This is a genomic window from Agrococcus beijingensis (genome assembly GCF_030758955.1).
GTDB classification, from domain to species: domain Bacteria; phylum Actinomycetota; class Actinomycetes; order Actinomycetales; family Microbacteriaceae; genus Agrococcus; species Agrococcus beijingensis.
The window spans coordinates 128647-186317 of the sequence record NZ_CP132360.1; the positions used below are offsets into that span (position 1 = coordinate 128647).

At 72.1% G+C, this 57671-nt stretch carries 49 protein-coding genes and 1 tRNA gene (2 of these 50 only partly in view); 35 read left to right on the plus strand and 15 right to left on the minus strand.

The genetic code is table 11. The features are described 5' to 3' along the window. On the plus strand, positions 1–434 hold the final stretch of the coding sequence (gene rfbA, locus Q9250_RS00610) for a glucose-1-phosphate thymidylyltransferase RfbA (protein ID WP_306232639.1). 436 nt of this gene lie to the left of the window's left edge; the window shows 434 of its 870 coding nt (coding positions 437–870); the start codon falls outside the window, past its left edge; the stop codon is at positions 432–434. Further along, complete coding sequence (locus Q9250_RS00615; protein ID WP_306232640.1) at positions 431–1927, plus strand: rhamnan synthesis F family protein; 1497 nt, start codon at positions 431–433, stop codon at positions 1925–1927. Before rfbA ends, Q9250_RS00615 begins: the two co-directional genes overlap by 4 nt. 3 nt (positions 1928–1930) lie before the next feature. Here the strand turns inward: Q9250_RS00615 and Q9250_RS00620 are convergent, their stop codons facing one another. Continuing rightward, positions 1931–2839, minus strand: coding sequence for a glycosyltransferase (locus Q9250_RS00620; protein WP_306232641.1), 909 nt, complete (start codon positions 2837–2839; stop codon positions 1931–1933). A 129-nt stretch (positions 2840–2968) separates the two neighbouring features. On the opposite strand from Q9250_RS00620, the gene Q9250_RS00625 reads away from it, so the two are divergent. The 4 genes from Q9250_RS00625 to Q9250_RS00640 all read left to right on the plus strand — a co-directional run bounded on the left by Q9250_RS00625 (position 2969) and on the right by Q9250_RS00640 (position 9872). Further along, positions 2969–4843 (plus strand): rhamnan synthesis F family protein, encoded by a 1875-nt coding sequence (locus Q9250_RS00625; RefSeq protein WP_306232642.1) that lies wholly within the window; start codon positions 2969–2971, stop codon positions 4841–4843. Between the two features lie 82 nt (positions 4844–4925). Next, positions 4926–5780 (plus strand): ABC transporter permease, encoded by an 855-nt coding sequence (locus Q9250_RS00630; protein ID WP_306232643.1) that lies wholly within the window; start codon positions 4926–4928, stop codon positions 5778–5780. Beyond that, positions 5780–6982 carry an ABC transporter ATP-binding protein gene (locus Q9250_RS00635; protein ID WP_306232644.1) on the plus strand — a complete coding sequence of 401 codons (1203 nt, stop codon included), beginning with the start codon at positions 5780–5782 and terminating at the stop codon, positions 6980–6982. Before Q9250_RS00630 ends, Q9250_RS00635 begins: the two co-directional genes overlap by 1 nt. 100 nt (positions 6983–7082) lie before the next feature. Then, the gene (locus Q9250_RS00640; protein WP_306232645.1) at positions 7083–9872 is read left to right on the plus strand and encodes a hypothetical protein; all 2790 of its coding nucleotides are present in this window, start codon (positions 7083–7085) and stop codon (positions 9870–9872) included. 78 nt (positions 9873–9950) lie between these two features. Here the strand turns inward: Q9250_RS00640 and Q9250_RS00645 are convergent, their stop codons facing one another. From Q9250_RS00645 to Q9250_RS00660, 4 genes are all read right to left on the minus strand, one after another. Next, positions 9951–10799 (minus strand): NAD-dependent epimerase/dehydratase family protein, encoded by an 849-nt coding sequence (locus Q9250_RS00645; RefSeq protein ID WP_306232646.1) that lies wholly within the window; start codon positions 10797–10799, stop codon positions 9951–9953. 94 nt (positions 10800–10893) lie between these two features. Further along, positions 10894–12654, minus strand: a complete 1761-nt coding sequence (locus Q9250_RS00650) for a rhamnan synthesis F family protein (RefSeq protein ID WP_306232647.1) — start codon at positions 12652–12654, stop codon at positions 10894–10896. A gap of 2 nt (positions 12655–12656) precedes the next feature. Next, a complete protein-coding gene (locus Q9250_RS00655) occupies positions 12657–12911 on the minus strand; it encodes a hypothetical protein (protein ID WP_306232648.1) in 255 nt (84 codons plus the stop codon). Next, entirely contained in the window at positions 12911–14482 is a 1572-nt protein-coding gene (locus Q9250_RS00660) for a DUF2142 domain-containing protein (protein ID WP_306232649.1), read from the minus strand. Before Q9250_RS00660 ends, Q9250_RS00655 begins: the two co-directional genes overlap by 1 nt. Before the next feature lie 188 nt (positions 14483–14670). Between Q9250_RS00660 and Q9250_RS00665 the strand changes: the two genes are divergently transcribed. Beyond that, positions 14671–15885 (plus strand): acyltransferase family protein, encoded by a 1215-nt coding sequence (locus tag Q9250_RS00665; RefSeq protein ID WP_306232650.1) that lies wholly within the window; start codon positions 14671–14673, stop codon positions 15883–15885. Continuing rightward, on the plus strand, positions 15882–17069 hold the full coding sequence (locus Q9250_RS00670) for a hypothetical protein (RefSeq protein WP_306232651.1): 1188 nt from the start codon (positions 15882–15884) through the stop codon (positions 17067–17069). Before Q9250_RS00665 ends, Q9250_RS00670 begins: the two co-directional genes overlap by 4 nt. Here Q9250_RS00670 and Q9250_RS00675 read toward each other — a convergent pair. Genes Q9250_RS00675 through Q9250_RS00685 form a run of 3 tightly spaced genes read right to left on the minus strand, consistent with a single transcriptional unit; the run spans position 17058 to position 19075 of the window. Beyond that, positions 17058–17447, minus strand: a complete 390-nt coding sequence (locus Q9250_RS00675; RefSeq protein WP_306232652.1) for a DUF2304 domain-containing protein — start codon at positions 17445–17447, stop codon at positions 17058–17060. The genes Q9250_RS00670 and Q9250_RS00675 overlap by 12 nt on opposite strands. Next, positions 17444–18172, minus strand: a complete 729-nt coding sequence (locus tag Q9250_RS00680) for a glycosyltransferase family 2 protein (RefSeq protein ID WP_306232653.1) — start codon at positions 18170–18172, stop codon at positions 17444–17446. Before Q9250_RS00680 ends, Q9250_RS00675 begins: the two co-directional genes overlap by 4 nt. A 21-nt stretch (positions 18173–18193) precedes the next feature. Next, on the minus strand, positions 18194–19075 hold the full coding sequence (locus tag Q9250_RS00685) for a glycosyltransferase family 2 protein (RefSeq protein WP_306232654.1): 882 nt from the start codon (positions 19073–19075) through the stop codon (positions 18194–18196). Positions 19076–19161: 86 nt separating this feature from the next. Here Q9250_RS00685 and Q9250_RS00690 point away from each other — a divergent pair, with 86 nt between their 5' ends. Together Q9250_RS00690 and Q9250_RS00695 are read left to right on the plus strand one after the other, a co-directional pair. Further along, on the plus strand, positions 19162–20283 hold the full coding sequence (locus Q9250_RS00690; protein ID WP_306232655.1) for a glycosyltransferase family 4 protein: 1122 nt from the start codon (positions 19162–19164) through the stop codon (positions 20281–20283). Positions 20284–20369: 86 nt separating this feature from the next. Next, on the plus strand, positions 20370–21134 hold the full coding sequence (locus tag Q9250_RS00695) for a polyprenol monophosphomannose synthase (RefSeq protein WP_306232656.1): 765 nt from the start codon (positions 20370–20372) through the stop codon (positions 21132–21134). On the opposite strand, the gene Q9250_RS00700 is transcribed toward Q9250_RS00695, so the two are convergent. Continuing rightward, positions 21109–22287, minus strand: a complete 1179-nt coding sequence (locus Q9250_RS00700; protein ID WP_306232657.1) for an acyl-CoA dehydrogenase family protein — start codon at positions 22285–22287, stop codon at positions 21109–21111. The genes Q9250_RS00695 and Q9250_RS00700 overlap by 26 nt on opposite strands. Before the next feature lie 124 nt (positions 22288–22411). Here Q9250_RS00700 and manA point away from each other — a divergent pair, with 124 nt between their 5' ends. The 7 genes from manA (at position 22412) to Q9250_RS00735 (ending at position 33175) form a co-directional block, all read left to right on the plus strand. Continuing rightward, the gene (gene manA, locus Q9250_RS00705) at positions 22412–23527 is read left to right on the plus strand and encodes a mannose-6-phosphate isomerase, class I (protein ID WP_306232658.1); all 1116 of its coding nucleotides are present in this window, start codon (positions 22412–22414) and stop codon (positions 23525–23527) included. Between the two features lie 212 nt (positions 23528–23739). Continuing rightward, positions 23740–23997, plus strand: a complete 258-nt coding sequence (locus Q9250_RS00710; RefSeq protein ID WP_306233875.1) for a WhiB family transcriptional regulator — start codon at positions 23740–23742, stop codon at positions 23995–23997. 30 nt (positions 23998–24027) lie between these two features. After that, positions 24028–25308, plus strand: coding sequence for a glycosyltransferase family 2 protein (locus tag Q9250_RS00715; protein ID WP_306232659.1), 1281 nt, complete (start codon positions 24028–24030; stop codon positions 25306–25308). 129 nt (positions 25309–25437) lie between these two features. Further along, entirely contained in the window at positions 25438–27402 is a 1965-nt protein-coding gene (locus tag Q9250_RS00720; protein ID WP_306232660.1) for an acyltransferase family protein, read from the plus strand. A gap of 43 nt (positions 27403–27445) precedes the next feature. Continuing rightward, a complete protein-coding gene (locus Q9250_RS00725; protein WP_306232661.1) occupies positions 27446–28726 on the plus strand; it encodes an O-antigen ligase family protein in 1281 nt (426 codons plus the stop codon). A 64-nt stretch (positions 28727–28790) separates the two neighbouring features. Beyond that, complete coding sequence (locus tag Q9250_RS00730; protein WP_306232662.1) at positions 28791–31565, plus strand: glycosyltransferase family 2 protein; 2775 nt, start codon at positions 28791–28793, stop codon at positions 31563–31565. Continuing rightward, positions 31556–33175, plus strand: a complete 1620-nt coding sequence (locus tag Q9250_RS00735; RefSeq protein ID WP_306232663.1) for a DUF5719 family protein — start codon at positions 31556–31558, stop codon at positions 33173–33175. Before Q9250_RS00730 ends, Q9250_RS00735 begins: the two co-directional genes overlap by 10 nt. Positions 33176–33202: 27 nt before the next feature. On the opposite strand, the gene Q9250_RS00740 is transcribed toward Q9250_RS00735, so the two are convergent. Beyond that, positions 33203–33625, minus strand: a complete 423-nt coding sequence (locus Q9250_RS00740; protein WP_306232664.1) for a hypothetical protein — start codon at positions 33623–33625, stop codon at positions 33203–33205. Between the two features lie 56 nt (positions 33626–33681). Here Q9250_RS00740 and Q9250_RS00745 point away from each other — a divergent pair, with 56 nt between their 5' ends. The 6 genes from Q9250_RS00745 to ahcY are packed head-to-tail and all read left to right on the plus strand — an operon-like array spanning position 33682 to position 40242. Further along, positions 33682–33906: a DUF3499 family protein gene (locus Q9250_RS00745; RefSeq protein WP_306232665.1), complete on the plus strand. Its 225-nt coding sequence runs from the start codon at positions 33682–33684 to the stop codon at positions 33904–33906. A 31-nt stretch (positions 33907–33937) separates the two neighbouring features. Beyond that, positions 33938–35329, plus strand: a complete 1392-nt coding sequence (locus Q9250_RS00750; protein WP_306232666.1) for a phosphomannomutase/phosphoglucomutase — start codon at positions 33938–33940, stop codon at positions 35327–35329. Positions 35330–35388: 59 nt separating this feature from the next. After that, positions 35389–36282 (plus strand): UTP--glucose-1-phosphate uridylyltransferase GalU, encoded by an 894-nt coding sequence (galU, locus tag Q9250_RS00755; protein ID WP_306232667.1) that lies wholly within the window; start codon positions 35389–35391, stop codon positions 36280–36282. 49 nt (positions 36283–36331) lie between these two features. Then, entirely contained in the window at positions 36332–37330 is a 999-nt protein-coding gene (rfbB, locus tag Q9250_RS00760) for a dTDP-glucose 4,6-dehydratase (protein WP_306232668.1), read from the plus strand. Positions 37331–37352: 22 nt separating this feature from the next. Beyond that, entirely contained in the window at positions 37353–38771 is a 1419-nt protein-coding gene (locus Q9250_RS00765; protein WP_306232669.1) for a bifunctional dTDP-4-dehydrorhamnose 3,5-epimerase family protein/NAD(P)-dependent oxidoreductase, read from the plus strand. A 19-nt stretch (positions 38772–38790) separates the two neighbouring features. Further along, a complete protein-coding gene (ahcY, locus tag Q9250_RS00770; RefSeq protein WP_306232670.1) occupies positions 38791–40242 on the plus strand; it encodes an adenosylhomocysteinase in 1452 nt (483 codons plus the stop codon). A gap of 14 nt (positions 40243–40256) precedes the next feature. On the opposite strand, the gene Q9250_RS00775 is transcribed toward ahcY, so the two are convergent. Next, a complete protein-coding gene (locus Q9250_RS00775) occupies positions 40257–40748 on the minus strand; it encodes a MarR family winged helix-turn-helix transcriptional regulator (RefSeq protein WP_306232671.1) in 492 nt (163 codons plus the stop codon). A 324-nt stretch (positions 40749–41072) separates the two neighbouring features. Continuing rightward, positions 41073–41143 (minus strand) — tRNA-Gln (locus Q9250_RS00780). A gap of 110 nt (positions 41144–41253) precedes the next feature. On the opposite strand from Q9250_RS00780, the gene glmU reads away from it, so the two are divergent. From glmU to Q9250_RS00815, 7 genes are all read left to right on the plus strand, one after another. Then, on the plus strand, positions 41254–42684 hold the full coding sequence (glmU, locus tag Q9250_RS00785) for a bifunctional UDP-N-acetylglucosamine diphosphorylase/glucosamine-1-phosphate N-acetyltransferase GlmU (RefSeq protein ID WP_306232672.1): 1431 nt from the start codon (positions 41254–41256) through the stop codon (positions 42682–42684). An 11-nt stretch (positions 42685–42695) separates the two neighbouring features. Then, positions 42696–43673, plus strand: coding sequence for a ribose-phosphate diphosphokinase (locus Q9250_RS00790; RefSeq protein ID WP_306232673.1), 978 nt, complete (start codon positions 42696–42698; stop codon positions 43671–43673). Positions 43674–43696: 23 nt separating this feature from the next. Then, a complete protein-coding gene (locus Q9250_RS00795) occupies positions 43697–44155 on the plus strand; it encodes a hypothetical protein (RefSeq protein WP_306232674.1) in 459 nt (152 codons plus the stop codon). After that, positions 44152–45318, plus strand: coding sequence for a methyltransferase domain-containing protein (locus tag Q9250_RS00800; RefSeq protein WP_306232675.1), 1167 nt, complete (start codon positions 44152–44154; stop codon positions 45316–45318). Before Q9250_RS00795 ends, Q9250_RS00800 begins: the two co-directional genes overlap by 4 nt. 249 nt (positions 45319–45567) lie before the next feature. Next, positions 45568–46857 (plus strand): APC family permease, encoded by a 1290-nt coding sequence (locus tag Q9250_RS00805; RefSeq protein ID WP_306232676.1) that lies wholly within the window; start codon positions 45568–45570, stop codon positions 46855–46857. Between the two features lie 88 nt (positions 46858–46945). Next, positions 46946–48031 (plus strand): mechanosensitive ion channel family protein, encoded by a 1086-nt coding sequence (locus Q9250_RS00810; protein ID WP_306232677.1) that lies wholly within the window; start codon positions 46946–46948, stop codon positions 48029–48031. Positions 48032–48145: 114 nt separating this feature from the next. Beyond that, positions 48146–49573 (plus strand): glycoside-pentoside-hexuronide (GPH):cation symporter, encoded by a 1428-nt coding sequence (locus Q9250_RS00815; RefSeq protein WP_306232678.1) that lies wholly within the window; start codon positions 48146–48148, stop codon positions 49571–49573. An 8-nt stretch (positions 49574–49581) separates the two neighbouring features. On the opposite strand, the gene Q9250_RS00820 is transcribed toward Q9250_RS00815, so the two are convergent. Together Q9250_RS00820 and gndA are read right to left on the minus strand one after the other, a co-directional pair. After that, positions 49582–50082, minus strand: a complete 501-nt coding sequence (locus Q9250_RS00820; RefSeq protein WP_306232679.1) for a phosphoribosyltransferase — start codon at positions 50080–50082, stop codon at positions 49582–49584. A 16-nt stretch (positions 50083–50098) separates the two neighbouring features. Further along, positions 50099–51541 (minus strand): NADP-dependent phosphogluconate dehydrogenase, encoded by a 1443-nt coding sequence (gndA, locus tag Q9250_RS00825; RefSeq protein ID WP_306232680.1) that lies wholly within the window; start codon positions 51539–51541, stop codon positions 50099–50101. Between the two features lie 236 nt (positions 51542–51777). Here gndA and Q9250_RS00830 point away from each other — a divergent pair, with 236 nt between their 5' ends. The 3 genes from Q9250_RS00830 to Q9250_RS00840 are packed head-to-tail and all read left to right on the plus strand — an operon-like array spanning position 51778 to position 54642. Beyond that, positions 51778–52815 (plus strand): TRAP transporter substrate-binding protein, encoded by a 1038-nt coding sequence (locus tag Q9250_RS00830; protein WP_306232681.1) that lies wholly within the window; start codon positions 51778–51780, stop codon positions 52813–52815. Between the two features lie 4 nt (positions 52816–52819). Next, on the plus strand, positions 52820–53326 hold the full coding sequence (locus Q9250_RS00835) for a TRAP transporter small permease (protein ID WP_306232682.1): 507 nt from the start codon (positions 52820–52822) through the stop codon (positions 53324–53326). Further along, complete coding sequence (locus tag Q9250_RS00840) at positions 53326–54642, plus strand: TRAP transporter large permease (protein ID WP_306232683.1); 1317 nt, start codon at positions 53326–53328, stop codon at positions 54640–54642. The genes Q9250_RS00835 and Q9250_RS00840 overlap by 1 nt, the downstream gene beginning before the upstream one ends. Positions 54643–54724: 82 nt before the next feature. On the opposite strand, the gene Q9250_RS00845 is transcribed toward Q9250_RS00840, so the two are convergent. Further along, positions 54725–56461 carry a glycoside hydrolase family 3 protein gene (locus tag Q9250_RS00845; protein WP_306232684.1) on the minus strand — a complete coding sequence of 579 codons (1737 nt, stop codon included), beginning with the start codon at positions 56459–56461 and terminating at the stop codon, positions 54725–54727. Positions 56462–56700: 239 nt separating this feature from the next. Between Q9250_RS00845 and Q9250_RS00850 the strand changes: the two genes are divergently transcribed. After that, positions 56701–57543, plus strand: coding sequence for a sugar phosphate isomerase/epimerase family protein (locus Q9250_RS00850; RefSeq protein WP_306232685.1), 843 nt, complete (start codon positions 56701–56703; stop codon positions 57541–57543). Beyond that, on the plus strand, positions 57540–57671 hold the 5' end (the start) of the coding sequence (locus tag Q9250_RS00855; RefSeq protein WP_306232686.1) for a Gfo/Idh/MocA family protein. 897 nt of this gene lie beyond the right edge of the window; the window shows 132 of its 1029 coding nt (coding positions 1–132); its start codon is at positions 57540–57542; its stop codon lies beyond the right edge, outside the window. Before Q9250_RS00850 ends, Q9250_RS00855 begins: the two co-directional genes overlap by 4 nt.

Genomic DNA, 57671 nt, shown 5'->3' on the forward strand with positions numbered 1-57671 from the left:
AGTTCGACGACGAGATGAAGGCGATCTCGATCGAGGAGAAGCCCAAGGAGCCCAAGAGCGACTACGCCGTGCCGGGCCTCTACTTCTACGACAACAGCGTCATCGAGATCGCGAAGACCATCGAGCCCTCCGCGCGCGGCGAGCTCGAGATCTCGACGGTCAACGAGCGCTACCTCGACCGCGGTGCGCTGCAGGTGCAGGTGCTCGACCGCGGCGTCGCCTGGCTCGACACCGGCACCTTCGAGTCGATGATGCAGGCGAGCGAGTACGTGCGCGTCATCGAGGACCGCCAGGGCTTCAAGATCGGCTGCATCGAGGAGATCGCCTGGCGCGCCGGCTGGATCGACGACGAGCAGCTCGGCGAGCTCGCGAAGCCGCTCGTCAAGAGCGGCTACGGCACCTACCTGCAGCGGCTGCTCGCGCGCGGGCGATGACCCGACCGAGCGTCGCCGTCCTGCGGGTGGGCGCGCAGCCGGGCTCGCGCGAGCTGGTCATGATCGCGGTCGAGCGGCTGCGCGCCAGGTTCGAGCGCGTGCTCGTCGTCGGTGACGCCGCGCTCGCCGAGCAGACGGGGGCGGATGCGTCGCAGGGCTCGGACTGGATCCGAGACTCCGAGGGCGCTCGCGAGCTGCTGCTGGCCGACGACGCCTGGATCGGGCCGCTCGACGACCCCGCCGCCTGGCGGGCGCCGGTCGACGGCGTCGCCGCGCTCGTCGACCACCCGGAGTCGTGGCTGCTCGCCGCGGGCGCCGGCGTCGACCGGCTGCGGCAGGGGAGCGGCGCCGACCGGCCGCCGCTGCACCCGTGGGCCGACCTCGACGTGCTCGCGGCCACCGCGCCGCTGCTGCCGCTCGAGGCCTTCGCCGCGCCGGCGCTCGACCTCGACGCGGAAGGGCTCGTGATGCCGCGGGTCGCCGATGCGCTGAGCCGCCGCGGCGTGCCGCGCGACGCCGTCGCGCGGGCGCTCGCGCACGTCGCGCTGCCGCGCGACCTCTCGACGAACCTCGGCCTGGTCGAGATCGTGACCGACGAGGCTCCCGTGGCGACGCATCCGCCCCTCAGCATCGTCGTCATCATGCACGTGCACTACGTCGACATGCTCGACGAGCTGCTCGCCCGCGCCGACCACCTGCCCGGGCACCGGCTCGTCGTCACCACCTCCGACGCCTCGCGCGGCAGGCAGCTCGAGGCCCGGCTGGCCGAGCTCGGCCGCCCCGGCGAGGTGCGGGTCGCCGCCTCGAACCGGGGCAGGGACATCTCGGCGTTCCTGCTCGGCTGCCGCGACCTGCTCGACGACCCGACGATCGACCTGGTCGTGAAGCTGCACTCGAAGCGCAGCCCGCAGGTCGGCGGCGCCACCGGTCGCTCGTTCGCGGCGCTGCTGCTCGACAACCTGCTGCCGGGGCCCGGGCACGCCGCGCGGCTGGTCGCGCTCTTCGCCGCCGATCCGCGGCTCGGCATCGCGTTCGGCCCGATGGTGCACGCCGGCTATCCCACGACCGGGCGCGCCTGGTTCACGAACCGCCCGCGCACCCAGGAGGTCGCCGACCGGCTGGGCATCGACACCCCGCTCGACGAGACCAGCCCCATCGCGCCCTACGGCTCGATGTTCATCGCGCGCCCCGCCGCCCTCCGGCCGCTCGTCGCCGGCGGGCTGACGTGGGAGGAGTTCCCCACCGAGGGCGAGTACCGCGACGGCAGCCTCGCGCACGTGGTCGAGCGGCTCTTCGTGCCGGCGGCGCTGAGCGCGGGCTACTCGTTCCGCACCGTGCTCTCGAGCCGCTGGGCCGCCGCGTCGCACGCGATGCTGGAGCACAAGCTCGACGACGCGGAGTCGAGCCTCGAGCGGCGCTTCGTGCGCAAGTCGCGGCGGGTGCCGTGGAAGCTGGGGCAGGTCGCGCGCTCGGTCAGGCTCCGGCGGCGCTGAGGCTCACCAGAGCCCGAGCGCGAGCAGTCCGGCGAGCACGACCCGCTCCGACGCGCGCCGGCGCAGGCTGCCGACGCCCCGCAGCAGCGTGAGGCGGGCGCGCAGGTCGTCGCGCTCGAGCAGCGACGCCAGCGCGGCGAGGCGCGAGCGCTCCGCGCCCTCGGCGACCCGCGACGCGATGCGTGCGATCACGGCCGCCTCGGTGCGGAAGGCGCCCGACCGCAGCCGGGCGAGCCGAGTGCGGGCCGATCCCAGGCCGATGTTGGCGCCCGCGACGTTGCGGTCGTGCTGCCGGTAGTCGATCACCGGCGCCTTGTCGATGTGCCAGCGCAGCCCCGCCGCGCGCACGATCGCGTAGACCAGCCAGTCGTGGATCGGAGCAGCAGCGGCCTCCGGGTCGTCGACGACCACTCGCCTGACGACGTCGAACGCGTGCGGGGTGAGCACGAACGTGCAGCCGGGGCCGGCGCTCTCGAGCACGTAGTCGAACGAGCGCTGGGGCTGCGCCTTGTCGAGCAGCACGCGGCGGTCGCCGAAGTCGGCGATGACGTTGGCGCTCACGGCATCGGCCTCGCGCAGCTGCTCGAGCTGCCGGGCCAGGCGGTCGAGGTTCCAGATGTCGTCCTGGTCGGAGAACGCCACGGCGGCGGCACCCGTGACGTCGGCGTCGCGGATCAGGCGCAGGAAGTTGGCGTGGGCGGAGCCGAAGCGGCCGGGCTCGAGCAGCTGCACGCGCGGATCGGCGGCGAGCTCCTGGAGCAGCGCGGGGGTGGCGTCCTTCGACGCGTCGTCCGAGATCACGATGCGCACCTCGACGCCCCGCTGCGCGAGGATCGAGTCGACCTGCTCGCGCAGGAACTCGACGCCCTCATGGGTCGCGAGCAGCACGACGACGAGCGGTCGATCCGCCACCGGCACCTCCAGGACTGCCGCTGCGACGCATCCGCGCAGCCTGTCCAGCCTAGCCCCGGCGGCCGCCGGCGCCCGAGGCGCTCGGTGCCCTGCCGGTACGATGGTCGGCGGCGCGGGTCGACCGCGCCGGTGAGCGAGGTCCCCTTCATGCGCAGAGCGGTGTTCTTCCTGGTCTACGACCGGGACGGCCATGTCGGCGAGCACGTGACCCATCATCTGCGGGCGCTGCGGCCGCACGCCGACGCCATCCACGTGGTCTCCAACTCGGCGCTGACGGTCGAGAGCCGGGTGGCGCTCGAGGCCGAGGTCGACAGCGTCTGGGAGCGCGAGAACACCGGCTTCGACGTCGGCGCCTACCGCGCGGTGCTCGAGCGACACGGCGCCGCCATCGGCGACTTCGACGAGATCGTCCTCATGAACTACACGTTCTACGGCCCGATCGGCTCCTACGACGAGCTCTTCGCGCGCATGGACGAGACCGACGCCGACTTCTGGGGCGTCACCGATCACGCGGCCGTCGTCCCCAACCCGTACACCGGCCAGGGCGTCATGCCGCGCCACATCCAGTCGCACTGGATCGCCGTGCGCCGGCGCATGGCGACGAGCGACGCCTGGCGCGAGTACTGGGCGACGATGCCGGTCATCGACTCCTATGCCGCGTCGATCATCCATCACGAGTCACGCTTCACCGAGTGGTTCGAGCAGCGCGGCTTCCGCTCGGCGACCGCGTTCCCGGCGTCGGCCTACGGCGCCGTGCACCCCATCTTCGACGTGCCGACGCAGGTGATCGACGACGGCCTGCCGATCGTGAAGCGCCGTCTGCTCTTCCACGACCCCCTCTACCTCGACCACATGGCGGTCATGCCGCGCGACGTCGAGGACCGCATGGCCGCCGCCGGCTATCCGCTCGAGCTGCTCTACCGCGACCAGGCGCGCACGGCGAAGCCCCGCGACTTCGCCACGAACCTCGCGACGCTCGAGATCATGCCGGATGTCGACACGGGTGACGCCGACGTCTCCGGGCTGCGGGTCGGTGTGCTCGCGCACCTCTTCTACGACGACATGCTGGGAGAGATCCTCGAGCGGGCGAGCACGCTGCCCGACGGCTGGACGCTCATCGCGACGACCGACACGGAGGAGAAGCGGGAGCGGATGCTCGCCGCGCTCGCCGAGGCGGGCCGCAGCGGCGACGAGGTGCGGGTCGTGGAGTCGAACCGGGGCCGGGACGTCTCGGCGTTCCTGCTGGGCTGCCGCGACGTGCTGCTCTCCGACCGCTTCGACCTGATCGTGAAGCTGCACTCGAAGCGCAGCCCGCAGAACGGCGCCGGCCCCGCGGCGCACTTCAAGGAGCACCTGTTCGGCAACCTGCTCGGCGCGGCCGGCGCAGAGGGCTACGCCCGCAACGTGCTACGGCTGTTCGTGGCGCGGCCCGAGCTGGGCATGGTGATGCCGCCGATGATCCACCAGGGCTTCCCCACGATGGGCCGCGGCTGGTTCGCGAACCGCGAGCCGGCCATGCGCCTGGCCGAGCGCATCGGCATCCGCGTCCACTTCGACGACCTCAGCCCGCTCGCCGCCTACGGCTCGATGTTCATCGCCCGCCCCGCGGCGCTGCGCCCGCTGCTGGAGGCCGACTTCGGCTGGGACGAGTTCCCGACCGAGGAGGGCTACGAGGATGGCGGGCTGCCGCACATGCTCGAGCGGCTGTTCGCCTACTCGGCGCTCGGCGCCGGCCTCCAGGTGCGCACGGTGATGACGACGCGCAACGCGGCCGTCTCGTACCAGCGCCTCGAGTACAAGCTCGACGCGATGGCGCAGGGGGTGCCCGGGCACGCGTTCGAGCAGGTGCGCTGGGTGCAGGAGAAGGTGGCGGGCGTGCAGGGGGTCGCGGGCATCAAGCGCGCGATCTCGGATGCGTCGCCGCGCACGGCGAGGGTGCTGGCCGTGCCGCTCCGGGTGGCCCGCAAGGCCAAGGGTCGGGCGCGACGGGCGCTCGGCCGGTGACGCCCGGGGACCGCGGCCGCGCGCTCGGCCGATGCTACGCTGATCGATCGTGCACGTGCCCCTCCGTGCTCGATGGAGGACGATGACCGAGAACCTGCCCAGCCCGCGTGCGTCGGAGCGGGACATCACCCTCAACCTCCTGAAGAACCTCACGCTGCGGGAGATCCGGGCGGAGTACAAGCGCACCGCGCTCGGCAGGGTGTGGTCGCTGATCAACCCGCTCGCGCAGATCGCGGTCTACTCGCTCGTGTTCGGCCTCATCCTGCGGGTCGCCGTCGCGCCCGGCGAGAACTCCGGCATCCGGTTCTTCCCCGCCTGGATCGGCGTCGGCGTCATCGTCTGGGGCTTCATCTCGGGCTCGATCTCCGCCGGCATGGGCTCGCTCGTCACGAACTCGGGCCTGCTGACGAAGGTCTACTTCCCCCGTTGGGTGCTGGTCGTCTCGACCGTCCTCGCCCGCACCTCGACGTTCGCCACCGAGCTGCTGGTGCTGCTGGCCATCATGGTCGTCATCGGCGGACCGGCAGTGCTGCTGTACGCGGCGCTGCTCATCCCGCTGCTGGTGCTGACCTGCGTCTTCGCCCTCGGCATCGCGCTGCTGCTCTCGGTCGCGAGCGTCTACTTCCGCGACCTGCAGCACCTCTGGGCGATCCTCGCCCAGGTGTGGATGTACGCATCCGGCGTCATGTTCTCGGTCGACATCGTGCGCAGCGCCCAGGAGGCGCTCGCCGAGGACGGCGTCTCGCTGCCGCTCGTGACGATCTTCGAGCTCAACCCCGCCGAGCGCTTCCTGCACGCCTACCGCGACGTGCTCTACGACTTCCAGGTGCCGTCGCTCGACATCTGGCTGCAGCTCACCGCCTGGTCGGCCATCTCGCTGATCGTCGGCTCGCTCGTGTTCCGCAAGCTCGCCCGCAACATCGTCGAGGAGATCTGATGGGTGAGCCCGCCGTCACCGTCGACCACGTGTCGAAGCACTTCCGCGTCTACAGCGACCGCAACCAGTCGCTCAAGGCGACGGTGCTCGCCGGCCGGCGAGCGAAGTACGAGCAGTTCCAGGCGCTCAAGGATGTCGACTTCGAGGTGCCGCAGGGCACCACCTTCGGGCTGCTGGGCCGCAACGGCTCCGGCAAGTCGACCCTGCTCAAGTGCATCGCGCGCATCCTCAACCCCAACTCGGGCACGATCACCACGCGGGGACGCGTGGCGGCGATGCTCGAGGTCGGTTCGGGCTTCCACCCCGAGCTGTCGGGCCGCGAGAACGTCTACCTCAACGGATCGATCCTGGGCATGTCGCGCAAGGAGATCGATCGCAAGTTCGACCAGATCGTCGACTTCTCGGGCGTCGAGCAGTTCATCGACCAGCCGGTGAAGAACTACTCCTCCGGCATGTACGTGCGGCTCGGCTTCGCGGTCTCCATCCACGTCGAGCCCGACGTGCTGCTCGTCGACGAGGTGCTCGCCGTCGGCGACATGGAGTTCCAGGACAAGTGCCTCGACAAGTTCGCGCAGTTCCGCGACGAGGGCCGCACGGTCGTGGTCGTGAGCCACGGCGTCGAGCAGATGCGCACCTTCTGCGATCAGGCGGCCTGGCTCGACCACGGCGTGCTGCAGGCGGTGGGCGAGGCCTCCGACATCGTCGACCGCTACTCCGACGTCGGTCACGGCGCCGAGGATGTCGCGGGCGGCGGCAAGCGCTACGGCACCGGCGAGGTGCGCATCGACGACATCGAGCTGCTCGACGCGGCGGGAGCGCCCATCGAGTCGACGCCGACCGGATCGGCCGTCGCGCTGCGCCTGCACTACACGGCGAAGCAGCGCGTGGAGCGGCCGGTGTTCGGCGTGAGCCTCGCGACCGCGGGCGGCAAGCACCTCTGGAGCTATGACGGCCTGGCGGCGGGCGCGGTGCCCGACCGCGTCGAGCCCGGTCCCGGCACGCTCGACATCCGCATCGACCGGCTGACGCTCATGCCCGACCTCTTCGACGTGAACGCCGATGTCAAGGACCAGCACAAGACCCGCACGTTCGACTCGCTCGAGCGATCGCTGCGCTTCCAGGTCACGAGCGGCCACCCGCGCGCCGCCGGCGGTTCGATCGTGCTCGACGCCTCGATGACGATGCCCCGCGCCGCCGACTGACCGACGCATGTCGTGGGCGTTGCGCGCCCTGCATGTACCCTGAGTGCGACCCTAACCCTGAATGAACGGTTGAAGGATGCGCTCGCGCTCTCGTCTCGTCGTGGCCACGCTCATCGCAGCGCTCCTGGCGTCTGTGCTCACGGTGGTCCCACCGACCGGCACCACCGGTCAGGCATCCGCGGCCGTCGCGGCCGACTTCGACCCGGGCTACATCGTCTCCGACGCGCAGTTCTACGACGGCGACGCGATGACCGCGGCGCAGGTGCAGTCGTTCATCGACGCGCGCAACGCCGGCTGCCTGGCCGGCTACACCTGCCTCGACACCTACGCGCAGGCGACGCCGGCCATGGCCGCAGACGCCTACTGCGACGCGATGACCGGCAGGGCGAACGAGTCGGCGGCAAGCATCATCGCCCGCGTCGGCGCCGCCTGCGACATCTCGCAGCGGTTCCTCGTCGTGCTGCTCGAGAAGGAGCAGTCGCTCGTCACCCACCGCTCGCCGAGCGCGAGCCGCTACCTCAAGGCGACCGGCTTCGGCTGCCCCGACACAGCGCCCTGCGACTCGAGCGTCGGTGGCTTCTTCTACCAGATCTACTACGGGGCTCGGCAGTTCAACCGCTACGCCGCGCACCCCGGCAACTACAACCACCGCGCGGGCGTCGTCAACCAGGTGCTCTTCAACCCGAACGCGGCGTGCGGGTCGAGCCCGGTGCTGATCCGCAACAACGCCACGGCCGGCCTCTACAACTACACGCCGTACCAGCCCAACGCCGCCGCCCTGGCGAACCTCTACGGCACGGGCGACGGCTGCTCGGCCTACGGCAACCGCAACACCTGGCGCATCTGGACCGACTGGTTCGGCGACCCGACCGAGGGCAAGCAGGCCGACGTGGCGCCGGCGCTCGCCCGCGACACCACCGACGGCCGGATCTACCTGCTCGGCGGCGGCCGCAAGCACCACGTGCCCAACACCTCCGTGCTCCTGCAGTTCTCGGCGCTCGGCGCCGCCGCGGCGCGATCGAGCGCCGAGCTGGCAGCGATCCCCACCGGTCCTGCCGTCGGCCGGGTCGTGATCAGCGAGGAGGGCAGCGTCTACCTCGTCGAGCGCAGCCGCCTGCACCACTTCCAGTCCTGCGCGCAGATGGTCTCGTGGGGCATCGCCTGCGACAGCATCCCGCAGCTCGACGCCGCGCACCGCGCGCTGATGGTCGACATGGGCGCGCTCAACAGCCTCGTGCGCACCGAGACCGGCGCCAACTGGCTGGTCCAGTACGGCACCCGACGCCAGGTCGCGAACACCGCTTTGCTGCCGCAGTGGGGCTTCTCGGCCACGCCCAGTGAGGTCGGTGCCGCCGCCATCGGCATGTACGCCATCGGCCAGCCCGTCGTGGCCGACGGCGACCTCGTCCGCAGCGCCGACGCCTCGCAGACGCGGGCGATCGGCACCGAGGGTCGTGTCTACACGGCCAGCGCCGCGCAGCAGGGCCTCGGGTTCGTGCAGCGCGCCGTGCCCTTCGAGGCCGAGTCGCTCCGCCTGATCCCGGCGACCGCGGGCAGCATCCCGTCGCGGTTCCGCGACTCCGCCGGCGCGTGGGTGGTCGCCGACGGCGGTGCGCTCCGCGTGGACGCGGCGCAGTGGGGCGGCGAGGGATACTTCACCCCCGTCAACGACGACCTGCGTCGCTCGCTGCCCGCCGCCGGCACCGCGACCGCACCGGCGTTCGCGCGCACCGCCGGATCGGACGCCGTCTACTTCATGGCCAGCGGGCTGGCGACGCTGACGACGCCGAGGACCTTCGAGTGGTACGCCACGACGTTCAACGTGCCGCGCACGGTCTGGGTGCTCGCCTCCGACGCGATCGAGCCCATCCCGCAGCCGACCTCCTACGCCGACGGCACGCTGATCCGGAGCCCGCAGGGCGGCATCTACCTGATGGACGGCGGCAACGCCCTGCACGTCACCGACATGCGGTTCGTCGTCGACCTGGGGCTGCCGCTCAACGTGATCGGCGTGAGCTCCGGCATCATGGCGGGTCTCCAGAGCCAGACCGGCTTCCTCGACTCCAACATCATCCGCATGGGCGACCGGTCGTACGTCGCGGTGCGGGGGAACCTGCACCCGTTCGCCTCGGAGGACGTCCGGCGCGCTTGGAGCGCACCGGAGGTCACCCTCCGGTCGGCGGGCAGCCTGGTGCCGATCTCGCCGATGCCCGCCACGGCCTTCATCAACGACACCGCCGGCAACGTCTTCGTGATGCAGGACGGCAAGCGTCGCCCCGTCACCTCGATCGCTGCCCTCGTCGAGATCGGCGGAGCCACCGCGCCCCGCCTGACGATGAACGAAGCGATGCTCGCCCACATCCCGCTCGGCGCGCCGATCGTGGCCACGCCGGCTCCCGGAACGCTGCTGCGGACCGAGGGGCGATCCGAGGTCTGGCTCTACGACGGCGAGCGCCGCCTGCACCTCGGCAGCTTCTCGACCTCGATCGCCATGGGGCTCGGCTACACCAGCACCTGGCTCGACGCGACCTCGATCGCGGCGCTCCCGGAGGCAGGCAGGCTGACGTCATCGCTCATCAGCTGCGGCACGCAGTCCTACGCCGCCGTGGGCGGCGAGCTGCGACCGCTCTCGGCGGCGGTGCGGTCGGCGTACCCGGCCAGCGCCTTCACCGCCGTCAGCCCGCGCCTGTGCGAGCGACTCGACATCTCGACCACGCCGATGTCGCAGTTCCTGCGCGGCGACGACGGCAAGATCTACTACGTCGAGGGCGGCGTGCGGCACTGGCTGGGAGGCGCGGCGCTGACGCGCCTCGGCGGCTGGAACAGCATCGTCGGTGTCGACAGGACCATCATCGACGCCATCCCCGCGGGAGCCACCTGGTCGAGCTGAGCTGACGCCTGATGCGAAGGGCCGGACGGGATCTCCCGTCCGGCCCTTCGCATCAGGCCCTTCCTGTCAGGCGCGTCGTCAGTCCTGCTTGGCCATCAGCTCCCGGATCACGGTCGCGTCGCCGTACACGACCTTGGAGTCGTAGGGGCGGTCGGGGAACGCCCCGTACTCGAGCTGGATGTCGAGCTGATGCTCGGCGATGAAGCGCTCGACCTGGTCGCGCAGGGCGACCGGCTCGCCGGAGGACACGTTGATGACGCCGGCGACCTCGTCCTGCAGCGCGACCGCGGCGATCTGGCGACCGAGCTCGTCGACCCGGATGAAGTCGAACCGGTTCGTCCCGGTCGTGAACGGGAAGGTCTTCTTGCCGTGCTCGACGGCCTCGAGCAGCTTGGTGAAGATCGACTGGTTGTTGCGGTCGTCGCCGTAGATGTAATAGGCGCGGAGCCACTGGACCGTGGCCTTGGAGGCGAGGTGGGTGAAGGCGGCCCGGCGCAGCGCGTCCTTCGCGATGCCGTACAGCGATGCGGGCGCGGTGGGGGTGTCTGCGGTGATCGCGCCCTCGAAGTGCCCGATCTCGTGCATCGTGCCCAGGATCGCGAGCCGGCCGATGCCGGCGTCGGCGAAGTGCGACAGCACCCGGAAGTGATCCGAGAGCCGCAGCATGTGGACGGGGGAGTTGTGCGCGAAGCCCGCCTCCCATGCCAGGTGCACCACGGCATCCGGTCGGTCTTCGATGAGGGCGTCGAGATCGGTGTGCTGATCGAGCAGATCGGCTTCGACGACGGTCGCCCGCTCGTCGATCCGGTAGGCCCGCATGTGGCGCACGACGGCGGTCACCCGGGCGCCCCGGTCGAGCAGCGCCGCGACGACGTGCCGCCCGATGTAGCCGCCGGCGCCGGTCACCAGGATGTGCTGCTGAGTCATTGCGGTCGCCTCCATGTCGTCTTCGATCCTAGCTTCGCCTGCTGCTCAGGGGCGCGCGAGGGGGACGCCCCCGCGCTGCGGTCGCCGTGGTCGGTCACGCGCGCAGGAGCCCGCGCAGGCGAGCGGCGAAGCCCGCCGCACCCCGGTGGGCGCCGCGCTTCGCGTCGGCGTCGAGCCTCGCGACCAGCTGTGAGGCGCCCTCGCCCGCACCGTGCCCGGCAGCGGCACCGATCCGGCGCAGCGTCTGCAGCGAGATCGACAGCAGGTTCTTCGCCAGCGCGGGCGACAGGGCGATGCGCACCGCATAGCCCTGCTGCTGGACGGCCAGGGGCAGCAGGCGGCCCCAGTCGGCCAGCGAGAGTCCGACGAGCAGCCCGGCGGGCGCCGCCTCCACCGCGGCGGCGAACGGCAGGATCGCCGAGCGGCGGATCCACGCCGCTCCGCCGACGGCCGCCAGGGGCGCGCCGCGAGGATCGGTCGGCACGGTGACGCCGAGGGCGCGGCGGATGTCGTGGAAGTCGGGATGCGCGCCATCCCACTCGTGACCGAGCTCGCCGAACCAGCCGCGGTGCAGCGACGGCGGCGCCACGACCATGCCGAGCAGCGGATCACGGGCGAACTCGGCCAGCACGCGCTCTGCCGTCGCGCGGTCGCTGCCGAGCGCCTCGCGCACGGCCCAGCGGCGGTCCTCGGCATCCACGCTCGGCATCTCCTCCGGGAAGCCGTCGACGTCGACGAGCAGGATGACGTCGCCGTCGACCTGGGCCGCTGCCGTGATCGCGTGCCGGCGAGCGGCCACCGCGCGCGTCTGCGCCGCGGCGATGCGCGGCTCGGGGCCGGCGAGCACGACCTCATCGGCGAGGGCCGCGGCGAGCGCGGTGCGCTCCGGCTCGCGGACCCCGGTGGAGACGATCGCGCTCGAGCTGGGCACCGCCACCGGGTCGGCAGGGGGGCCCTCGGGGAGCAGGATGAAGTCGTGCATGGTCTGGAACTGCGCCCGCTGATCCATCGTGCGCTGCATGTGCTCGCGCAGCACCGCCATGTCGTATCGGCCGGATGCGTCGAGGAAGTCGTAGAGGTCGCGTGCGTTGCGCGTGCCGTTCTCGTCGAGCACCGACTCCTGGCCGGCGAAGAGCGTCTTGCGCTTGAAGATGGGGCATTCGCGATCGCGGATCAGCTCGACCGGCAGCGTGTTGAGCGGGTAGAACGTGCGAGACCGCATGTCGCTGGTGTCGACGTAGGGCGCCCAGGCGAAGCCCTGAGCGGCGAAGTGGTGCGTGAAGCGCGCCTCGTGCTTGGCGACGGCGTGGGCGTAGTCGGGGATCGGCGGCAGCTTGTCCCAGTAGGTGTGGAAGAGGGCCGAGGAGGCCAGCGAGCGCCGCACGGCGATGAAGTGCGACTGGATGTGCTCCTGCAGCGTGGGCGTCTCGAGCAGGCCCCACGGGTCGAACGGGGCGCCGTGGTGCACCGTGATGCCCCAGAAGTCGAGATCCCGGTCGTCCATGCGCTCGAACATCGCGTCGAACGAGGCAACCGGGCCCACGATCGTGAAGTTGTACATGATGAGCTCGTCGAAGGCGTCGACCGCCTCCCAGCCCAGGTGGTCGAGGGCGGCCTTGTAGGCCCAGGAGTCGAAGCCCTCGTTCGCGCGCACCAGCAGCTCGGTGCCGGGCATCGCCGTGAACCGCGCGCGACTGGCCTCGTCGAGCTCGCCGTTCACCACGACGATCTGCTGGCTGAAGTGCGGCGCGAGGCTATCGAGCAGCGTGAAGACGTAGTCGTCGGCGCGGCCCTCGGCGTCGTAGAAGAAGAAGATGCCCAGACGCCGGACGCCGTCGATGTTGGAGAGCCGCACCGCTAGGCGCCCAGCAGCCGACGAGCGACGCGACGCGCGATCCGGTAGGCCTTCCCGGCGCCGCGCCGCACGAGCGACCGCTGCGCGCGGAGGGGGTGCTGGCGCTGCTCGAGCTCCGCCTGCAGCGCCGCGGCCCGGGCGACGGCGCTGCGCAGCTCACCGCGCTCGACGGCGCGCTCGCGCTCCAGCCGCGTCAGCTCGCCGCGCAGGCGGTCGATGTCGCGCAGCAGGGCTTCCGGATCCTGTGCCTCGTCCATCAGCCGAGCCTATCCGCCAGGATCGGCCGCGCCTGGGCCGCCGTCGGCGCCGGCCCGCTCGCCGCCGTTCCGGGCGCTTCGTCGCGCGCCCGTCCCACGAGGAGCACGCACGCCGCGACGACGATCGCCGTGAGGCCGATCGACGGGATCGTCATCAGGGCGGGCTGCCACTCCGGGCGCAGCAGCATCGACACCAGCGAGTCGTCCTGGCCGACCGAGAACCGCCGGAGGATGTAGATGTAGCTGACGACCTGCACCGCGCCGACCGTGCCCAGCAGCCACCAGCGCAGGGTCTCGCCGATGGGCGACGCGCCCACGCCTCGCTCGTCGAGCGCGACGCCGGTCGTGATGGTGATGAGCGGCACGACGGCCAGCATGTAGCGGCCGAGCCAGATGTAGCCGGCGTCGGTGATGAGCAGGGCCGAGAGCGCGATCGGCACGATGACGAAGGCGACGACCAGCATCGCCGCCGCCACGCGGAGTCCGCGCCTGGCCAGCGCGACGCCCGTGAGGGCGAAGCCGATGAGCACGGTGAGCAGCACGAGGCGGCTGAACGCCGGACCCTCGGTGTCCTGCCAGCCGTACCAGTTGACGAGCTGATCCCAGTGGAGCGGCATGCGCTCCCAGGCGAGCCTCGCGCCGACGATCGCCGATTCGCCTCGGCCGTCGGACGGCAGGCCCTCGATGCCGTAGTCGGGCGGGCGCAGGATCCAGAGCGCGCTGAGCCCCATCAGCAGGGCCGCAGCGCCGACGGCGGCCCAGAGCTGCCAGCGGCGCACGAGCCCCATGAGGATGTCGCTCCGGGCGGCGAGCAGCGCGGCGACGAGGGCGAGCGCGACCCACAGCGGCGTGACGCCACGGGCAGACACCAGCAGCACTGCCGACACCGCCACCATCGCACCCCGCTCGAGCAGCTCGCGATTCGTGCTCGTGGTGCGGCCGAGCGCCAGCAGGGTGGCGAAGAGCGCCGCCGCCCCCGCCCACTCCAGGCCGTTCGGGTTCAGGGAGCCGCCGATGTACACCGCGGTGGGGATCGCGCCGACCGCGAGGCCGGTCAGGGCCCACCGGTGCTGGGGCAGCGTGCGCAGCTGCATGGCCGCGATGCCGACGAGCGCTGCGAAGAGCAGCGCGCTCCACAGCCGCATCAGCCACATGCCGGCCTCGCCGCCGACCAGCAGCGACGGCCATCCCACCACCACGTAGTAGGTCGGGAGGTTGACCCCCGCGCTCGACGGCCCGTCGGCCAGCGGCTCGACGGGGTCGGCGACGTCGGGCTGGCAGTCCGCCGCCGTGTTGGACTGCCAGGCCGTGCACGTCAGCTGGTTCGCGTCGGCGATGCCCTGCGGCACCTGGAAGTCGATCAGCCCTCGGTCGGAGAGCGCCCCCACCTCGCCGACGATCTCGCCCCTGGCAGCGGCTGCCGCCCGGATCGTGTGCGAGGGCTCGTCGGTGACCGACATGAGCGGCGTCGCCTGCGACCAGAGCGCGGTCAGCATCCACATGAGCAGGGTGGTGACGAGGAAGGTCCGCCAGCGTCGGGGCGCCGCCGCGACGGCGATGGACGGGTTCATAGGAGGGCGCTTCCGTGGGTGGGGTAGACGGCGCCAAGGATATCAGGGAGGCGGCAGAGGCTCTGGCTCGCGGGACGTCGCGATATCCTGGGCGGTGGTCGCGGCGAACCCGGTCGCGTGGTGGGCGTCGGCACTCGCCGTCGCCCCAACGGCTGAGGCCGCTCGACGCCCCGATTGGAGATCCGCCTGTGCGACATCGCGATCGCGAATCTGCCGCCGAGCCGGTGACCGTCGAGCGCGACGGCGCCCGCTTCGCACGGTTCCCCTCCGCGGTCGGACCGTCGATCTCGGTGGCGCTCTCCGGGCGCGACAACTCCCTCGGCATCCTGCGGCTGGTGCTGGCCTCGGCCGTGATCTTCTCCCACGCCTGGCCGATCGGCGGGTGGGGCGCCGATCCCATGGCGGCGCGCTTCGACGAGCAGGAGAACCTCGGCGGCATCGCGGTGCTCGGCTTCTTCGCCATCAGCGGCTACCTCATCACGAAGAGCGGCCAGTCGGGCGATGCGCTGCGCTTCCTCTGGCACCGAGTGCTGCGCATCATGCCCGCCTACTGGTGCGTGCTGCTGTTCGCGGCGCTCGTGCTGGGCCCCCTCTGGTGGGTGGGCGAGGGTCGGCCGCTCGGCGACTACTGGTCCATGGGGCCCGGCGGCCCGCTCACCTACCTGACCGCGAACTGGGATCTGACGATCCGGCAGTACGGCATCCACGACGTCTTCGCGTCGAACCCCTACGGGGCGAGCGGCGGCAGCGTGATGAACGGCTCGCTCTGGACGCTGTCCTACGAGTTCTTCGCCTACCTGGTGGTCTGCGTGACCGTGCTGTTCGGCGTGCTGACGAGCGTCAAGGTCGTCGTGCCCGTCATCACGGGCCTGCTGCTCGCCGTGCAGGTCGCGCTGCTGACCGGCGCTCCCGGCGCGCTCAGCACCATCCCGTTCCTCACCGACCGCTACTTCGTCGGCCTCACGCTGATGTTCATGATCGGCGGCACGATCGCCGTCTACGGCAAGACGATCCCGCTGCACGACGGCCTCGCCATGCTCGCCGCTCTCGTCTTCGTGTTCTCCGCCTTCAAGGGCGGTCTCGGCATCGTCGGCTACCCCGCCTTCGCCTACCTGCTGCTCTACCTCGCAGCCCGCCTGCCGCGCCGGATCCAGTGGATCGGGCAGAAGAACGACTACTCCTACGGCATCTACCTCTACGGCTGGCCCGTGCAGCAGACGCTCGCCTGGCTGGGCGTCCACGAGTGGGGCTACGTCCCGTTCGTCGTGACCGCGCTGATCGGCGCGGCCGGGCTCGCCTGGCTGAGCTGGCACGGCGTGGAGCGCTGGGCGCTCACCATCAAGGACCGGGGACCGGGCAGGGGCTGGCGCGCCCTCTGGCGCAGCGCGACCCGTCGCGCATGAGCCTGACGACGCGCGTGCCTGCCGGTGCCTGGATCCTCGGCGCGACCGCGATCGCCGGCGGGCTCGGCTACCTGCTGCAGATCTTCGCGGGCATCGCTCTGCCCGCTCGGGAGTACGAGGCCTTCGGCGTCGCCTGGGCGCTGCTGTACTTCGTCGTCGGAGCGCTCGCGGGCGTGCAGCAGGAGGTCGCCCGCGTGGCCGCGCCCAGGAGCGCCGCCGCGTCGACTCCCGGCACTCGGCTCGGCCTGCTCACGGCGGTCGTGGCCGCGATCGGCGCGCTGGTCGTCTCGGTCTGCAGCGCGCTGGGCGGCAGCGACGCGGCGGTCGGGGCGGCGATGGCTGCCGGCGCCGCGGGCTACGCCGTGCTGGCGGTCGTCACGGGGCTGCTCTACGGCGCCAGGGCGTGGCCGGCGATCGCGGCGACCATGGTGGTCGATGCGCTGCTCCGCGCGGTCACCGCCGGGATCGCGCTCGCGGTCGGCGCGCCGCTCTGGGTCGTGCTCGCCGGCGTGGCCCTGCCCTTCGTCGCCACCGCGGCGCTCGGCGCGCTGCTGCTGCGGGCGCAGGAGCCGATCGAGGTGGCGGTGCCGACGCGGGCGCTCGCGAGGACCACGCTGAAGACCCTGGTCGGCTCCGCCTCGACCGCGGTGCTCGTCAGCGGCTTCCCCTTCGTGCTCGGCCTCTTCGCGCACGACGTCGACGCGGCCGAGCTGGGCGCGTTCCTGTTCGCGTTCACGCTCTCGCGCGCACCGCTGGTCATCGTGTTCCTGTCGCTGCAGACCTTCCTGGTGACGCACTTCAAGGACGGCGACACCGGACGCATCCGCTCGGTGGTGCTCGCGGTGCTGGGGCTGGCGACGGCTGCCGCGATCGCTGCAGGCCTGGCCGGGCCATGGCTGCTCGAGACCTTCGTCGGCGCCGACTACGTGCTCGGCGGTCCGCTCCTGGCAGCCATCGTCGCCTCGGCCATCCCCATGGCGCTCCTGTGCATCACCGGGCCGCTCGTGCTCGCCGAGGGGCGCCACGACGCGTTCGCGACGGGCTGGGTGGTCGCGGCGGTCGTGAGCATCGCGCTGCTGCTGCTGCCCCTGCCCTTCGTCGTGCGAAGCGTGATCGCGATCGCTGTCGGTCCGATCGTCGGCGCCGCGCTGCAGCTGCTGCTGCGCAGGCGGTCAGGCGGTTGACGTCTGATCGTCGGTGTCGGGAGCGGCGGCCGGCCCGTGCGCCTCGTCGATCCTGAGCTCGAGCATCGCGACCTTCTCGGCGAGCACCCGCGTCTTCGCCTCTGCGCGGGTGAGCTCGCTCGAGAGCTGCAGGCAGACGCCGAACAGCAGCGCGATCGAGACGAAGAACACCAGGTTGGTGGGCACCTCGACGCCCAGCAGGCCCGCGAGCCAGGACAGCAGCTGCGGGAAGAGGCTGATCACCAGCGCGAGCAGGCCCGCGACGATCCACCAGATCGCGTGACGCTCGCGCAGCCGCTGCGAGCGCTGCATGTGCAGCACGACCCCGAGCCCGACGAGGGCGCAGACGACGCTCAGGATGTGGACGACGACGGTCACGACATGGCCGATCGGAACGAGGCGGCCGACCTGGTGTGCGCGAAGACGAGGGCGATGCCCGCGCGCGCGAGGTAGATCGCGGACTTCACCGGGTCGTGCGACGGCACACCGCCGGCGCGCTCCCGCATGGCGACCGGCACCTGCCGCACGACCAGCCCTGCGCGGGCCGCGAGCGTGAGCGACTCGATCGTGTCGCCGAGGTACTCGGCGGGGTAGTGCACCGAGAAGAAGCGCACGGCCCGAGGTCCGGATGCCTTGAAGCCGCTGGTCGTGTCGGTGAGGCGCGTGCGCGCGGTGCGGCTGAGCGTCGCCGACAGCAGCGACATCGCCCACCGACGGGGACCGCGCGCGACGTAGTCGCCCTCACCGGCGAACCGCGCGCCGATCACGATGTCGGCCGAGTCGAGCTCGGCCAGCAGCCGGGGCACGTCGGCAGGGTTGTGCTGGCCGTCGCTGTCGATCTGCACCACCACGTCGTAGCCGCGCTCGAGCGCGAACATGAACCCGAAGCGCATCGCACCGCCGACACCGAGGTTGAACGGCAGCGACGCGACGGTGGCGCCGGCTCGTCGCGCCACGTCGACCGTGGCGTCGGTCGAGCCGTCGTCGACGACGAGGCACCCGGCCTCCGGCAGGTGCTGTCGCACCTCGGCGATCACCCCGGCGATCGACTCCTGCTCGTTGAACGCGGGCATCACGATCAGCACGCGATGCTTGAGGCTCATGGGAGCGAGCCTATCGATCGATCAGCCGAACGCGTGTCGCAGCAGGCTGGAGCGCCCGGCGGCATCGCCCGCGCGGAGCGCGAGCGGCAGCTGCGAGATCGCGTTGAGGCGAGAGGTCATGCGTCGGCTCGCGGCGCTGGCTGCCCGGCCCCATCCCTGCGCCTCGAAGGCCGCGGCCGCCTCGTCGAACACCTGGCGCTCCTGGTCGAAGCGGGCGCCGGAGACGGCGGTGGTGGCCGACACGCTCGACGAGTGGCGGCGATAGCGGAAGTGCACGTCGTCGTCGAGCACCAGGCTGCCGCCGGTCCTGGCGATCTCGAGCAGCATCGCGATGTCCTGCACCACGTCGAGATCGGCGCGGAAGCCGATGCGACGGATCGTCTCGACGCGCCAGACGAGCGACGGGAAGTAGGTCCAGTTGGCGCGGGCGAGGCTGGTCGCGAGCGGCTCGCCGCGCAGCTGCGCGGGCTTCGCGCCGCGCGGACGCAGCAGCGTCTTGACGCGATCGGCGAGCGGGTTCGACGGCTCGCCCTCGCCGCCGATCACGGTGACGCCGGTCTGGATGACGTCGACGTCGGGGAAGCGCGCGGCCAGCTCGAGCACGCGCTCGACGAAGCCCGGCAGCATCACGTCGTCGCCGCCCATGAGCATCGAGAACGGGCTCCGCATGAGGTCGACGCAGTGCAGGTAGTTGCGGCTGACCCCGAGGTTCTGCGCATTGCGGTGGTACTCGACGCGGTCGTCGCCGAGCGACTGCACCCACTCGCCCGGCGCGGTGTCGGGATAGACGTCGTCGACCACGACCAGCCGGATGTCGCGGTGCGACTGCGCCAGCACGCTCTCGACCGCGACCTGGAAGTGGTCGAAGCGGCCGTAGAAGGGGAGCATGATGTCGAACGTCATCGCCCCGACTCTACTGGGAGCCGAGCGCCCTCGGCACCGGCCGACCGGCACCGGCCGACCGCCGGGGGCATGACAGCATGGAGGCCATGCCACGCCCCGTGACGGTCGCGTTCGACGACCAGATCTTCGTCGCCCAGCCGCGCGGCGGGGTCTCCAAGACGTTCGTCGAGATCGCCCGGCTGCTGCCGGAGTTCGACGTGCAGCCGATCTTCCTCTCGCGCTCGACCCGCAACGAGCACCTCGCCGAGAGCGGCTTCGTGCCGGCCGCGCCACCGCGCGGCCGCATCGCCGCCCGTGCGGCGTGGGTGGGGTGGCGCCTGATCGGGCATCCGCGCGAGCAGGCGGCGCGGCTGCCGCGGACGGACGTGCTGCACCACACCTTCACGCACCCGAGCTACCTCGGCCCCGTCGCCGCGCCGCGCGTCGTGAGCATCTACGACTTCATGCCCGAGCGCTTCCCCGAGCTGTTCCCGCTGGGCAATCCGCACTTCGCGAAGCGCCGGTTCGCCATGCGCAGCGACGCGATCCTGACGAACTCGCAGGCGACCACCGACGACCTGGCGAGGTTCTACGGCGCCGAGCTGCTCGACAGGACGACGGTCGCGCACCTCGGCGTGAGCGACGCGTTCCTGTCGGCGCCATCGGCGCCCATGGACCTGCCGGCCAAGTACCTGCTGTTCGTGGGTGTCCGCCGCGGCTACAAGGAGTTCTCGCGATTCCTGGCGGCCGCCGCACCGCTGCTCGACGAGGATGCCTCGCTGTCGCTCGTGATCGTCGGAGGAGGGGAGCTCTCCGACGACGAGCGGGCAGAGCTCGCCGGTCACGGCATCGGCCACCGGGCCGTCCACCTCCGGCCGGCGGACAGCGAGATGCGCACGGTCTACGCCCGCGCATCCGCCTTCGTCTTCCCCTCGCTCTACGAGGGCTTCGGCCTGCCGACCATCGAGTCGCTCGCCGCCGGCACGCCGGTGGTGCTCGCCGACGCCGGCTGCTCGCGAGAGGTGGGAGGGCCGCTCGCGCACCTCTTCACGCCCGGCGACGCCGAGTCGATGCGGGCCGCGCTGCGGCAGGCGCTCACCGAGCCGGCGCAGCGCCGAGCCGCGGAGGAGGGCCCGGCCTGGGCCGGTCGGTTCACCTGGCGCGAGACCGCACGGAAGCACGCGGAGGTCTACCGGCACCTGGTCGCCGACGCTGCCGGACGGCGGTGAGCCGGCGGGAGGCGCCGGCGCATCGCAGGGCATTCGCGGGCAGCCCGTGAGAGCATGAGCAGTCGCTCACCCCGGGACGGAGACAGATGACGCAGCCGCGCACGATCGTGCTCATGCCGACCTACGACGAGCGCGATGCGCTGCCGGTGACCGCCGAGCTGCTGCTCAAGGCGGTGCCCGATGTCACGCTGCTGGTGATCGACGACGGCAGTCCCGACGGCACGGGCGAGATCGCCGACGCGATGGCCGCGATCGACGAGCGCGTGCGCGTGCTGCACCGCACCGAGAAGGCCGGCCTCGGGGCGGCGTACCTCGCCGGCATGCGCGTGGCGCTCGACGAGGGCTTCGACCTGATCGTCGAGATGGACGCCGACGGGTCGCACCCCGCCACCGCGCTCCCGGCGATGCTCGCAGCGGCCGAGCACGCCGACCTGGTGATCGGCTCCCGCTGGGTCGACGGCGGCGGCATCGTCGACTGGCCGCTGCGCCGGCAGCTGATCAGCCGCGCCGGCACCTTCTACGCGCAGCTGGCGCTGGGCATCGACGTGGCCGACATGACGGCGGGCTACCGCGTCTACACCGCGCCCCTGCTGCGCCGCATCCTGGCAGCCAGCGTCACGAGCCAGGGCTACTGCTTCCAGATCGACATGACCCGCCGCTCCGCCGACCTCGGCGCGCGCATCGCCGAGGTGCCGATCACCTTCCGCGAGCGCGAGCTCGGCAGCTCGAAGATGTCCGGCGGCATCGTCGGCGAGGCGCTGCTGAAGACGACCGGCTGGGGCATCGGCCGCCGTGCCGCGCAGCTGGGCAACGCGGCCGACGCGATCAGGCGAAGGCTGACCGACCGGTGATCGCCTTGCCCACGATGAGCGAGTTCATCTGGGCCGTGCCCTCGTAGGTGTAGAGCGCCTCCGCGTCGACGAAGAATCGCGCCACGTCGTAGTCGGTGACGATCCCGTTGCCGCCGCACACCTCGCGGCACCACGCGACGACCTCGCGCATCCGCGTCGTCGTGAAGGTTTTCGCGAGCGCCGAGTGCGCATCGCTCTGCCTGCCCTCGTCGAGCATCCGCGACACCTGCACGCACATCGCGATCGAGGCGGTGATGTGGCCGAGCGACTTCGCCAGCAGATCCTGCACCAGCTGGTGCGCGGCGATCGGCTTGCCGAACTGCTCGCGCTCGGTCGTGTAGCGCAGCGCGGCCTCGTAGGCGCCCGCCATGACGCCCACGGCGCTCCACGCCACCTCGGCGCGCGTCAGCCGCAGCACCCGCGCGGTGTCGCGGAAGCTCTCCGCCCCCTGCAGCCGCAGCGACTCGGGCACCCGCACGCCGTCGAGCACGATGTGGCCGTTCTGCACCATCCGCAGCGCGATCTTCCGCTCGATCTTCGAGACCGAGAAGCCCGCGGTGTCGGTGGGCACGATGAAGCCCTTCACCTCGCCGTCGGCGACGTCGCGAGCCCAGACGACCACGATGTCGGCGTGCGTGGCGTTGCCGATCCAGCGCTTCTCGCCGTCGAGCACCCACTCGTCGCCCTCCCGCCGCGCCGTCGTGCGCAGGCCCTTCGACGCATCCGACCCCGACAGCGGCTCGGTGAGCCCGAAGCCGCCGATGATCGAGCAGTCGGCGATGCGCGGCAGCCACTCGGCGCGCTGCTCGGGCGAGCCGCCGACGCCGATGGAGCCGGCGACCAGGCCGTTCTGCACGGCTGCGAAGGTCGAGACGGATGCGTCGACACGGCTCATCTCGAGCGCGATCCAGCCCCGGTAGACGGCGGAGTTCTCGAACCGCGCGGTCTCGGCCCAGCCCGGACCCACGACGCCCAATGAGGCGATGCCCGGGATCAGGTGCATCGGGAACTCGTCGCGGTGCCAGTGCTCGTCGATCACGGGCCGCACCTGCTGCTCCATGAACGCGCGGATCTCGGCCAGCGAGGCCTGCTCGGCGTCGGTCAGGTCGTTCGCGAAGGCGTAGAAGTCGCTCTCGAGCGGTGTGAAAGGCATGGGTCCTCCGAGGCTGTACAGGCCGTCGTCGGCCGTCGTCGCCAGGCTATGCGGGCGGGCGCGGCCATCGGAGGGCCGTTGGTAGCCTGAGGCCAATCGTCGAGAGGACTCCGCCCACGTGTTTGTGCCCATCACCAACGAGCCCCGGGACTACGCGTGGGGCAGCACCGAGCTGCTCGCCGACTACCTCGGCCGCTCGGCGTCGGGCGGCCCGGAGGCCGAGCTCTGGCTGGGCGCGCACCCCGGATGCCCCGCGATGGTGACCGAGGGCGAGCACGCGGGCGTCGACCTGGGCGCGGCGATCGAGCGCGCGGGGCGGGCGCAGCCGTCGATCCTGCTGAAGGTGCTCGCCGCTGCGCAGCCGCTGTCGCTGCAGGCGCACCCGGATGCGTCGACGGCGCAGGCGGGATTCGCGCGCGAGGACGCGGCCGGCATCCCGCGCGATGCTCCGCATCGCAGCTACCGCGACCCGTTCGCCAAGCCGGAGCTGGTGGTCGCGGTGACGCAGTACGAGGCGCTCAGCGGCTTCCGGCCGGCAGCGGAGGCGCTCGCGGTGGTGCGGGCGATCGTGCGCCGCGACGATCGAGCCGCGCCGCTGCTCGAGCACCTGCAGGCGGGCGACGCGCTGTCCTGGCTGCTCTCGGGCGACCACGCGGTCGAGGCGGTCGTCGCCGCCGTGACCGCAGCGGCGCCGGCGCTCGCGGACGCGCACCCGGCCGAGGCCGACACGGTCGACCGGCTCGCGCGCACGCACCCGGGCGATCCCGGCATCGCCATCGCGCTGCTGCTCAACCGCGTCTCGCTCGCGCCGGGGGAGGCGCTGTTCCTGCCGGCGGGCAACCTGCACGCCTACCTCGAGGGCCTCGGCATCGAGCTGATGGGCCCCAGCGACAATGTGCTGCGAGGCGGGCTGACGCCCAAGCACGTCGACGTGCGCGAGCTGCTCGCGGTCGTCGACGCGGCGCCGCTGCACGAGCCCCGGCTGGCGGCGGTGCGGCTCGACGGCGCCACCGCCTATCGGCCCGCCGCGCCGTTCGAGCTGCGCAGCGTCACGGGAACCCACTCGGTTCCCGGCGGCCGCGCGCTGCTGCTCGCGATCGAGCCCGCGCTCGTCGAGGTCGACGGGGCGGTGCGCGAGGTGCCTGCCGGCGGCGGCGCGTGGATCGACACGGCGGATGCGTTCCGCGTCTCCTCGGGGCAGGCGTGGCTCGCGCTCGAGCGCGACACGCCGGACGCCTGACGCTCGAAGGGCGCGACACTCCTAGAATCCTCGACTTGACTCAGGGTGAACTACACCGGTGTAATTGGTGCATCGCAGGCCCGGCCGGGTGCCTGCAGGAACCGGGGGAAGCCATGCGAGAGGGAGTGCAGCGCAGCACGACAGCAGCGCGGGGCGTCGAAGAGGCCTCGCTGCATCGCGGCGTTCCCGCTGACTGGTTCGTCGACCCGATCATGCTCGGAGTGCCGGGCGTCCGCGACGAGGCGGACGACCACCCCCTGGGCTGGCAGGCCGACGCGCTGTGCGCGGAGACCGACCCCGAGGCGTTCTTCCCCGAGAAGGGCGGCTCGACGCGCGACGCGAAGCGCATCTGCGACGGCTGCGAGGTGCGCCAGCAGTGCCTCGAGTACGCGCTCGAGAACGACGAGCGCTTCGGCATCTGGGGCGGTCTGTCGGAGCGCGAGCGCCGCAAGCTCCGCAAGCTCGCGTAGCGCCGCCGCGCCGCTACTAGGCTCACCCCCATGACCGTCGTGATGACCATGATGGTGCGCGACGAGGCTGACATCATCGCCGCCACGATCGAGCACCATCTCGCCCAGGGCATCGACCGGATCCTTGTCACCGACAACGCGTCGGTCGACGGCACCCGCGAGATCCTGGCCGAGTACGCCGCCGTCGCCCCGGTGACCGTGTTCGACGACCCGGAGCATCGCAAGCAGCAGGCAGAGGTCGTCACGCGGATGGCTCGCCTCGCGTTCGCGGAGCACGGTGCCGACTGGGTCATCAACGGCGACGCCGACGAGTTCGTGCGCGCGGTCGACCCGGGCATGACCGTCGCCGAGGCGCTCGAGCGCACGCCGAAGTCGCTGCAGGCCTTCGCCGTGCCGGTCGTGAACCTGGTCGGGCAGATGGCTCGGCACGGCGCCGGCATCGGCCGCCTCGACCGACGCGATGAGCGTGGCCTCGAGGCCCTCCGGGCGGCCGGCGTGCATGCGCACCCGACGCCCAACGCGATCCATGTCGGCTCGGCCGACGTCGAGGTGGCGCAGGGCAACCACTTCGTCTCCCTCGAGTCGCATGGCGAGCCGCCGGTCGAGGCGGCGCTCGAGGTGCTGCACCTGCCGTGGCGCTCGTCGGCGCAGTTCGAGCGCAAGACCGAGAACATGGGTCGCGGCTACGACGCGAGCCCGCACCTGCGGCCGAGCGCCAACCACCACGGCATGCGCGACTGGCGCCGACAGCGGGCGGGCGTGCTGCTTCCCTTCCTCTCGCTGCGCATGCCCACGGCTGACGAGCTCGAGGCGCCCGGCTTCGTCATCGACGCGTCGCTCGCCGGGAGCCTGGGACGGCTCGACGCCGTGCTGCCGGAGCGGCTCGCCGCGGTGCTCGACGACAGCGGCGACGAGCCGTTCTCGTCGGCGGAGATCCGGGAGCTGCGCGAGCTCGCTCGGCTGCTCGCACCGCTCGACCAGGTCGCGCACGAGGAGCTCGTCGCGCTGCGCGAGGAGCTCGACGCCCGCAACGCCGAGCTCTACGAGCTGCGCGTGCAGGTCCAAGGGCTCGACGGCCTTCCCGGCCTCGACGAGCGCATCGGCCGTGAGCGCGAGGATGCCTGGAAGGAGGGCCTGGCGGCCGGCTTGCCGGCGCGCCGCGCCCTCGAGGGCCAGCTCGCCGATGTCCGTGAGCAGGCGGCGGCCGCCGCGCGCGAGCGCGACGAGGCCCACGCCCGGCTCGCAGCCCTGCGCGGGCACCCCGCGTTCCGCGCGGCGAAGGCGGTGCAGCGCGTCGTCCGGCCGCGCTGAGCCCGTCCCGCTGGCGATTCCGGTGCGAACGGCCGGGTCGTTTACGATGGAGGGATGAGCACGCCAACTTCTGAGAGCGTGCGCACGCCTCGCCGCGACGCCCCTGCGGCGACAGGAGCCCCCGTCCGCGTGAGCGCGGTGCGCCTCGACGTCCAGCTGCTGCGCGCCGTCGCGGTCGGCGCGGTCGTGCTCTACCACTTCTGGCCGGAGCGGTTCCCGGGCGGCTTCATCGGTGTCGACGTGTTCTTCGTCGTCTCCGGGCTGCTGATCACCGACCACCTGATGCGCGAGGCGGAGCGCACCGGCGGCATCCGCATCGTGCGCTTCTGGGCGCGCCGGGCGCGCCGCCTGCTGCCGCTCGCCTTCACCGTGCTGCTCGCGACCGTCGCCCTGCTGCTGTTCGTGATGCCCGCGTCGCAGCAGCGCCCGGGCATGCTCGGCGTGCTCTGGTCGAGCCTGTACGTGCAGAACTGGGCGCTCGCCGGCGACAGCACGAACTACCTCGCGCGCGACCAGCAGCCGCTGCTGACGCAGCACTTCTGGACCCTCTCGGCCGAGGAGCAGTTCTATCTCGTCTGGCCGCTGCTGCTCGTGCTCGCGATGTGGCTCGGCGCGAAGCTGCTGCGCGACCACCCGATGCGCCGGCGCCGCTCGGCCCTGCTGGCGATCATCGTGGTCGCGGTCGCCTCGCTCGCCCACTCGATCATCTTCACGGCCACCGATCCTGGCCCCGCGTACTTCGCGACCACCACGCGCGCCTGGGAGTTCGCGGCGGGAGCCCTGATCGCGTTCGTCCCCCGGGACTTCGCGTTCCTCCGGAACGGCCGGCTCCCGGCACGCATCGCGGCGTCCTGGGCGGGCATGCTGCTCATCGTCGGCACCACGCTGCTGCTGCCGACCGGCGCGCCCTTCCCGTCCGCCACCGCCCTGCTGCCGGTGCTCGGCGCGGTGCTGTGCCTGATGGCGGGCGACGTGCGCCGGGGCGACCCGACGCTGCTCGCGGGGGTGCGCCCGCTCACCTGGATCGGCGACATCTCCTACGGCGTCTACCTGTGGCACTGGCCGCTGCTCATCGCGGCACCCGTCGTGCTGGCCCAGCCGCTCGTCGCGTGGCAGAAGATCGTCCTGATCGGCATCGTGATCGGCCTCGCCGCGCTGAGCAAGCGCCTCATCGAGGACCCTGTGCGCTTCGCGCCGTTCTTCAGCGCACCCCCGTGGCGCAGCTTCGTGATCCCCCTGGTGGGCACTGCGGTCGTCGGCGCGCTCGTCGCGGGCTCGTTCGTCGTGTCGCAGGTGCGCGCCGACGAGGCGCGCGCGACGCTCGAGGCCGCGCGGGAAGCCGGCGTGGTCACGAACGACCCGAGCCTGCCGCTGGTGCCGACGGTGTCCGAGCGCGGCTCCGACTACGGCGCGATGTACGAGTGCTTCGACCTCGTCTACGCGGGCCTCGAGCCCTGCAGCTATGGCGACGAATCGTCGGAGACGCGCATCGCGATGGTCGGCGATTCGCACATGGCCCATCTGATCCCGGCGGTGCGAGCCGCCGTGGAGGAGCGCGGCTGGCACCTCACCACGTTCGTCGGCATGAACTGCGACAGCATGGTCTGGGACGCCTGCGCCGGGGGTCGCGACCGCTTCGCCGAGCTGGTCGACGGCGACTACGACGCCGTGCTCACCAGCTCCTTCCGCGGCTCCTACACGCCGATCGAGGAGGTCGATCTCTTCTGGCAGGAGCTCATCGCCGCCGACCAGCCGATCGTCCCCGTCGTCGACGTGCCGTTCCACGAGGTGCCTGCCTACGAGTGCATCGACGCCAGCGGCGGCGACGTGCTCGCCGCGGCCGCGTGCGCCTCGCCGAGGGCGACCGCGATCGACGGCCAGCCCGACCGCATGACGACGCTCGCGCAGCAGCACGGCGTCGAGACGCTCGACATGACCGACGCGTTCTGCGACGACACCGAGTGCGCGACCGTGATCCAGAACACCATCGTCTATCAGGACAGCCCGTCATCCCACCTCACGGCGTCGATGTCGACGCTGCTCGGCGGGCGCATCGGCGACGAGATCGAGCTGCGGCTCCTCGCCCAGGGCTGACGCCCGGCGCGCCGGTGGGCGGCGACCGTGGGACGATGGTCAGATGCCTCACCTGCGTCGTCGAGCTGCGCTCGCGACCTGGCTCATCGCGAACGCCGCCGCCGGCGACGCGCTGCGCAACGTCGTGGGCTACCCGGTCTGGGCGGCCCTCGCGCTGCTGACCTTCGTCTGGGTGTTCGTCGAGCTGGCGCTGCTGCGCATCAGGATCGCCAAGGTGCCGGTCTCGATCGTCATGCTCGTCGTGCTCGCCGCCGCCTCGGCCGTCTGGGCGCTCTCGCCCTGGTGGTCGCTCGTCGGCACGTTCGTGCTCGTCGGCATGGTCTCCAGCGCGATCTTCATCGCCTCGCTGCCGTACCGGCTGATCCTCGACATCGTCCACTGGAGCCTGCAGGCGCTGCTCGCCGCTTCGCTCGCCTTCGAGCTGTTCGTGGCGCTGGTGCTGCGGCGGCCGCTCTACCCCCTCTGGGCCGACTACCCGCCCGGCACGACGTCGGAGTGGCAGTGGTCGGGTGGCCTGATCCTCGAGGGCGGCCGAGTGCAGGGGGTCATGGGCAACGCCAATCTGCTCGCGATGGTCGCGCTCATCGCCCTGATCGTGGCCGGATGCCGCGGGGTCGCCGGGCTGGATCGTCTCTGGCCGCTCTGGGTCGCGCTGCCGCTCGTGAGCCTGCTGGTGGCGAAGAGCGCGACGGTCGCCTTCGCCGTCGTCGCGGTGGCCGTCATCGCCGGGCTCATCTTCGCCTGGGTGCGCTGGCGGGGCGCGACCTTCTACAGGATCTTCGCGATCGCGATCGCCGCGGGAGCCGTCGCGATCGCGCTGATCCTGGCCAACGGTTCCGCGGTCACCGAGTTCCTCGGCCGTGAGGTCGGCATGGCCTCGCGAGTCGCCATCTGGGAGCGCGTGCTCGGACTCGCGGCCGAGAGCCCCTTCGTCGGCGTCGGCTACCTGGGCTACTGGATGCCGTGGGTCGAGCCGTTCGGCGAGCTCGGCCGGCTGGGAGACACCGTCTACCTGCACGCGCACAACGTCTGGCTCGACGTCTTCCTCCAGCTCGGCGTCGTCGGGCTGATCGTCTGGCTGACGGTGCAGGGCCGCGCGCTCATCAACTGCCTCGGCACGATGTACCGCTCGCCCCGCAGCGACTACGCGATGAACGCCGCGCCGCTGCTGATCTGGGTGGCGCTGTTCGTGCAGGGCTTCACCGAGTCGCGCCCGTGGATCGAGTACGGCATGATCCTGCTGCTCATCTTCGCGATCGGTCGCAGGCGACGGGAGATCGCGCCGCGGGCGCCGCGCACCGTCGCGATGCCCGTGCTCGACTGACCGATCGGGCGGCACACCGACCGCAACCATCGGACCGGGCGCGGTTCGCGCCTAGCCTTGCCGAGTGCATCCGAGGGTCTTCGTCGTGCTCGCGGCCAGCAATGGCGCCGCGTACCTGCCGGCGACCCTCGCCGCGATCGCCGCGCAGACCGTATCGCCCGAGCACCTCATCGCCGTCGACGGCGCCTCGAAGGACGACTCGCGGGCGCTGCTCGAGGCATCGAGCGCCCGCAGCGTCGTGGTGGCGCCCCGGCTGCCGTACGGGCAGCTGATCGGGAAGGGCGTCGCGTCGCTGCCGGCCGCCGAGGACGGCGACTGGCTCTGGCTGCTCGCCCACGACGCGGCGCCGCACCCGCGCGCGCTGCAGGCGCTGCTCGCCCACGTCGATGCCCACCCGAGCGTGGTCGTCGTGGGCCCGAAGGTGATGCGGGCGGATGTGGCCGACCGCTTCGCCGAGTTCGGGCAGACGGTCACGCCGTTCGGCCGCAGCCTGCTGCTGCACGAGGGCGAGCTCGACCAGGGGCAGCACGACGACGACTCGGACCGCCTGGGCGTGGCGGAGACGGGGATGCTCGTGCGTCGCGACGTGTTCGCGGCGGTCGGCGGCTTCGACCCCGCGCTCGGCTCGATCGACGCCGGCCTCGACCTCGGCGTGCGCGCCAGGCTCGCCGGTCACCGGGTGGCCGTCGAGCCGCGGGCGCGCGTGCGTCGCGCCGGAGGCCCCGAGCACTTCGCCGCCCGCTCGGTGAGCGACGCGCAGCGGGTGGCGATCTCGCGACGCGCGCAGCTGCATCGGCGGCTCGCCTACGCCAACCCCGTCGCGCTCGTGCTGCACTGGCTGCTGCTGCTGCCGCTCGCGCTGCTGCGCTCGGTCGCGCACCTGCTGGCGAAGCGGCCGGCTGCCGTGCTGGCCGAGTGGCGCGCGACGATCGTGACGCTCGTCGCGCTGGCCGCCGTCGCGCGGGCCAGATCGCGCATCGCCAGATCGCGCACCGTCGGCTGGGCGGCGCTGCGTGGCCTGCGGGCCTCCTGGCGATCGGTGCGCTCCCAGCGGCGAGCGCTCGGTGACCCGGGCTCGATGGATCGCGTCGTCGACGAGCGGGTCGGATTCGTGGAGGGCGCGGGCCTCTGGGTGACCTCGCTGGCGCTGATCGTCGGCGTCGTGCTGCTGCCCCAGCTGATCGGCGCGGGTGCCGCGACCGGCGGCGCGCTGATCCCGCTCGCGGACTCGCTCGGCGCCGTGTGGTCGAACGCGCTGCTCGGCACTCGCGACGCGTTCGGCGAGGTCGTCGGGCCGGCCGACCCGCAGACGGTGGTGCTCGCGCTGCTCGGCTCGCTGACGCCGTGGGAGCCGTCGACCGCGATCGTGATCCTGCTCTTCCTCGCCCCGGCCATCGCCTCGGTGACCGCCTTCTTCGCCGCGCGACGGCTCACGCTGTCGCGCTGGGTGCCCGCGGTGGTGGCCGCCGTCTGGTCGCTCTCGCCGGTGCTGCTCGCCGCGGTCGCCGACGGTCGCCTCGGCGCGCTCATCGCCCACCTCGCGCTGCCGCTCGCGGTCACGGGCCTGCTGCGGGCGCACGCCTCGTGGCGCAGCGCCGGCGCCGCCGCGATCCCGCTGGCGCTGGTCGTCGCCGGGGCGCCGGTGCTGCTGCCCATGGTGCTGCTGCTCGTGCTGACGGCGGCCGGGCTCGGCTGGCGGTCGCCGCTGCGCCCGCTCGCGGCCCTGCTGCCCGCAGCGCTGCTCATCGCACCGGTGGTCGTCGCCCGGTGGCGGGAGGGCAGGTCGCTCGCGGCGCTCGCCGACCCAGGAGTGCCGCTGCGCGCCGACCCTCCGAGCGTCGTCGATCTCGCGCTGCTCAGCCCCGACGGCACGCTGTCGGCGCTGGAGCCCGCGCTGGCGGCGCTGCTGCCGGGCGTGGACGCTGCCTGGATCGCCCTCGCGCTGATCGTGCCGCTCGCGCTGTCGGCGCTCGTCGGCGTCGTCCTCCGGCCCTCGGCGGCATGGCCTTGGGTGCTGGCGCTGCTGGGCGGGTTCGCCACAGCCGTCGCCGCCTCGAGGCTGGCGCTCACCACGCTCGACGGCGAACCGGTCGCGGTGTGGGCGGGCTCGGGCCTCTCGCTCGTGCTGCTCTCGCTCCTCGCGCTCGGCGTGCTGGCCGCCGACGTCGACGACCGCCCTGCTGCAGCGCCGGGCGCGCTCGTCGCGCTCGTCGCGGTCGCCACCGCGGTGCCGCTGATCGCCGGCACGTTCCTGTCGCCCTCCGCGCTGACGCCGGCGCCTGAACGCCGGATGCCCGCATTCGTCGACGCCGCGGCCGCGCAGGATCCCGGCGTGGGCACGCTCGTGCTGCGCCCGCTGGCCGAGGGCGTGCTCGCGGTCGACGTCGAGCGCGGCGGCGGTCGCACGCTCGACGCGCTGTCGACCACGCAGCTCACGCGCGAGGCGGTGAGCCCGGCCGAGGCCGAGCTGGCGCAGACGGCCGTCGATCTGGCGGCAGGAGGCGATGTCGACGTCACCGCCCTGCTCGACGATCTCGGCGTGCGCTTCGTGCTGCTCGAGGAGGAGCGCCAGGGCGCCGCGGGCGCGCACGACCGGGCGCAGCGCTCGCTCGACGCTCGCGGCGACCTGCAGTCGATCGGCCAGACCGAGGCGGGGCTGCTGTGGCAGCGCCTCGAGGCGCAGACCGCGCAGCGGGAGCCCTCGCCCGCCGGGGCCGGCTGGCTGCTTGCGGCGCAGCTCCTGGCGCTCGTCGGCGCCGTCATCGCGGCGCTGCCGTCGCTGCGCCGCGGCGCGAGGGCGCGCACGAGGCGACTGGCAGGATCGGGGGAGTGGCAGTGACCGGACGGGACGACGCGCGCGAGGACGCCTCGACGCCGGAGGACGGGCTGCCGCTCGACGACTCGCAGCAGTTCGACGACCCCTCGCCCATCGACGACGTCGCGGAGCCGCGCGAGCACGAGCCGACCGCGGCAGAGCGCAGCGTCGAGGCGGAGGCCGAGGCCAGCGGCGACATCGCCAGCGACGTCGCGCTCACCGACCGCGAGGCTGCCGCGAACGATGCGGCGGAGACGTCGCGCCGCGCCGCCCGACGCGACATCGCGCGCTGGAGCCTGCGCGCGCTCGCCGGTGTCGCCGCGGCGGCGCTCGGCGTGGGCGCGGTGCTCGGGGCGAACGCGCTGCCGCCGACGGCGCGAGTGCAGGCCGAGGCGCCGACCACGCACGTGCAGCCCGCGTCGCCGCTGCAGTCGCGCGTCTGCGCCGGTCCGGCGCTGCGCGTCGGATCCTCGGACGGTCAGGACGCGCTCGCCATCGCCTCGCTCGCCGAGCCGTCGGTGGCGGTCGGCAGCCTGGGCGGCCAGATCGACCGGTCGAGCCTCGTGGTCGAGAGCCAGCAGGGTGTCGTCGGCAGCGCTGCGATCTCGCAGCGCGGCGAGGCCTCGACACTCTCTGCGACGCAGAGCCTGACGCTTCCCGGCGGCGAGGCGCGCGGCTTCGCCGCCAGCGAGTGCGCAGAGACCAGCCTCGACCAATGGCTCGTCGGCGGCTCGACCAGGACCGGTCGGCAGAGCGTCCTCACCATCGCGAACGCGGCGCTCGTGAGCGCCAGCGTCGACGTGACGGTCTTCGGCGCGGACGGACCGGTCGAGGCGGTCGGCTCGAGCGGCATCTCGGTGCGCCCGGGCACCGAGGTCGTGCTCGACCTCGCGGCCCTGGCTCCCGGCGTCGCCGATGCCGTGGTGCGCGTCACCTCGGTCGGCGCCCCGGTGGCCGCTCATCTGCAGCAGACCACCACGCGCGGCCTGGAGCCGGGCGGCTTCGACATCGTCGACCCGGTGCAGGCGCTGACCGGCGCGGTGCTGCCCGGCGTCGAGATCCCCGCTCCGACAGGGGTCGGCACGCAGCCCGACTTCGACGACGCGGTGCCGGTGCTGCGCCTGCTGTCGGTCGACGGCGGCCCCGTGCGCCTCGCGTTCCGGTCGGAGGACGGGTCGACGATCGAGTCGGAGGGCCAGCTCCAGCCCGGCCTGGTCACCGACTTCCCCCTCGACGAGATCCCGCCCGGCACCACCACCATCCGCGTCGATGCCGACGGCCCCGTCGTCGCCGGTGCCCGCGCGGTCGCGTCGTCGGCGGAGGGCGTGGACTTCGACTGGATCTCCGGCGGGCAGCCGCGCAGCGGGGCATCGTCGATCGCCGTCCCCGGCGGCCTGCCGGCGCTGCTGCATGTCGCGAGCGCGTCGGAGGCCGACCAGGAGATCACCGTCGGCGGCGTGCCCGTCTTGCTGCCCGCAGGCGGCGTGCACGAGCAGGCCGTCGCCGAGGGCGCGGTCGAGGTGACCGGTGACGACATCGTGGTCGCGGTCACCTATCGCGACGCCAGCCGGGTCGGCGGCTTCACCGCCAGCCCGCAGGGCCCGACGGCGCAGGGCGTGACGGTCGTCCACTGACCGCCGGCCCGCGCGCCGCGCGAGGCATCAGTGGTGGCGCCAGCGATCCGGCGCGACCTCCCACGGGTCGCGCCCGATGAGCTCGGCGGCAGCGCGGAAGACCGCGCCCTCGATGGCGATCTGGCGATGCCAGGGGTCGTCGATGTGCACGCGCGGGAGCCGCTGGAGCGGCAGCCGATAGATGGTGATGGTGCGGTGCACGGTGTCGATCGCCCACTCGGGCACCTCGTCGATGCGGCCCGCGATCGACGCGGGGGGCATGTCGGCCCACCGGAACCGCACGTCGCCGAGCTCGTTCGGCCACAGCGCCAGCACGTAGTCGGCCGCGTCGGCGGCGATGTCCTCGAAGCGCGTCTCGCGCGACGACAGGAACGGCAGCACGGGCCCGGCGATCGACGAGCGCATCTCGCGCCCGTGGCGCGATCCACGGGAGTGCTTGCGCGCGGGCATGTCGCCATCCTACGTGTCGACGGGCGGTCGGCCGCAGCGGCACTAGCCTTGACCGGATGGATGACAGGACGTGCTCCCGGCCCGCGTGCCGCAGGTACGCCGACCGCACCGTCAGCGTCGACTACGCCGCGCAGCTGCTCGTCGTCGGGCCGCTGCAGCCTGCCAGCAGGCAGGGCGCGATCGACGGCAGCTACGATCTGTGCGAGCCGCACGCCGACCGTGCCGCAGGGCCGGCCGGCTGGCAGGTCGTCAGGCACGAGCCAGGGCGCGCGACCCGCTAGGGCCGCGCAAGAGCAGAGCGAAGAGGGAACCATGGCGCTGACGGACATCGTGAAGGCCTATGACGTGCGCGGGCTCGTCGACGGGCAGCTGACCGCCGAGGTCGTGCGCGCGCTGGGCGCAGCCTTCGCCGACGAGGTCGGCACGGACGCGCCCATCGTCATCGGCCACGACATGCGGCCGTCGTCGCCCGAGCTCGCCGCGGCGGCCGCCGACGGCGCGATGGCGCGAGGCGCCGACGTCGTGCTGATCGGGCTGTGCTCGACGGACGGCACCTACTTCGCCTCAGGCTCGCTCGACGCGCCCGCGATGATGTTCACCGCATCCCACAACCCCGCCGCCTACAACGGCATCAAGTTCTCGCGGGCAGGGGCCCGCGGCGTGAGCCTCGACACCGGGCTCGCCACCATCCGCGACGGCGCCCAGCGCTACCTCGACGACGAGGTGCCGGAGGCCGCGCCGCGCGGCACGCTCACCGAGCGCGACGTGCTCGCCGACTACGCGGCGCACCTGCGCTCGCTCGTGGACCTGTCGCGCATCCGACCCCTGAAGGTCGTGGTGGATGCGGCCAACGGCATGGGCGGGATGACCGTGCCCGCGGTGCTCGGCGGGGCCGCCGGGCTCGGCGCGCTGCCGCTCGAGATCGTGCCCATGTACTTCGAGCTCGACGGCACCTTCCCGAACCACGAGGCCAACCCGCTCGACCCGGCGAACCTCGTCGACCTGCAGGCCGCCGTGGTCGCGCACGGCGCCGACCTCGGCCTCGCCTTCGACGGCGACGCCGACCGCTGCTTCGTGATCGACGAGCGCGGCGGCGCGGTCTCGCCGTCAGCCGTCGCCGCGATCGTCGCCGAGCGCGAGATCCGCCGGGTGCAGGCCGAGGGCGAGCAGGATGTCGTGGTCATCCACAACCTGATCACGAGCCGCGTCGTGCCCGAGGTCATCGCCGCCGCCGGGGCGACGCCCGTGCGCACCCGCGTCGGCCACTCGCTCATCAAGGACCGCATGGCCGAGACCGGCGCCGTCTTCGGCGGCGAGCACTCGGCGCACTACTACTTCCGCGACTTCTGGGGCGCCGACAACGGCATGCTCGCGGCCATGCACGTGCTCGCGACCCTCGGTGCCGACAGCGAGCCGATGTCGCAGCTCGCCGGCCGCTACAGCCCCTACGCCGCCTCGGGCGAGATCAACTCGACCGTCGCCGACGTGCCCGCCGCCTACACCCGGGTGGTCGAGGCGTTCACCGGTCGCGGCGAGTTCGACGAGCTCGACGGGCTCACGGTCACCGCGCCCGACGGCGCCTGGTGGTTCTCGGTGCGCCCCTCGAACACCGAGCCGCTGCTGCGGCTCAACGCCGAGGCCGAGCAGGAGCCGACGATGGTGGCGATCCGCGACGAGGTGCTCGGGCTCATCCGCGGCGCCTGACGACGCGCGTGGGGCCGCATCGGCGCCGGGCAGGCCGGGCGACCGAATACGGTGGTGGAATGCTCGCTCCCGTCACGAAGGCCGTCATCCCTGCTGCCGGCCTCGGCACCCGATTCCTGCCGGCGACGAAGGCGCTCCCCAAGGAGATGCTGCCGGTCGTCGACAAGCCGGTCATCCAGTACGTGGTCGAGGAGGCCGTGCGGGCGGGCCTCGCCGACGTGCTCTTCGTGACGGGCCGCAACAAGAACGCGCTCGAGAACCACTTCGACCGCGCGACCGAGCTGGAGTCGATCCTGCTGCGCAAGGGCGACGACGAGCGGCTTTCGCGGGTGGCCGAGTCGACCGATCTCGCGAACGTCCACTACGTGCGGCAGGGCGACCCGCTCGGCCTCGGCCACGCGGTGCTGCGCGCACGCGCGCACGTGGGCGACAGCTCGTTCGCGGTGCTGCTGGGCGACGACATCATCGATGCGCGCGACACCCTCCTCGAGCGCATGCTCGAGGTGCACCGGCAGCGGGCCACCTCGGTCGTCGCGCTCATGGAGGTCGACCCGGGGCAGACCCACCTCTACGGCATCGCGACGGTCGAGCGCACCGACGACGACGACGTGGTGCGCGTCACCGGGCTCGTCGAGAAGCCCGATCCCGGCACCGCGCCCTCCAACCTCGCGGTCGTCGGCCGCTACGTGCTGCGGCCCGAGGTGTTCCCGGTGCTGGAGCGCACCGAGCCCGGCAGGGGCGGCGAGATCCAGCTGACGGATGCGCTGCTCACCCTCGCGGGGGACGCCTCGGCGGGCGGCGTGCACGGCGTCGTCTTCCGCGGCCGGCGCTACGACACCGGCGACCGGCTCGACTACATCAAGGCGAACGTCATGCTCGCGTGCGACCGTCCGGATCTCGGCCCGGACCTGCGCGCCTGGCTCAAGGAGTTCGCGCAGCGGCTCGACGACTGACGCGGCGCCCACCGCGGTCGGGCCGTCGCCCGCCGGTAGGCTGGGGCGCATGAGCAAGCTCCTGGTCACCGGCGGCGCCGGCTTCATCGGCTCGAACTTCGTGCACTACGCGGTGGCCAACACCGACCACGACATCGTGGTGCTCGACAAGCTCACCTACGCGGGCGACCGCGCGTCGCTCGCCGGCCTGCCCGAGGAGCGCGTGCAGCTCGTCGTCGGCGACATCGCCGACTCCGAGGTGGTCGATCCGCTGGTCGCCGACGCCGACGCGGTCGTGCACTACGCGGCCGAGTCGCACAACGACAACTCGCTCGCCGACCCCTCGCCGTTCGTGCAGACGAACCTGATCGGCACGTTCACGCTGCTCGAGGCCGCCCGCCGTCATGCCAAGCGCTTCCACCACATCTCGACCGACGAGGTCTACGGCGACCTCGAGCTCGACGACCCGGCGAAGTTCACGCCCGAGACGCCCTACAACCCCTCGAGCCCCTACTCCTCGACGAAGGCGGGCTCCGACCTGCTCGTGCGCGCCTGGGTGCGCTCGTTCGGCCTCGAGGCGACCATCTCGAACTGCTCGAACAACTACGGCCCGCGCCAGCACGTCGAGAAGTTCATCCCGCGCCAGATCACCAACCTGATCGACGGCGTGCGCCCCCGCCTCTACGGCGCCGGCGAGAACGTGCGCGACTGGATCCACGCCGACGACCACTCGAGCGCCGTGCTGCGCATCCTCGAGCGCGGCCGCGCGGGCGAGACCTACCTGATCGGCGCCGACGGCGAGAAGAACAACCTCGAGGTCGTGCGGGCGATCCTGCGGCTCATGGGGCATGAGGCGGATGCGTTCGACCACGTCAAGGACCGGGCCGGTCACGACATGCGGTACGCGATCGACGCCTCGAAGCTGCGCGACGAGCTCGACTGGGAGCCCTCCTTCACCGACTTCGAGGCGGGGCTCGCCTCGACCATCCAGTGGTACCGCGACAACGAGTCGTGGTGGCGGCCGCAGAAGGCCGAGGCCGAGGCCAAGTACGCGCAGGCCGGCCACTAGGCCGGGGAACAGGACCACGCTGATGCAGACGGGCAAGCAGCTCGCCGTGCGCGAGACCCCCATCCCGGGGTTCCTCGTGATCGACCTCCCCGTCTACGGCGACAACCGTGGCTGGTTCAAGGAGAACTGGCAGCGCGAGAAGCAGCTGGCGCTGGGCCTGCCCGACTTCGGGCCGGTGCAGAACAACATCTCCTTCAACGCCACTGTGGGCGTCACGCGCGGCATCCACGCCGAGCCATGGGACAAGTACATCTCGGTCGCCTCCGGCCGGGTGTTCGGCGCGTGGGTCGACCTGCGCGAGGGCGACTCCTTCGGGGCGACCTTCACGATCGAGATAGACCCGTCGATCGCGGTGTTCGTGCCGCGCGGGGTGGGCAACTCCTTCCAGGCGCTCGAGGAGGACACCGCCTACAGCTACCTCGTCAACGAGCACTGGTCGGCCGAGGCGCAGAGCGAGTACACGTTCCTCAACCTCGCCGACCCGACAGCCGCCATCGCGTGGCCGATCCCCCTCGAGCAGGCGGAGCTCAGCGACAAGGACCGAGCGCATCCGCTGCTCGACGACGTCGCGCCCATGCTCGGGCGCAGGACGCTCGTGCTCGGCGCCGACGGGCAGCTCGGCCGCGCCCTGCAGCAGCAGTGGGCGGGCCGCACCGACGTCGAGTTCGTCGGCCGCGACCGCATCGACCTGGCCCGCCCCGAGACGCTCGACGGCATCCGCTGGTCGGCCTACGGCACGATCGTCAACGCCGCCGGCTTCACCGCCGTCGACGAGGCCGAGACCGCCGAGGGTCGCCGCGTCGCCTGGGCCGTCAACGCGACCGGTCCGTCGCACCTCGCGCGCATCGCCGCGCAGCACCGGCTCACGCTGGTGCACGTCTCGAGCGACTACGTCTTCGCCGACGTCGAGGGGGAGCGCGACGAGCACGACGCGCTCGGCCCGCTCGGGGTCTACGCGCAGACGAAGGCGGCCGGAGACCTCGCCGTCGCCGCGGCACCGAAGCACTACATCGTGCGCACCTCGTGGGTCGTCGGCTCAGGCCGCAACTTCGTCTCGACGATGGCCGCGCTCGCGCAGAAGGGGTCGCGACCCGAGGTCGTCGACGACCAGGTCGGCCGGCTCACGTTCGCCAGCGAGCTCGCCCGGGCGATCGACCACCTGCTGGCCTCCGGCGCGGAGCACGGCGTCTACAACGTCTCGAACGGCGGCGAGCCGACGAGCTGGGCCGAGATCGCGCGCCGCGTCTTCAGCCTCACCGGCCACGACGCATCCGCCGTCACGCCCATCTCCACCGAGCGGTACGACGCGTCGCGCGCGGGCGTGGCCCCCAGGCCGCGGCACAGCGCGATGCGCCTGGCCAAGCTCGAGGCCACCGGCTTCGCGCCCCGCGACCAGTTCGCGATGCTCGAGGAGTACGTCGCGTCGCTGCCGACCGCCTAGGGAGTGGGAGGATGTCGGCATGACCGACACCGCCTCCCGCACCATCGAGCCCGGCACCATCGAGCACCAGGTGCGCGACCTCGGCCTCGCCGAGGCCGGCCGCCACCAGATCCGCCTGGCCGAGCACGAGATGCCCGGACTCATGGAGCTGCGCCGCCGCTACGCCGCCGAGCAGCCGCTCGCCGGCCAGCGCATCGCCGGCAGCCTGCACATGACCGTGCAGACCGCCGTGCTCATCGAGACGCTCGTGGCGCTGGGCGCCGACGTGCGCTGGGCGAGCTGCAACATCTTCTCGACGCAGGACGAGGCTGCGGCCGCGATCGTCGTCGGCTCCGGCACCCCCGAGGCGCCCGCCGGCGTGCCCGTCTTCGCCTGGAAGGGCGAGACGCTCGAGGAGTACTGGGCGTGCACGACCCGCATCTTCGACTTCGCCGAGGGCCCGACGCTGATCCTCGACGACGGCGGCGACGCGACGATGCTCGTGCACCGGGGGCGGGATGCGGAGCTCGCGGGGGCTGCGCCGGTCACGCCCGAGGGCGCTCCCGACGAGCTCAAGGTGATCGACGCGCTCATCGCCACGACGCTCGGCCAGGATCCGCAGCGCTGGACGCGCATCGCCGAGCAGCTGCAGGGCGTCACCGAGGAGACCACCACCGGCGTGCACCGCCTCGAGCAGCTCTTCGCCGCCGGCCGGCTGCTGTTCCCCGCCATCAACGTGAACGACTCGGTGACGAAGTCGAAGTTCGACAACCGCTACGGCATCCGCCACTCGCTGCCCGACGGGCTCAACCGCGCCACCGACGTGCTGATCGGCGGCAAGACGGCGTTCGTGGTCGGCTACGGCGACGTCGGCAAGGGCGCCGCCGAGGCCCTGCGCGGCCAGGGCGCGCGCGTCATCGTCAGCGAGGTCGACCCGATCTGCGCGCTGCAGGCGGCCATGGACGGCTTCCGCGTCGCCCGGGTCGAGGACGCGCTCGGCGAGGCCGACATCTGGGTCACCACCACCGGCAACGAGCACGTCATCGCGCTCGAGCACCTGCAGGGCATGAAGCACCTCGCGATCGTCGCGAACGTCGGCCACTTCGACAACGAGATCGACATCGCGGCGCTCGAGCGCTCCGGCGCCGAGCGCATCGAGATCAAGCCGCAGGTGCACGAGTGGCGGATGCCGAGCGGCCGCTCGCTGCTCGTGCTCTCCGAGGGCCGCCTGATGAACCTCGGCAACGCCACCGGCCACCCGTCGTTCGTGATGTCGAACTCGTTCTCGAACCAGGTGCTGGCGCAGATCGAGCTCGCCACGAAGCACTACGAGCTGGGCGTGTTCCGGCTGCCGAAGGTGCTCGACGAAGAGGTCGCCCGACTGCACCTCGACGCCCTCGGCGCCCGCCTGACGACGCTGAGCGACGCGCAGGCCGAGTACATCGGCGTGCCGGTCGAGGGCCCCTACAAGCCCGAGCACTACCGCTACTGACCTCCGGCGGCGGCTCAGAGCATCGCGTCGCTGAGCAGCCGGAGCAGCTCGGCGAGCCGCGCCTGGTCGTCGGCGGGGATGCCGCGCAGCAGCCGTCGCTCGGCGTCGAGCAGCGCGTCGAGCGCGACGTCGACGCGATCGATGCCCTCGTCGGTCAGCGCGACCAGGCGCACCCGCCGGTCGGTCGAGCCGTCGACGCGCTCGATGAGCCCGGATGCGACCAGGTTGTCGATGCGGTTCGTCATCGTGCCGCTGGTCACCATCGTCTGGGCGATGAGGTCCTTGGGGCTGAGCGGGCCGTCGGCGCGGCGGAGCGCCGCCAGCACATCCCACTCCCACGACTCGAGGCCGGCCGTCTGGAACGCCTCCGAGCGGATGCGGCCCAGCTGCCGGGAGATGCGCGTCATGCGGCTGAGCACGTCGAGCGGGGTGACGTCGGCGTCGGGCCGCACGCGCATCCACTGCTCGATGATGCGATCGACGTCGTCGTTGCGGAGGTCGGCCATGGCGCCAGTGTCGCATCGGTGGACGTCTGCGGCGTCTCGGCGCGCGAGGGAGCGGGCGCCTCAAGGGCTCGGGGGTCGCTCGCTGACGCTCGTTGACGCGGCGGTTCGCCGTGCGGCTCCGCCCTTGCTCGCGGACGCTCGGCGACGCAGCGAGCGCCATGCAGCTCCGCCCTCACTCGCTGACGCTCGGCGAGGGTGCGGTTCGCCGTGCGGCTCCGCCCTTCCTCGCTTCGCTCGGCGACGCGGCAGTTCGCGGCGTGGCTCCGCCCTCACTCGCTGACGCTCGTGACTGGTGGCGGCGCGAACGACCCACCGGGTCGTTCGCTCCGCCACCAGGATTCGAACCTGGACAAACGGCTCCAAAGGCCGCTGTGCTGCCGTTACACCATGGCGGATCGCGCGATCCAGGCTAGTCGCTCGCGCCGACGCGACGCGCTCGTTCAGGCGGCAGCCCGCGCCCCAGTAGCCTGGAGACGACTTCCGAGCACCCCGATGGGAGAGTCACGTGGCCCAGGTAGCCGTCATCGTCCTCGCCGCAGGCGCGGGCACCCGCATGAAGAGCCGCACGCCGAAGCCGCTGCACCCGCTGGCCGGCAAGCCGCTCATCGCCCACGTGCTGCGCACCGCCGGCGAGCTGCATCCCACCTCGATCGTCACCGTCGTGCGGCACGAGCGCGACCGCATGGCCGAGGCCGTGCTCGAGTTCGCGCCGCACGTGCTGATCGCCGACCAGGACGACGTGCCCGGCACCGGCCGCGCGGTCGAGCAGGGACTCGACGCGATCGCCGACTTCGACGGCCACGTCGTGGTGCTCTCGGGCGACGTGCCCCTCATCGACGCCGAGACGCTGCAGGGCCTCATCGAGCGCCACGAGCGCGAGGGCAACCAGCTGACGCTGCTGTCGGCGCGCCTCGGCGACCCGACCGGCCTCGGCCGCATCGTGCGCGACCAGGCGGGCGCCTTCGTGCGCATCGTCGAGCAGAAGGACGCCAGCGACACCGAGCGCGCCATCGACGAGGTGAACGGCGGCATCTACGTCTTCGACGCATCCGCCCTCCGCCGCGCGCTGCAGACCATCGACCGCGACAACGCGCAGGGCGAGATGTACCTGACCGACGCCGCGGTGCGCATCCAGGCCTCCGGCGGCCGGATCCAGGCCGTGCCCGCCGCCGACGCGTGGGCGATCTGGGGCATCAACGACCGCATCCAGCTCGCCGCGGCCGCGCACGAGCTGAACGACCGCATCATCCGCCGCTGGCAGCGCGAGGGCGTCACGGTGGCCGACCCGGCCTCCACCTGGATCGACGTCGACGTGACCCTCGCCGAGGACGTCACGCTGCTGCCCGGCACCCAGCTGCACGGCGCGACGGCGATCGCCGCCGGCGCCACCATCGGCCCCGACACGACGCTCGTCGACACCGAGGTGGGCGAGGACGCGGTCGTGAAGCGCACCGACGCGACCCTGTCGGTGATCGGCGCCCGCGCATCCGTCGGCCCCTGGGCCTACCTGCGGCCGAACTCGGTCGTCGGCGACGACGGCAAGGTGGGCACCTTCGTCGAGACGAAGAACACGCAGATCGGCGCCGGCAGCAAGATCCCGCACCTCTCGTACATCGGCGACACGGTCGTCGGCGAGCACTCCAACGTCGGCGCCGGCACCATCACCGCCAACTACGACGGCGTCGCCAAGCACCGCACGACCGTCGGCTCGCACGTGCGCACGGGCAGCCACAACGTCTTCGTCGCCCCCGTGACGATCGGCGACGGCGCCTACACTGGAGCCGGCACGGTCGTCCGCAAGGATGTCGAGCCGGGCGCGCTGGCGATCTCGGTCGCACCGCAGCGCAACATGACCGGCTGGGTCGAGGCGAACCGCCCCGGCACGGCAGCGGCAGACGCGGCCGCAGCGGCGAGCACGCACGCACCTGAGGCCTAGGAGGCAACCGAGTGGGATCGATCGTCGCGAAGAACCGCAAGCACCTCGTGCTGGCGACCGGCCGTGCGCACCCGGAGCTCGCGAGAGCCGTGGCCACGGAGATGGGCACCGAGCTCATGGACGTCGACAGCCGCACCTTCGCGAACGGCGAGATCTACGCCCGCTTCGAGGGCTCGGTGCGCGGCTCCGACGCGTTCATCCTGCAGTCCTACGGCCACCCGGTGAACGAGTGGCTCATGGAGCAGCTCATCATGGTGGATGCGCTGAAGCGCGCGAGCGCGAAGCGCATCACGGTGGTCATGCCGTACTACCCCTACTCCCGCCAGGACAAGAAGGGCCGCGGCCGCGAGCCGATCTCCGCCAGGCTCGTCGCCGACCTCTTCAAGACGGCCGGCGCCGACCGCATCATGTCGATCGACGTCCACGCGTCGCAGATCCAGGGCTTCTTCGACGGCCCCTTCGACCACCTGTTCGGCATGCCGGTGCTGCTCGAGCACTTCAAGCGCACCCTCGACCCCGAGACCCTCACGGTCGTCTCGCCCGACATGGGCCGCGTGCGCGTCGCCGACATCTGGAGCGACAAGCTGGGCGCCCCGCTCGCGATCATCCACAAGCGCCGCGACCCGCTGGTGCCGAACCAGGTGTCGGTGCACGAGATCGTCGGCAGCGTCGCGGGCCGCACGTGCCTGCTCGTCGACGACATGATCGACACCGGCCGCACCATCGTGAAGGCCGCCGAGGCGCTGAAGAAGAGCGGCGCCACGAACGTGGTGGTCGCCGCCACGCACGCCATCTTCTCCGAGCCGGCGCCGACGATCCTCAACTCCGACGTCATCGACCAGGTCGTCGTCACCGACACCCTGCCGCTGCGCGACGAGCAGCGGTTCGAGAAGCTCAAGGTGCTCTCGATCGCGCCGCTGCTGGCGCGCGCGATCACCGAGGTGTTCGAGGACGGCTCCGTCACCAGCCTGTTCGACGGCGCCGCCTGACCCCCATCGACCGGAGGCTCCGCATGCCGATCCCCACCTGGTTCGTCGCCGCGCTGCGGTTCATCGGCGTGAACGGCGTGAAGTACGGCCCGCTCGTGTGGACCTGGCTGAGCGCCAACCCCGAGGTGCGCGAGACGATCGAGCGCATGGTCAAGCGGCTCACCGCCTCGACCGGGCAGGACCCGGACGAGATGCGGAAGACGCTGCAGGCGATGCGCGAGCAGGTCGAGTACCTGCGCAACAGCGCCGACGACGACTTCGAGCGCCGGCGGGCGGCCGCCTGGTCGACGTCGCTGATCCGGCTCGAGCACGCCGTCGAGATGCTGCGCGGCGGTGCGGCCAGGGCTGACGTCAAGCGGCTGCGCTCGAGCATCGACGCCCTGCGCGCGCAGATCCTCGACGCCTTCCTCATCGAGCAGGTCGAGGATGCCGGCGGCCCCTCGGCGATCGAGGCACCGGGCAGCACGCCGACCGAGCCGTGAGCCCCGCTGCCCCGGGCGACGTCCCGGGCGAAGCGGGGGCGCCGTCGACGAGCGTCGCGCTCGACTGCGCCTACTTCGACGCCTGGCGCTGCCGCTCGTGCACCCTGCTCGCGACGCCGTACGAGCGGCAGCTCGCCGAGCAGCAGGCGCGCATCGAGGCGCTGCTGCCCGAGATGCCGTGGGATGCGCCGCACGCCAGTGCCGTCGGCGGGTTCCGGAACAAGGCCAAGATGGCCGTCGCCGGCAGCGTCGACGCGCCGACGATCGGCATCCTGGCCGCCGACGGCAGCGGCATCGACCTGCGGGCGTGCCCGCTGCACGAGCAGCCGATCGTCGACGCGATGCCGGTGCTCGAGCAGCTCGTGCGCGACGCGCGCCTCACGCCCTACGACGTGCCGAACCGGCGTGGCGAGCTGAAGCACCTCATCCTCACCGCCTCGCCCGACGGCGAGCTGGCGCTGCGGCTCGTGCTGCGCTCGACCGAGTCGCTGGGCCGGCTGCGCAAGCACCTGGGGCTGCTCGACGCGCTGCCGCTCGCGAGCGTCTCGGCCAACCTGCTGCCCCAGCACAAGGCGGTGCTCGAGGGCGACGACGAGCTGCTGCTGGCGGGCTCGGGCGTGCTCGAGATGCGGGTGAACGGCATCGGGCTGCGGCTGCGCCCCCGCAGCTTCTTCCAGACCAACACGGCCGTCGCATCCGCCCTCTACCGCGAGGCGACCGCCTGGATCGACGAGGCCGACCCGGCGAGCCTGCTCGATCTGTACTGCGGCGTCGGCGGCTTCGCGCTGCACGCGGCCCGTGCCGGTCGCCCGGTCGCGGGCGTCGAGGTGACGGCCGAGGCGATCGATGCGGCCCGCGAGACGGCGGCGGCGATGGGGGCGGATGCGTCGTTCACGGTCGGCGACGCGACGAGCGTCGACCTCGAGGGCGCCCGGGCGCCCGAGCTGGTGGTGGTGAACCCGCCGCGCCGCGGCATCGGCGAGCTCGCCGGGCGGCTTGAGGCGAGCGCGGTGCGCCGGGTCGTCTACTCGAGCTGCAACCCCGTCACGCTCGCGAAGGACCTCGCGGCGATGCCCGGGCTGCGGCCCGTGCGCGGCCGCGTGTTCGACATGTTCCCGCACACCGAGCACGCCGAGGTGCTGGTCGAGCTCGAGCGCGCCTGACGCCCCGTCGCCCGCCCCCGCCCCCTCCCTCCGCTCCCGTCCCTTTCCCCGCATAACGCAAGCCCGGCCCGCGCGTTCCGCGGCAGAGCGACGGTCGGGCCCGCGACAGCCGCGGATCCGGGTCGGGGGGCTTGCGTTGTGCATCCGGGTGCCGAGGCACCCGCCGTTCACCGACGGGTCGCGGGGGTTGCGTTGTGCATCCGGGTGCCGAGGCACCGGGCGTTCACCGACGGTGCCTAGGGTCGAGGGGTGACAGCGCTCGCCCGCCGCATCGGCATCCCCGGAGCGATCATGATCGGGCTCGGCTCGATGATCGGCGCCGGCCTCTTCTTCGTCTGGGTGCCCGCGTCGCAGCTGGCCGGCGAGTGGCTGTGGCTGGCGCTGCTGCTCGCGGCCGCCGTCGCGACGCTCAACGCCATGTCGACCGCGCAGCTGGCGATGCGGCACCCGGTCTCCGGCGGCGCCTACGCCTACGGCCGTGCCGAGGTCTCGCCGGCCGTCGGCTTCGTCGCCGGCTGGATGTTCCTGACCGGCAAGACGGCCTCCGCCGGCGCCATCGCCCTCATCGCCGCGCGGCACGTCTGGCCGGAGGCCGCGCCATGGCTCGCCGCGGCGCTGATCGTCGTGCTCGCGGTCGTCAACATGTCGGGCATCCGCTCGACCGTGCGCGTCACGACGGTGATCGTGACGATCGTGCTCGCGCTCGTGGTGACCGCCCTCGTGTGGTCGGCGCTCGGCCTGCCCACCGCATCCGACACCGGTCTGGCGATCACGGCGCCGGTGGAGGCGAACCGCGTCGACGGCGTGCTCGACGGGCCGCTGGGCGTGCTCACCGCCGCGGGCCTGCTCTTCTTCGCGTTCGCCGGCTACGCGCGCATGGCGACGCTCGGCGAGGAGGTGCGCGACCCGGTGCGCACGCTGCCGCGCGCGATCGGCGCGGGGCTCGCGGTCGTGCTGGTGCTCTACGCGCTGGTGGGCTGGGCGACGACGACGAGGCTGGGGGATGCGCTGGCCTCCTCGGCCGCGCCGGTGGCCGATCTCGTCGGGCTGGGTTGGCTGCACATCGCGCTGCTGGGCGCCGCGGCGCTCGCGAGCGTCGGCAGCCTCACCGGGATCCTGGCCGGGCTCTCGCGCACCGGCCTCGCCATGGCGCGGCACCGCGACCTGCCGGGACCGCTCTCGTTCGTCTGGCCGGTGACCAAGGCGCCCGTGGTGGCCGAGGCGGTGACCGCGGCGGTGGCCGTGGCCGGGGTGCTGCTGCTGCCCGTGGCGCAGCTGGTCGCGTTCTCGTCGACGTGCGTGCTCACCTACTACGCGGTCGCGCACGTCAGCGCGATCCGCGGAGCGCGGCGCACCGCGGAGGCGTCGGCCGAGCCCGGCGCCCGGCCGGTGCGCTGGTGGCTGCCGCGCTGGGTGCCGATGGCGGGCCTGGCGCTCTGCGCGACCCTCGTGGCCACGCTGCCCTGGCCGGGCGTCGTCGCGGCCGCGGCGTGGCTCGCACTGGGGCTCTGCGTCCGCGCGCTGCTGCGCCGCGCCTGAGGGGCGTGTCGCGCCCGTCGCCGGCGCCGCATGGCCGGCACCGAGACCGATGGCGTACCGTGGCGGGCTGCCGCACGAGAGGAGTCCCTTGCCCGCGCTCATCGACACCCTCGCCCACCTGGGCATCGTCGCCGTCATCGCCCTGATCGTCGCCATCGCGGCCAGCGTCGCCATGCTCGCCGCCACCGCCGCCGCCATGCGATCGCCCGAGGGGCGCCAGTCCGCCCGGCGGCGGCTGCGCTGGCCGATCGCGGTGCTCGCGTTCGTGGTCGCGCTCGCGATCGCCGCGTCAGCGACGGACCTCGGCGCGACGATGGGCCGCGGTGGGCCGGTGCTGCGCCACGCGCTGCTGATCGCCGCGATCATCGCCGGAGCCTGGCTCGCCGTGCGCCTGCTGCACATCGCCAGCGATGCGGTGCTGGCGCGCTTCGGCGCAGCACAGGGCGACCGCCGCGCCCGCAAGGTGCAGACCCAGGTCGAGGTGCTGCGGCGCGTGCTCGCGGTGGTGGTGGTGGTCATCGCGAGCGGCGCGGTGCTCTTCACCTTCGAGGCGGCGCGCGTCGCCGGCACGAGCCTGCTCGCCTCGGCGGGCCTCGTCTCGCTGGTCGCGGGCCTCGCCGCCCAATCGGTGCTCGGCAACGTCTTCGCCGGCATCCAGCTGGTCGCCTCCGATGCGATCCGTGTCGACGACGTGGTGGTCGTCGAGGGGGAGTGGGGCACGATCGAGGAGATCACGCTGACCTACGTGGTCGTGCGGATCTGGGACGACCGACGCTTGGTGCTGCCGTCGACGCACTTCACGACCGTCCCCTTCGAGAACTGGACCCGCACCACCAGCGAGGTCATGGGCGCCGTCGAGCTCGATGTCGACTGGCGGGTGCCGGTCGAGGCCATGCGCGAGGAGCTCGAGCGCGTGCTGGCGGCCACCCAGCTCTGGGACGGTCGGGCGCAGGTGCTGCAGGTGACGGATGCGACGGGCGGGCAGGTGCGCATCCGCGTGCTGGTCACGGCGGTCGACGGCGGCGAGCTCGCCGATCTGCGCGCGCGGGTGCGCGAGCGGCTCGTCACGTGGCTGCGCGAGCAGCACCCGGAGGCGCTGCCGCGCCAGCGGCTCGAGGTCGACGGCTCCGGCACTGCGTCGCTCGCGCTCGCCGAGCGGGCTGCGACGCGCTGACCGCCGCCCCGGGCGGCGTAGGGCGCGATCCCCCCCTTCCGCCACCGGCGTCGCGCTGTTACCGTCACGGCAGGCGGGCAGCGCTGCTCGCGGCAGTCGCGAAGGAGCCCTCCGATGTCGACGAACGACGCCTCGACGGCGACCACGCCGCAGTTGCCCTTCCGATCGTTCCTGGGATACGGCGCAGGCGACATGGCGAACAACCTGGCGTTCTCCCTGGTCACCACCTTCCTCACGCTCTACTACACCGACGTCGCGCTGATCAGCCCGGCTGCGGTCGGCCTGCTCTTCCTGGTCATGCGCCTCATCGACGCGTTCACCGACGTCATCGCCGGATCGCTCATCGACCGCACGCACACCCGCTTCGGCAAGTTCCGGCCGTGGATCCTGGTGTTCTGCGTGCCGCTCGTGGCCATGGCGGTGCTGACGTTCTCGGTGCCCGAAGCGCTGCGGGGCACCTTCGGGGCCGTGGTCTGGGCGTGGGTGACGTACTTCCTGCTCGGCAGCGTCTTCTACACGCTCGTCAACATCCCCTACGGCTCGCTCGCGGCCGCGATGACGCAGCGCCCCGAGGAGCGGGCGCGCCTGGCGACCTTCCGCACCGCGGGCTCCGCGCTCATGCAGGTCATCGTCGCGCTCGCGATCAGTCCGGCGATCCAGCAGTTCCGCGGCGATCCCGATGGGCTGCAGGGCGCCCTGACGCAGACGATCATCGTGCTCGGCATCGTCACGATCCTGCTCTACCTGGTGCTGGTGTTCACCGCCCGTGAGCAGGTCGAGCGCGACGTGCCCAAGGTGCGGCTGCAGGATGCGGTGGGCACGCTGCGCAAGAACCGGGCGCTGGGCACGTTGGCGGTCGCCGCCGTGGTGTACCTGGTGGGGCTGTTCACGATCGCCGGGATGACGATCTTCTACGTCCGCGACGTGCTGGGCGACGCCACGTTCACGCCCGTCGCGCTCGCGCTCACCTTCAGCCCGATCCTCGTCATCGGCTGGTTCCTGCCGCGGCTCGTCGGTGCGCTCGGCAAGAAGCGGCTCTACGCGATCTCCGCCGTGGTCGGCGCCGTCGGCGCGGCGGTGCTGCTGCTGGCCCCGCCGGGCGCCTACGTGCTCGCCGTCATCGGCTTCCTGCTGCTGGGCGCCTCGAGCGGCGTCTGCAACACCGTGATGTGGAACCTCGAGGCCGACTCCATCGAGTACGGCGAGCTGCAGACGGGCATCCGCACCGAGGGCACGACCTATGCGGTCTTCTCCTTCATGCGCAAGCTCGGGCAGGCGATCGGCGGGGCGGCCGGCGTCTGGATCATCGGCCTGTTGGGCTACGTCGGCGGCGCGGAGTCCCAGTCGGAGTCAGCGGTGTGGGGCATCCGGATCGCGGTCGGCGCCGTCCCGGTCGTCCTGTTCCTGGCCTCGGCGCTGCTGATCCGCGCCTTCCCGTTCGACGAGCGCACGCACACCGAGGCGCTGCAGACGATCCGCGAGCGCCGCACCGGCGTGCAGCCGACGATGCTGCATCCGCTCGACGAGGACACCGAGCTCTAGCGTCGGCGTCAGGCGGAGACGGGCGGCTCGGCCGACCAGGGGAAGACGATCCACTCGTCGGTGCGCTTCCAGACGAAGTCGGGGTCGACGATCGAGGCCGACTTCGCGTAGAGCACGGCGGATCGCGCTTCGGCTCCCATGCCGCGCAGCAGCTCGAGCACCAGCGCCAGCGTGCGCCCCGAGTCGGCGACGTCGTCGACGACGAGCAGCCGCTTGCCGCGCAGCGACTCGCGGTCGAGCAGCGGCGCCAGCAGCACCGGGTCGGGCAGCGTCTGGTGCACGTCGGCGTAGAACTCGACGTTGATCGCGTCGGCGAGCTTCAGCCCCAGCGCGTACGAGAGATGTCCCGCCGGCAGCAGCCCGCCGCGAGCGACGGCGATGACGATCTCAGGCTGGTAGCCGCTGTCGGCCACCGCCTGCGCGAGCTCTCGACCGGCCGCGCCGAAGCCATCCCAGCTGAGCACCTCCTTGCGCTCGAGGTGCGAGGAGTCCGCGTGGAACGCGTTCATGGGAGGGCGACGGCGATCAGTGCGTGTCGACCGCGGCGATCTCGGTGCGGTCGCCCGACCACTGGGTGTGGAACGTGCCCTCCCGGTCGATGCGGCGGTAGGTGTGGGCACCGAAGAAGTCGCGCTGGCCCTGTACGAGCGCTGCCGGCAGCCGCTCGGCGCGCAGGCCGTCGTAGTACGCGAGCGACGACGAGAACGCGGGCGAGGGAATGCCCGCCTGCGCTGCGGCGACGACGACCCGGCGCCAGGCCTCCTGCGTCGCGGCCATCGCGTCGCGGAAGTAGGGCGCCAGGATGAGCGCGGGCAGGTCGGCGTCGGCCGCGTACGCGTCGGTGATGTCGTTGAGGAAGCGGGCGCGGATGATGCAGCCTGCGCGCCAGATGCGGGCCACCTCGCCCTTCTTGATGTCCCAGCCGTGCTCCTCGGCGGCAGCGACGATCTCGTCGAAGCCCTGCGAGTACGCGACGATCTTCGACGCGAACAGGGCCTGGCGCACGTCTTCGATGAACGCATCCGCGTCATCGACCTGCCACGACCCGGACGGCCCCGGGAGGTCGGATGCCGCGGCGCGCTGCGCGAGCTTCGACGACAGCGAGCGGGCGAAGACGGCCTCGGCGATGCCGGAGACGGGCACGCCCAGGTCGAGCGCGGTCTGCACCGTCCAGGCGCCGGTGCCCTTGGCGCCGGCGGCGTCGAGGATGACGTCGACGAGCGGCTGGCCCGTCTCGGCGTCGACCTGGCGCAGCACCTCGGCGGTGATCTCGATGAGGTACGACTCGAGCTCGCCCCGGTTCCACTCGTCGAAGACGTCGGCGATCTCGGCGGGGGTCTTGCCCGTGCCGCGGCGGATGAGGTCGTAGGCCTCGGCGATGAGCTGCATGTCGGCGTACTCGATGCCGTTGTGCACCATCTTCACGAAGTGGCCGGCGCCGTCGGTGCCGACGTGGGTCACGCACGGCTCGCCCTCGGCGATGGCGGCGATGCCGGTGAGGATCGGGCCGAGCGTCTCGTACGACTCGGCGGTGCCGCCGGGCATCAGCGACGGGCCGTTGAGCGCGCCCTCCTCGCCGCCGGAGATGCCGCAGCCCACGAAGTGGATGCCGGTCTCGCGCACGGCGGCCTCGCGGCGGATCGTGTCGGTGAACAGCGCGTTGCCGCCGTCGACGATGATGTCGCCCGGTTCGAAGACGCTCACGAGCTCGTCGATGACGGCGTCGGTGGGTCGGCCGGCCTTCACCATGATGATCGCGGTGCGCGGCTTCTGCAGGCTGTCGGCCAGCTCCTGCATCGTGGCGGCCCTGACGAAGCCGGCCTCGGGGTGCGCGGCGAGCAGGTCGTCGGTCTTCGAGGTCGTGCGGTTGTAGACCGCGACGGTGTTGCCCTCGCGCGAGGCGAGGTTGCGGGCGAGGTTCGAACCCATGACGGCGAGTCCGACGACGGCGATGTTGGCGTTGGTCACTGGCCCAGCGTAGCCGTCGGCGGATGCGTCGACCGGGGCGACGTGCTCGAGGATCGGCGGATGGGGGACAAGACGGCATCCGGTTGCCGAATCGTTATGGCAATCGGTTGCACAGAGTCGGGCGTTCGTGGTTGTCTGATCCTCAGACCCCGGGTCACCGCGGGTTCTCGATGATGCGAACCCGCGAGCGCTGGCCCCAGCTCCTCGCCCTCGCACCCATGCAAGTGAGGAACACCATGCGCACCACCAAGACGCTCGGCATCGCCGCCGCCGTCGGCGCCGCGGCACTGATGCTGACGGCCTGCAGCGGCGGCACCGCACCCGCGAGCTCCGGCGAGCCGGCGGCTGCCGGCGGCGGCACCCTGCAGCTCGCGCTCAACCAGACCGAGGAGCACCCCTCGTACATCGCGCTGACCTCGTTCGGCGAGCGCCTGAGCGAGGCGACCGACGGTCGCTGGAGCATCGACGTCTTCGCGAACGAGACGCTCGGCGCGCAGCAGGAGACCATCCAGCTGGTGCAGGACGGCACGATCGACCTGTCGATCGTCTCGGGCACGCAGCTCGAGAACCTCAACCCCGACTTCGGCGTGCTGAACCTGCCGACGGCGTTCACGACCATCGAGAGCCAGCTCGACGTCGTGCACGACGACGAGATCGTCGGCGACCTCTTCGCATCGCTCGAGGAGTCGAACAACATCTCGGTCGTCGGCGGACTCACGCAGGGCACGCGCTCGGTCTACACCTCCTTCGGTCCCATCGAGACGCCGGCCGACATGGCAGGCAAGAAGCTGCGCGTGCAGGAGTCCGAGCTGCACATCGCGATGGCCGAGGCCCTCGGCGGTGCCGCCACCCCGATGGCCTTCGGCGAGCTCTACACCGCGCTGCAGTCCGGCGTCGTCGACGCGGCCGAGAACAACGCCATCTCCTACGTCACGCAGCGCCACTTCGAGGTCGCGCCCTTCTGGTCGAACACCAACCACCTGGTCGGCATCGACTACATGATCGCCGACAGCGCGATGCTCGACGGCATGTCCGAGGAGGACCGCGCCGCGTTCGACGCGGAGTGGGACGCCACGTACCAGGAGCACGCCGACCTGTGGGTGACGCAGACCGAGGAGGCCATCGCGACCGCAGAGGCCGGCGGTGCCACGTTCACCGACGTCGACACGGCCGCCTTCGACGAGGCCATCGCGCCGCTGATCGAGCGTTTCATCCAGACCGACGAGCAGCAGGCGCTCTGGGACGCCGTTCGCGCCGCACAGGCCGACGCCTGATCTCATGCACGTGATCCGCAGCGGCATCGACGCCGTCCTGAAGACGGTCTCGATCGTCCTGTTCGCGGCGCTCGTGCTGGTCGTCGTCTGGCAGGTCGCATCGCGCAACCTGCTGGCGGCCCCGGCGACCTGGACGGAGGAGGCAGCCCGCTACCTCTTCGTCTGGGTCGCCATGGTGGCGGCCGCGCTCGTCTTCGGCGAGCGCGGCCACATCGCCGTCGACCTGCTCATCCGCAAGCTGCCCCAGCGGGCTGCGAAGTGGATGGCGGTCGGCATCGAGGGCGTGGTGATCTTCTTCGCTGCCACCGCCCTCCTGTGGGGCGGTACTCGCGTGGTCGCCGGCGCCTGGAACCAGGGCCTCGTCGCCCTCCCCTTCACCGTCGGGCAGATGTATCTCGTGATGCCGATCATCGGCGCGCTGATCATCGTCTACTCGCTGTTCACCGTCATCGACGTGATCCGCGGCCGCGCGCCCGCGTTCGTCAGCCACGAGGATGCGGAGGCCATCTGATGGATCTCGTCACGCTCGCCGCGACCATCCTCGTCGCCGGCATGGTCGTGCTGCTCGCCCTCGGCGTGCCGATCGCCATCAGCGTCGGCCTGCCGGCCCTCGCCGCCACCGTCGTCATCCTGGGCTGGGACGGCGCCGTGCTCGCCACGAGCCAGCGCATGTTCACCGGCATCAACTCGTTCTCGCTCCTGGCGATCCCGTTCTTCGTGTTCGCCGGCGTGCTGATGAACAACGGCGGCATCGCCTCCAGGCTCGTCGATGCCGCCCAGGTCGTGTCGGGACGCCTCCCTGCCTCGCTCGCCCAGACCACCGTCGTGGCCAACACGATGTTCGGTGCGGTCTCCGGGGCCGCGGTCGCCTCAGCGGCAGCCGTCGGCACGGTCATGACGCCGCGCATGGTGGAGAAGGGCTACGACCGCCCGTGGGCGGCGGCCGTGAACGTCGCGGCCGCTCCGGCCGGCATGCTGATCCCCCCGAGCAACACCTTCATCGTCTACGCGCTCGTCTCGGGCCAGTCGATCGCCGCGCTGTTCATGGCGGGCGTGGGCCCCGGTCTCGTCTGGGCACTCGCCTGCATGCTCGTCGTCGCGCTCTACGCCCGGAAGCGCCCCGACCTGCGCAGCACGGAGCGCCCCACGCTCAAGCAGGCGAGCATCGTGCTGTGGCGCGCCGTGCCCAGCATGCTGATGATCGTCGTGGTGGTCGGGGGCATGCTCTCCGGCCAGTTCACCGCCACGGAGTCGAGCGCGATCGCGGTCGTCTACTGCCTGGTGCTGTGCGCCGTCTACCGCACGCTCAAGCTGCGCGACCTGCCGAAGGCGCTGCTCGACGCATCCCGCACGACGGCCATCGTCATGCTGCTCGTGGCGGTCTCGTCGGCACTGGCATGGGTCATGGCCTTCACGCGCATGCCCGAGCTGATGGCCGACGGGATGCTCTCGATCAGCGATGAGCCGATCGTGATCCTGCTGATCATCATGGTCCTGCTGCTGATCGTGGGCCTCCCGATGGACCCGACCCCCGCGATCCTCATCTTCACGCCGATCCTGCTGCCGATCGTCGTCGAGATCGGCATCCACCCCGTGCACTTCGGCGCGATGATGGTGTTCAACCTGGCGCTGGGCAACATCACACCACCGGTCGGCAACGTGCTGTTCGTCGGTGCCCAGGTCTCGCGCGTGCGCGTCGAGGCCGTCACGCAGCGACTGACATGGTTCTTCGTCGCGCTGCTGATCGGCCTGTTCATCGTGGTGTTCGTGCCGCAGCTGTCGATGTGGCTGCCCACGGCGCTGGGCCTCGTCACCGTCGTGCCGTAGCGCGCCTCGGACGGCTGAGGGGAGGTGCCTTCGCGGCACCTCCCCTCTGTCGTCGGCCCCTCTGTCGTCGGCCGGCGCCGCGTCAGATCCGCGTGCCCCAGATGCCGTCGCACCACACGTTCTCGTTGAACGTGCCCTGGAACTCGCTCTTGCCGGTGATCTTCTGGACCGTCGCGTGGATCGCCTCGCGGCTCGGCATGTGCGCGTGCACGAGGGTCTTCACCATCGGCACGTCGACGAGGTGGTTCGGCTGGCAGAGCGAGACGAAGACGGTGGGCACCTCGGCCGCGTACCAGGGGATCTCGGCGGCCATGGGCGACGACCACCGGATCCGCACCGATGCCTCCTGCGCGAAGCCGGTCACGTTCGCCACCACCACGGCGGCGTCGTAGCGCTCGGTGTAGGCGCTGTTCGCCTCGTCGGCCATCACGGTGTGGAAGGCCACGCCCTCCTCGCCGTCCGCCCGCCGCTGGGCGGCGTCGCGGAAGACGTGCACCTCGAAGCCGGCCGCCTCGAGCTCCTCGCGGGCGATGTCGACGAAGTCGTGCTCGACGCCCGTGAAGTCGAAGGCGCCGCGGATGCCGTAGAGGCGGATCCGCGGATGCGTCGCGGGGTCGAGCGGCAGGTTGCCCGCGGTGTCCTTCACGAGCGTCACCACCTTGTCGGCGATGTCGGCGGCGATCCGGTGGTGCTCCTGGGTGCCGATCGCGGCGAGCGCGGCGGGCGGCGGCACGAGCTCCTCGCGCGGCGTCCGATGCAGGCCGAGGGATGCCTTGAGGCCGAGGATGCGCTGCAGCGCCTCGTGCAGGCGGTCCGGGGAGATGACGCCGCTGCGCACCGCCTCGAGCGCGACCGCGAGGTCCTCCTCGGGATCGCGGAAGAAGAGGATCATGTCGCAGCCGGCGTTGATGGTGGCCGGGATCACCTCGCGTCGGGGGAGCGCCTGGGTGAGGCCGACCATCATCGACGCATCCGTGAGGATGAGCCCGTTGAAGCCGAGCTCGCCGCGCAGCAGATCCTGCAGCAGCTCAGGCGCGACGGTGGCGGGCATGATGTCGCGGTCCTCGATGCCCGGCCGCAGGTGCCGCGAGAGCTCGGGGGCGCCGATGTGGCCGATCATGATCGACTGCACGCCGTGGTCGATCATCTCGCGGTAGACCCGGCCGTCGCTCGCCCACCACTCGTCCCACCCGAGGGTGTTGTAGCTGGTGACGACGTGCTGGTCTCGCTCGTCGATGCCGTCGCCGGGGAAGTGCTTCATGGCGGCAGCCGAGCCGTGGGCGCTCAGCCCGTCGAAGTAGGCCTTGGCGCGCTCGATGACGACGTCGGCGGTGTTGCCGAAGGAGCGCGTGCTGACGACGGTGTTGCGCCAGTTGCGGTGGATGTCGACGATCGGCGCGAAGGCCCAGTTGCAGCCGAGGGCGGCGGTCTCGCGCCCGGCGACGTCGCCGAGGTCGCGGGCGATGGATGCGTCGGGGTGGCTGCCGGCGGCGAGGTGCGTCGCGACCAGGGTGCCGTCGTCGATCGAGCCGAAGCCGCCCATCTCAGGGTTCGAGGCGACCAGCAGCGGCACCTTCGCGACGGACTGCGCGTAGCGGATGTGCTCCTGCACGGCCGCGGAGCCCGCGCCCATGTAGCGGATGCCGCCGACCCCGTACGCGCCGACCACGCGGTCGAGGTAGTCCTCGTCGAACCGCGTGTTGAGGTTGATGAACAGCTGGCCGACCTTCTGCTCGTCGGTGAGCGAGGCGATCGTCTCCTCCACCCACGCGACCGCGTCGTCATCGAGGTGGAACGGGGCCTTCGTCAGATCTGCCATCGCGGCTCCTTCGCCATGTCGTCGGTGAGTCGTCATCATCCCATCCTCGAATCGTCGGATCAACCGGTTGCCAAATCTCGCTGAACAGCCTGCAAAGCCACGGGTGACCCGATGTGCGCATTGCTTGGCAACCTCGTGGAAAAACTTTTGGCAACCGCTTGCACAGACGCGCGGGCGGCCGTAGAGTTGCGGCCAGTCGCCACATCGGCGGCGCATGATCACTCGAAGGCGAGGCGACGATGACGACGCGAACGTGGACACTCTCGGGCTTCGGCGACGAGATCGATCCGGATCCCCGCGTGCAGGTCGCCGTGCTCAAGGCGCTGGGCGCGCAGCACATCGAGGTCCGCAGCGCCTGGGGCGTGAACGTCGTCGAGTTCGACGACGCGCAGCTCGACGAGCTCGCCGCGATCCTCCGCGAGGCGGGCATGGGCGTCAGCGCCGTCGCCTCGCCCATCGGCAAGGTCGACGTCGCGCTCGACCCGCAGCTCGAGGTCGCGCGGCTGCGCCGCATCATCCGGGTCGCGCAGGCGCTCGGGACCGACCGCATCCGCGTCTTCTCGTTCTTCCGCGCCGAAGGCGTGCCGGTCGAGAGCATCCGCGACGACGTCATCGCCGCCATGCGCCTGCTGGCGGCCGAGGCCGAGTCGGCCGGCGTCGTGCTGCTGCACGAGAACGAGAAGGACATCTACGGCGACACCCCGGAGCGCGTGCTCGACCTGGTCGAGGCCGTCGGATCGCCGGCGCTGCGCCTCGCCTGGGACAGCGCCAACTTCGTGCAGGTCGGCGTGGCCCGCCCGCACGACGACGGCTTCGCCATGCTCGCGCCCTACGTCGAGTACCTGCAGGTCAAGGATGCGCTGGCCGCCTCGGGCGAGGTCGTGCCGGCCGGTCAGGGCCAGGGCCAGGTGGCCGACACCGTGCGCGCTCTGCGCGACGCCGGCTACGAGGGCTTCGTGTCGCTCGAGCCGCACCTCGCCGAGGGCCACGAGCTCGGCGGCTTCTCGGGCCCGACGGCATTCGGCGAGGCCGCCCGCGCGCTGCAGGGGATCCTGCGCGAGCTGGAGATCGAGACGCGATGACCCCCGTGCGGGCAGCGGTGATCGGCTGCGGCGACATCTCGATCGTGCACCTGGAGGCCATCGCCAAGCGCGACGGCACGGTGCTCGTCGGGGTCGCCGATGTGGATCCCGGCCGCCGCTCGGCGACC

Coding starts and splice junctions, on each gene's coding strand:
- Q9250_RS00615 (WP_306232640.1), top strand. CDS start 431: ATGACCCGACCGAGCGTCGCCGTCCTGCGGGTGGGCGCGCAGCCGGGC.
- Q9250_RS00630 (WP_306232643.1), top strand. CDS start 4,926: ATGACCGAGAACCTGCCCAGCCCGCGTGCGTCGGAGCGGGACATCACC.
- Q9250_RS00635 (WP_306232644.1), top strand. CDS start 5,780: ATGGGTGAGCCCGCCGTCACCGTCGACCACGTGTCGAAGCACTTCCGC.
- Q9250_RS00645 (WP_306232646.1), bottom strand. CDS start 10,799: ATGACTCAGCAGCACATCCTGGTGACCGGCGCCGGCGGCTACATCGGG.
- Q9250_RS00655 (WP_306232648.1), bottom strand. CDS start 12,911: ATGGACGAGGCACAGGATCCGGAAGCCCTGCTGCGCGACATCGACCGC.
- Q9250_RS00660 (WP_306232649.1), bottom strand. CDS start 14,482: ATGAACCCGTCCATCGCCGTCGCGGCGGCGCCCCGACGCTGGCGGACC.
- Q9250_RS00670 (WP_306232651.1), top strand. CDS start 15,882: ATGAGCCTGACGACGCGCGTGCCTGCCGGTGCCTGGATCCTCGGCGCG.
- Q9250_RS00680 (WP_306232653.1), bottom strand. CDS start 18,172: ATGAGCCTCAAGCATCGCGTGCTGATCGTGATGCCCGCGTTCAACGAG.
- Q9250_RS00685 (WP_306232654.1), bottom strand. CDS start 19,075: ATGACGTTCGACATCATGCTCCCCTTCTACGGCCGCTTCGACCACTTC.
- Q9250_RS00690 (WP_306232655.1), top strand. CDS start 19,162: ATGCCACGCCCCGTGACGGTCGCGTTCGACGACCAGATCTTCGTCGCC.
- Q9250_RS00695 (WP_306232656.1), top strand. CDS start 20,370: ATGACGCAGCCGCGCACGATCGTGCTCATGCCGACCTACGACGAGCGC.
- Q9250_RS00700 (WP_306232657.1), bottom strand. CDS start 22,287: ATGCCTTTCACACCGCTCGAGAGCGACTTCTACGCCTTCGCGAACGAC.
- Q9250_RS00710 (WP_306233875.1), top strand. CDS start 23,740: ATGCTCGGAGTGCCGGGCGTCCGCGACGAGGCGGACGACCACCCCCTG.
- Q9250_RS00715 (WP_306232659.1), top strand. CDS start 24,028: ATGACCGTCGTGATGACCATGATGGTGCGCGACGAGGCTGACATCATC.
- Q9250_RS00725 (WP_306232661.1), top strand. CDS start 27,446: ATGCCTCACCTGCGTCGTCGAGCTGCGCTCGCGACCTGGCTCATCGCG.
- Q9250_RS00740 (WP_306232664.1), bottom strand. CDS start 33,625: ATGCCCGCGCGCAAGCACTCCCGTGGATCGCGCCACGGGCGCGAGATG.
- Q9250_RS00745 (WP_306232665.1), top strand. CDS start 33,682: ATGGATGACAGGACGTGCTCCCGGCCCGCGTGCCGCAGGTACGCCGAC.
- Q9250_RS00750 (WP_306232666.1), top strand. CDS start 33,938: ATGGCGCTGACGGACATCGTGAAGGCCTATGACGTGCGCGGGCTCGTC.
- galU (WP_306232667.1), top strand. CDS start 35,389: ATGCTCGCTCCCGTCACGAAGGCCGTCATCCCTGCTGCCGGCCTCGGC.
- rfbB (WP_306232668.1), top strand. CDS start 36,332: ATGAGCAAGCTCCTGGTCACCGGCGGCGCCGGCTTCATCGGCTCGAAC.
- Q9250_RS00765 (WP_306232669.1), top strand. CDS start 37,353: ATGCAGACGGGCAAGCAGCTCGCCGTGCGCGAGACCCCCATCCCGGGG.
- ahcY (WP_306232670.1), top strand. CDS start 38,791: ATGACCGACACCGCCTCCCGCACCATCGAGCCCGGCACCATCGAGCAC.
- Q9250_RS00775 (WP_306232671.1), bottom strand. CDS start 40,748: ATGGCCGACCTCCGCAACGACGACGTCGATCGCATCATCGAGCAGTGG.
- Q9250_RS00795 (WP_306232674.1), top strand. CDS start 43,697: ATGCCGATCCCCACCTGGTTCGTCGCCGCGCTGCGGTTCATCGGCGTG.
- Q9250_RS00815 (WP_306232678.1), top strand. CDS start 48,146: ATGTCGACGAACGACGCCTCGACGGCGACCACGCCGCAGTTGCCCTTC.
- Q9250_RS00820 (WP_306232679.1), bottom strand. CDS start 50,082: ATGAACGCGTTCCACGCGGACTCCTCGCACCTCGAGCGCAAGGAGGTG.
- Q9250_RS00830 (WP_306232681.1), top strand. CDS start 51,778: ATGCGCACCACCAAGACGCTCGGCATCGCCGCCGCCGTCGGCGCCGCG.
- Q9250_RS00835 (WP_306232682.1), top strand. CDS start 52,820: ATGCACGTGATCCGCAGCGGCATCGACGCCGTCCTGAAGACGGTCTCG.
- Q9250_RS00840 (WP_306232683.1), top strand. CDS start 53,326: ATGGATCTCGTCACGCTCGCCGCGACCATCCTCGTCGCCGGCATGGTC.
- Q9250_RS00845 (WP_306232684.1), bottom strand. CDS start 56,461: ATGGCAGATCTGACGAAGGCCCCGTTCCACCTCGATGACGACGCGGTC.
- Q9250_RS00850 (WP_306232685.1), top strand. CDS start 56,701: ATGACGACGCGAACGTGGACACTCTCGGGCTTCGGCGACGAGATCGAT.